Source organism: Prauserella alba (assembly GCF_024171735.1).
GTDB classification, from domain to species: domain Bacteria; phylum Actinomycetota; class Actinomycetes; order Mycobacteriales; family Pseudonocardiaceae; genus Prauserella; species Prauserella alba.
This window is the reverse complement of record NZ_JAMTCH010000008.1, coordinates 1-57,671: the sequence shown is the minus strand read 5'-3', so window position 1 is coordinate 57,671 and position 57,671 is coordinate 1. Positions and strand designations below refer to the sequence as shown.

Annotated in this window: 52 protein-coding genes and 2 pseudogenes (1 of these 54 running past the window's edge); 47 read left to right on the top strand and 7 right to left on the bottom strand. The window is 71.7% G+C overall.

The window, feature by feature from the left end; all coding sequences use genetic code 11:
- The 10 genes from LY12_RS23910 to LY12_RS23865 all read left to right on the top strand — a co-directional run.
- Window positions 1–353: the 3' portion of a DUF4262 domain-containing protein gene (locus tag LY12_RS23910; RefSeq protein WP_253859727.1), read on the top strand. It extends 184 nt beyond the left edge of the window; only the last 353 of its 537 coding nucleotides appear in the window; its start codon lies off the left edge, out of view; it ends in the stop codon at window positions 351–353.
- A gap of 139 nt (window positions 354–492) precedes the next feature.
- Window positions 493–1,104, top strand: a complete 612-nt coding sequence (gene ruvC / locus LY12_RS23905; protein WP_253859726.1) for a crossover junction endodeoxyribonuclease RuvC — start codon at window positions 493–495, stop codon at window positions 1,102–1,104.
- A complete protein-coding gene (gene ruvA / locus LY12_RS23900) occupies window positions 1,101–1,700 on the top strand; it encodes a Holliday junction branch migration protein RuvA (protein ID WP_253859725.1) in 600 nt (199 codons plus the stop codon). Before ruvC ends, ruvA begins: the two co-directional genes overlap by 4 nt.
- Window positions 1,701–1,724: 24 nt before the next feature.
- Window positions 1,725–2,861 (top strand): Holliday junction branch migration DNA helicase RuvB, encoded by a 1,137-nt coding sequence (ruvB, locus tag LY12_RS23895; RefSeq protein ID WP_253859724.1) that lies wholly within the window; start codon window positions 1,725–1,727, stop codon window positions 2,859–2,861.
- Between the two features lie 128 nt (window positions 2,862–2,989).
- Complete coding sequence (gene yajC / locus LY12_RS23890; protein WP_253859723.1) at window positions 2,990–3,394, top strand: preprotein translocase subunit YajC; 405 nt, start codon at window positions 2,990–2,992, stop codon at window positions 3,392–3,394.
- Window positions 3,395–3,602: 208 nt separating this feature from the next.
- On the top strand, window positions 3,603–5,312 hold the full coding sequence (gene secD, locus LY12_RS23885; protein ID WP_253859722.1) for a protein translocase subunit SecD: 1,710 nt from the start codon (window positions 3,603–3,605) through the stop codon (window positions 5,310–5,312).
- A gap of 1 nt (window position 5,313) precedes the next feature.
- A complete protein-coding gene (gene secF, locus LY12_RS23880) occupies window positions 5,314–6,645 on the top strand; it encodes a protein translocase subunit SecF (RefSeq protein ID WP_372493622.1) in 1,332 nt (443 codons plus the stop codon).
- On the top strand, window positions 6,642–7,157 hold the full coding sequence (locus LY12_RS23875; protein WP_253859721.1) for an adenine phosphoribosyltransferase: 516 nt from the start codon (window positions 6,642–6,644) through the stop codon (window positions 7,155–7,157). Before secF ends, LY12_RS23875 begins: the two co-directional genes overlap by 4 nt.
- Before the next feature lie 160 nt (window positions 7,158–7,317).
- A complete protein-coding gene (locus LY12_RS23870) occupies window positions 7,318–9,909 on the top strand; it encodes a RelA/SpoT family protein (protein WP_308292165.1) in 2,592 nt (863 codons plus the stop codon).
- A gap of 30 nt (window positions 9,910–9,939) precedes the next feature.
- Window positions 9,940–10,713, top strand: coding sequence for an enoyl-CoA hydratase/isomerase family protein (locus LY12_RS23865; protein WP_253859720.1), 774 nt, complete (start codon window positions 9,940–9,942; stop codon window positions 10,711–10,713).
- 156 nt (window positions 10,714–10,869) lie between these two features.
- On the opposite strand, the gene LY12_RS23860 is transcribed toward LY12_RS23865, so the two are convergent.
- A complete protein-coding gene (locus tag LY12_RS23860) occupies window positions 10,870–11,742 on the bottom strand; it encodes a peptidylprolyl isomerase (RefSeq protein ID WP_253859719.1) in 873 nt (290 codons plus the stop codon).
- Window positions 11,743–11,855: 113 nt separating this feature from the next.
- Between LY12_RS23860 and LY12_RS23855 the strand changes: the two genes are divergently transcribed.
- Both LY12_RS23855 and LY12_RS23850 read left to right on the top strand, forming a co-directional pair.
- Window positions 11,856–12,692: an MBL fold metallo-hydrolase gene (locus LY12_RS23855; protein ID WP_308292164.1), complete on the top strand. Its 837-nt coding sequence runs from the start codon at window positions 11,856–11,858 to the stop codon at window positions 12,690–12,692.
- A complete protein-coding gene (locus LY12_RS23850) occupies window positions 12,689–13,507 on the top strand; it encodes a hypothetical protein (protein ID WP_253859718.1) in 819 nt (272 codons plus the stop codon). The genes LY12_RS23855 and LY12_RS23850 overlap by 4 nt, the downstream gene beginning before the upstream one ends.
- A gap of 126 nt (window positions 13,508–13,633) precedes the next feature.
- Here the strand turns inward: LY12_RS23850 and LY12_RS23845 are convergent, their stop codons facing one another.
- Together LY12_RS23845 and LY12_RS23840 are read right to left on the bottom strand one after the other, a co-directional pair.
- Window positions 13,634–14,140, bottom strand: coding sequence for a hypothetical protein (locus LY12_RS23845; RefSeq protein ID WP_253859717.1), 507 nt, complete (start codon window positions 14,138–14,140; stop codon window positions 13,634–13,636).
- 95 nt (window positions 14,141–14,235) lie between these two features.
- Complete coding sequence (locus LY12_RS23840) at window positions 14,236–15,597, bottom strand: YibE/F family protein (protein WP_253859716.1); 1,362 nt, start codon at window positions 15,595–15,597, stop codon at window positions 14,236–14,238.
- 739 nt (window positions 15,598–16,336) lie between these two features.
- Between LY12_RS23840 and aspS the strand changes: the two genes are divergently transcribed.
- The 12 genes and pseudogenes from aspS to LY12_RS23780 all read left to right on the top strand — a co-directional run bounded on the left by aspS (window position 16,337) and on the right by LY12_RS23780 (window position 31,835).
- Window positions 16,337–18,130 (top strand): aspartate--tRNA ligase, encoded by a 1,794-nt coding sequence (gene aspS / locus LY12_RS23835; protein ID WP_253859715.1) that lies wholly within the window; start codon window positions 16,337–16,339, stop codon window positions 18,128–18,130.
- A 184-nt stretch (window positions 18,131–18,314) separates the two neighbouring features.
- Window positions 18,315–19,598, top strand: coding sequence for a phosphotransferase (locus LY12_RS23830; protein ID WP_253859714.1), 1,284 nt, complete (start codon window positions 18,315–18,317; stop codon window positions 19,596–19,598).
- Between the two features lie 375 nt (window positions 19,599–19,973).
- The gene (locus LY12_RS23825) at window positions 19,974–20,810 is read left to right on the top strand and encodes an SGNH/GDSL hydrolase family protein (protein WP_372493628.1); all 837 of its coding nucleotides are present in this window, start codon (window positions 19,974–19,976) and stop codon (window positions 20,808–20,810) included.
- The gene (locus LY12_RS23820) at window positions 20,783–22,186 is read left to right on the top strand and encodes a replication-associated recombination protein A (protein ID WP_253859712.1); all 1,404 of its coding nucleotides are present in this window, start codon (window positions 20,783–20,785) and stop codon (window positions 22,184–22,186) included. The genes LY12_RS23825 and LY12_RS23820 overlap by 28 nt, the downstream gene beginning before the upstream one ends.
- 184 nt (window positions 22,187–22,370) lie before the next feature.
- Window positions 22,371–22,775 (top strand): DUF948 domain-containing protein, encoded by a 405-nt coding sequence (locus LY12_RS23815; protein WP_253859711.1) that lies wholly within the window; start codon window positions 22,371–22,373, stop codon window positions 22,773–22,775.
- Window positions 22,772–23,020, top strand: a pseudogene (locus LY12_RS23810) (hypothetical protein); the annotation flags it as partial. The gene LY12_RS23815 and the pseudogene LY12_RS23810, both read left to right, overlap by 4 nt.
- Window positions 23,021–23,441: 421 nt before the next feature.
- Window positions 23,442–26,105 (top strand): alanine--tRNA ligase, encoded by a 2,664-nt coding sequence (gene alaS, locus LY12_RS23805; RefSeq protein WP_253859710.1) that lies wholly within the window; start codon window positions 23,442–23,444, stop codon window positions 26,103–26,105.
- Complete coding sequence (ruvX, locus tag LY12_RS23800; protein WP_253859709.1) at window positions 26,102–26,593, top strand: Holliday junction resolvase RuvX; 492 nt, start codon at window positions 26,102–26,104, stop codon at window positions 26,591–26,593. The genes alaS and ruvX overlap by 4 nt, the downstream gene beginning before the upstream one ends.
- Window positions 26,594–27,123: 530 nt before the next feature.
- Window positions 27,124–28,614 carry an endolytic transglycosylase MltG gene (locus LY12_RS23795; RefSeq protein ID WP_253859708.1) on the top strand — a complete coding sequence of 497 codons (1,491 nt, stop codon included), beginning with the start codon at window positions 27,124–27,126 and terminating at the stop codon, window positions 28,612–28,614.
- Window positions 28,608–29,462, top strand: coding sequence for a shikimate dehydrogenase (locus LY12_RS23790; RefSeq protein ID WP_372493620.1), 855 nt, complete (start codon window positions 28,608–28,610; stop codon window positions 29,460–29,462). The genes LY12_RS23795 and LY12_RS23790 overlap by 7 nt, the downstream gene beginning before the upstream one ends.
- A gap of 95 nt (window positions 29,463–29,557) precedes the next feature.
- Window positions 29,558–30,803, top strand: a pseudogene (locus LY12_RS26375) (endonuclease/exonuclease/phosphatase family protein).
- Window positions 30,804–30,887: 84 nt separating this feature from the next.
- Window positions 30,888–31,835, top strand: coding sequence for a D-2-hydroxyacid dehydrogenase family protein (locus LY12_RS23780; protein WP_253859706.1), 948 nt, complete (start codon window positions 30,888–30,890; stop codon window positions 31,833–31,835).
- Between the two features lie 25 nt (window positions 31,836–31,860).
- Here the strand turns inward: LY12_RS23780 and LY12_RS23775 are convergent, their stop codons facing one another.
- Both LY12_RS23775 and LY12_RS23770 read right to left on the bottom strand, forming a co-directional pair.
- Entirely contained in the window at window positions 31,861–32,670 is an 810-nt protein-coding gene (locus LY12_RS23775; RefSeq protein WP_253859705.1) for a serine hydrolase domain-containing protein, read from the bottom strand.
- A gap of 134 nt (window positions 32,671–32,804) precedes the next feature.
- Window positions 32,805–34,175, bottom strand: coding sequence for a PTS transporter subunit EIIC (locus LY12_RS23770; protein WP_253859704.1), 1,371 nt, complete (start codon window positions 34,173–34,175; stop codon window positions 32,805–32,807).
- A 411-nt stretch (window positions 34,176–34,586) separates the two neighbouring features.
- On the opposite strand from LY12_RS23770, the gene LY12_RS23765 reads away from it, so the two are divergent.
- The 8 genes from LY12_RS23765 to LY12_RS23730 all read left to right on the top strand — a co-directional run bounded on the left by LY12_RS23765 (window position 34,587) and on the right by LY12_RS23730 (window position 41,420).
- Entirely contained in the window at window positions 34,587–34,823 is a 237-nt protein-coding gene (locus LY12_RS23765; protein ID WP_253859703.1) for a PTS sugar transporter subunit IIB, read from the top strand.
- Window positions 34,820–35,284 carry a PTS sugar transporter subunit IIA gene (locus tag LY12_RS23760; RefSeq protein WP_253859702.1) on the top strand — a complete coding sequence of 155 codons (465 nt, stop codon included), beginning with the start codon at window positions 34,820–34,822 and terminating at the stop codon, window positions 35,282–35,284. Before LY12_RS23765 ends, LY12_RS23760 begins: the two co-directional genes overlap by 4 nt.
- Window positions 35,285–35,551: 267 nt before the next feature.
- A complete protein-coding gene (locus LY12_RS23755) occupies window positions 35,552–36,346 on the top strand; it encodes a prepilin peptidase (RefSeq protein ID WP_253859701.1) in 795 nt (264 codons plus the stop codon).
- Between the two features lie 38 nt (window positions 36,347–36,384).
- Window positions 36,385–37,590: a chorismate synthase gene (gene aroC / locus LY12_RS23750; RefSeq protein WP_253859700.1), complete on the top strand. Its 1,206-nt coding sequence runs from the start codon at window positions 36,385–36,387 to the stop codon at window positions 37,588–37,590.
- A complete protein-coding gene (locus LY12_RS23745; protein ID WP_253859699.1) occupies window positions 37,587–38,129 on the top strand; it encodes a shikimate kinase in 543 nt (180 codons plus the stop codon). Before aroC ends, LY12_RS23745 begins: the two co-directional genes overlap by 4 nt.
- Before the next feature lie 31 nt (window positions 38,130–38,160).
- Complete coding sequence (gene aroB / locus LY12_RS23740) at window positions 38,161–39,282, top strand: 3-dehydroquinate synthase (RefSeq protein ID WP_253859698.1); 1,122 nt, start codon at window positions 38,161–38,163, stop codon at window positions 39,280–39,282.
- On the top strand, window positions 39,279–39,710 hold the full coding sequence (gene aroQ, locus LY12_RS23735) for a type II 3-dehydroquinate dehydratase (protein WP_253859697.1): 432 nt from the start codon (window positions 39,279–39,281) through the stop codon (window positions 39,708–39,710). The genes aroB and aroQ overlap by 4 nt, the downstream gene beginning before the upstream one ends.
- Window positions 39,711–39,962: 252 nt before the next feature.
- The gene (locus tag LY12_RS23730; RefSeq protein ID WP_253859696.1) at window positions 39,963–41,420 is read left to right on the top strand and encodes a family 43 glycosylhydrolase; all 1,458 of its coding nucleotides are present in this window, start codon (window positions 39,963–39,965) and stop codon (window positions 41,418–41,420) included.
- 92 nt (window positions 41,421–41,512) lie between these two features.
- Here LY12_RS23730 and LY12_RS23725 read toward each other — a convergent pair whose 3' ends face one another.
- The gene (locus tag LY12_RS23725) at window positions 41,513–42,307 is read right to left on the bottom strand and encodes a B-4DMT family transporter (RefSeq protein WP_253859695.1); all 795 of its coding nucleotides are present in this window, start codon (window positions 42,305–42,307) and stop codon (window positions 41,513–41,515) included.
- Window positions 42,308–42,366: 59 nt separating this feature from the next.
- Between LY12_RS23725 and LY12_RS23720 the strand changes: the two genes are divergently transcribed.
- From LY12_RS23720 to nusB, 3 genes are read left to right on the top strand one after another with little or no spacing between them, the layout of a single operon-like run.
- A complete protein-coding gene (locus tag LY12_RS23720; protein WP_253859694.1) occupies window positions 42,367–43,488 on the top strand; it encodes a M24 family metallopeptidase in 1,122 nt (373 codons plus the stop codon).
- Between the two features lie 39 nt (window positions 43,489–43,527).
- Window positions 43,528–44,085, top strand: coding sequence for an elongation factor P (gene efp, locus LY12_RS23715; protein ID WP_253859693.1), 558 nt, complete (start codon window positions 43,528–43,530; stop codon window positions 44,083–44,085).
- The gene (gene nusB / locus LY12_RS23710; protein WP_253859692.1) at window positions 44,082–44,549 is read left to right on the top strand and encodes a transcription antitermination factor NusB; all 468 of its coding nucleotides are present in this window, start codon (window positions 44,082–44,084) and stop codon (window positions 44,547–44,549) included. Before efp ends, nusB begins: the two co-directional genes overlap by 4 nt.
- A gap of 312 nt (window positions 44,550–44,861) precedes the next feature.
- Here the strand turns inward: nusB and bldD are convergent, their stop codons facing one another.
- On the bottom strand, window positions 44,862–45,350 hold the full coding sequence (gene bldD, locus LY12_RS23705) for a transcriptional regulator BldD (protein WP_003096372.1): 489 nt from the start codon (window positions 45,348–45,350) through the stop codon (window positions 44,862–44,864).
- Between the two features lie 292 nt (window positions 45,351–45,642).
- Between bldD and pyrR the strand changes: the two genes are divergently transcribed.
- From pyrR to LY12_RS23645, 12 genes are all read left to right on the top strand, one after another.
- Window positions 45,643–46,239, top strand: coding sequence for a bifunctional pyr operon transcriptional regulator/uracil phosphoribosyltransferase PyrR (gene pyrR / locus LY12_RS23700; RefSeq protein ID WP_253859691.1), 597 nt, complete (start codon window positions 45,643–45,645; stop codon window positions 46,237–46,239).
- Entirely contained in the window at window positions 46,240–47,166 is a 927-nt protein-coding gene (locus LY12_RS23695; protein WP_253859690.1) for an aspartate carbamoyltransferase catalytic subunit, read from the top strand.
- Entirely contained in the window at window positions 47,163–48,461 is a 1,299-nt protein-coding gene (locus LY12_RS23690) for a dihydroorotase (RefSeq protein ID WP_253859689.1), read from the top strand. Before LY12_RS23695 ends, LY12_RS23690 begins: the two co-directional genes overlap by 4 nt.
- Complete coding sequence (locus tag LY12_RS23685; RefSeq protein WP_253859688.1) at window positions 48,461–49,033, top strand: PH-like domain-containing protein; 573 nt, start codon at window positions 48,461–48,463, stop codon at window positions 49,031–49,033. The genes LY12_RS23690 and LY12_RS23685 overlap by 1 nt, the downstream gene beginning before the upstream one ends.
- Window positions 49,030–50,181, top strand: coding sequence for a glutamine-hydrolyzing carbamoyl-phosphate synthase small subunit (gene carA / locus LY12_RS23680; protein WP_253859687.1), 1,152 nt, complete (start codon window positions 49,030–49,032; stop codon window positions 50,179–50,181). The genes LY12_RS23685 and carA overlap by 4 nt, the downstream gene beginning before the upstream one ends.
- On the top strand, window positions 50,181–53,513 hold the full coding sequence (gene carB / locus LY12_RS23675; protein WP_253859686.1) for a carbamoyl-phosphate synthase large subunit: 3,333 nt from the start codon (window positions 50,181–50,183) through the stop codon (window positions 53,511–53,513). Before carA ends, carB begins: the two co-directional genes overlap by 1 nt.
- The gene (gene pyrF, locus LY12_RS23670) at window positions 53,510–54,334 is read left to right on the top strand and encodes an orotidine-5'-phosphate decarboxylase (protein ID WP_253859685.1); all 825 of its coding nucleotides are present in this window, start codon (window positions 53,510–53,512) and stop codon (window positions 54,332–54,334) included. Before carB ends, pyrF begins: the two co-directional genes overlap by 4 nt.
- 381 nt (window positions 54,335–54,715) lie before the next feature.
- Complete coding sequence (gene mihF, locus LY12_RS23665; RefSeq protein ID WP_183658795.1) at window positions 54,716–55,033, top strand: integration host factor, actinobacterial type; 318 nt, start codon at window positions 54,716–54,718, stop codon at window positions 55,031–55,033.
- Window positions 55,030–55,683, top strand: a complete 654-nt coding sequence (gmk, locus tag LY12_RS23660) for a guanylate kinase (RefSeq protein ID WP_253859684.1) — start codon at window positions 55,030–55,032, stop codon at window positions 55,681–55,683. The genes mihF and gmk overlap by 4 nt, the downstream gene beginning before the upstream one ends.
- 130 nt (window positions 55,684–55,813) lie before the next feature.
- Window positions 55,814–56,089: a DNA-directed RNA polymerase subunit omega gene (rpoZ, locus tag LY12_RS23655; protein WP_030531793.1), complete on the top strand. Its 276-nt coding sequence runs from the start codon at window positions 55,814–55,816 to the stop codon at window positions 56,087–56,089.
- A gap of 147 nt (window positions 56,090–56,236) precedes the next feature.
- Window positions 56,237–57,463, top strand: a complete 1,227-nt coding sequence (coaBC, locus tag LY12_RS23650) for a bifunctional phosphopantothenoylcysteine decarboxylase/phosphopantothenate--cysteine ligase CoaBC (RefSeq protein WP_253859683.1) — start codon at window positions 56,237–56,239, stop codon at window positions 57,461–57,463.
- Window positions 57,464–57,561: 98 nt separating this feature from the next.
- A partial coding sequence (locus LY12_RS23645) for an S-adenosylmethionine synthetase N-terminal domain-containing protein (protein WP_183658789.1) occupies window positions 57,562–57,671 on the top strand: 110 nt, incomplete at its 3' end.

The window sequence follows — 57,671 nt, the reverse complement described above, 5'->3', positions numbered from 1 at the left end:
AGGCCGTCGTGATCGGCCTGCCACCGGAACTGGCGCCGGTACTGCTCGACGCCTACGTCGACCGCGCGGCCACGGGTGAGGACTTCCGTTGCGGCGAGCTGTACCGCGACTTCTTCGACGGGGTGCCCGTCACCTTCGAGCGGGTCAACTCCGGCCACTACCCGGAGTTCCTCGGCAGCGCGTTCGTGGTCTACCCCGAGGGCGATTTCCCGGCCGTGCAGATCATCGTGCCGACGCCGGACGGGCACTGGCCGTGGGCCGAGGCGGCGCCGGAGGGCTTCGCGTCGTGGCAGCCGGTGCTCACCGAGAGCGGTAGGCCCGAGAGCTGGACTCCCGGCGTTGACGGCCCCTGAGCATCAGCGGACCCCTCAACCGCCCGCCGGGTGCGGATCCCTCTCGCGGCGGGCCCGCCCGGCGTGCCTGCCGGGGTGGGCGCGGCGCCGGCGGTAATCTGACGGTCTCGAACGGATGTTCCCGGCAAGGGGGAGACAGGTGCGCGTGCTCGGTGTGGATCCCGGGCTGACCCGGTGCGGGCTCGGCGTCGTCGACGGCGGGCTCGGCCGGTCGGTGACCTGCGTGGCCGTGGATGTGGTGCGCACGCCCGCGGACGCCGAGCTGTCGACGCGGCTGCTGCGCATCTCCGATGCGGTCGAGCACTGGCTGGACGTGCACCGGCCCGAGGCTGTCGCGGTCGAGCGTGTGTTCAGCCAGCACAACGTCCGCACGGTGATGGGCACCGCCCAGGCCGGTGGCGTGGTGGCGCTGAACGCGGCGCGCCGCGGGCTGCCCGTCGTGTTCCACACACCGAGCGAGGTGAAGGCCGCCGTCACCGGATCTGGCCGGGCCGACAAGGCCCAGGTCACGGGTATGGTGACGCGGCTGCTGAAGCTCGAGTCGCAGCCGAAACCCGCCGACGCCGCGGACGCGCTGGCGCTGGCGATCTGCCACCTGTGGCGGGAGCCGATGCGCGAACGCCTGGCTGCGGCGGAGGCGAAGGCCGCGCAGCTGGCACGCGCCCACAAGGCGAAACTCGCGGCCGCGGCCAAGGACAAGGCCCGCAGGACCGCCGACGACCCGAACAGCGGAAGGAACACGCGCCGGTGATCTCCTCGGTGAAAGGTGAAGTCCTGTCGATCGGTCTCGACCACGTCGTCGTCGAGGTCAGTGGCGTGGGCCTCGCGGTGCAGGCCACACCGTCGACGCTGGCGACTCTCCGCCGCGGCGACGAGGCGCGGCTGGCGACGTCGCTCGTGGTGCGGGAGGACTCGCTGACCCTGTTCGGGTTCGCCGACACCGAGGCGCGGGACCTGTTCTGGTTGCTGCAGACCGTCTCGGGCATCGGCCCCCGCCTGGCGCTCGCGGCGCTGGCCGTGCTCGACCCCGATCAACTCCGCACCGCACTGGCCGACGGCAACATCACGACGCTCACGCAGGTGCCCGGCATCGGCCGCAAGGGGGCCGAACGCCTCACGCTCGAACTCCGCGACAAGGTGCTCGCCGCGGACCCTGCCGGCGGGGGAGCAGGGGCCCAGCCCGCCGCCGGCGCGGCCCGGGCCGAGGTCGTCGAGGCACTCATCGGGCTCGGGTTCGCGCAGAAGCAGGCGGAGCAGGCGGTGGAGAAGGTCGGCGCCGACCATGCCGGCGCTGACACCTCGGCTCTGCTGCGCGCCGCGCTCACGACCCTCGGCACGAAGCGCTGACCGGCCACCATGCACGATGAGGACATGACCGACTTCGGTGACGCGGGCCCGGACGGCCGCGGGGGGCTCGACGGCATCCCCGGCCCGGAGGGCGGTGCGGCGGGCGGCTTCGCCGATGCCGCGACCGAGGCGGCGCTCTCGGCGTTCCCGCAGGCGGGCGACCGCGAGGTGGAGACGGCGCTGCGGCCGAAGAAGCTCGGTGACTTCGTCGGCCAGCCGCGGGTGCGTGAGCAGCTCGAACTCGTCCTCGAAAGTGCCAGGAAGCGGGGCGTGCCACCGGATCACGTGCTGTTGTCCGGCCCGCCCGGGCTGGGCAAGACGAGCCTGGCGATGATCGTCGCCGCGGAGCTCGGTGCGGCGATCCGCATCACCTCGGGTCCGGCGCTGGAACGGGCGGGCGATCTCGCCGCGATGCTGTCGAACCTCGCCGAGGGTGACGTGCTGTTCATCGACGAGATCCACCGCATCGCCCGCCCGGCCGAGGAGATGCTGTACCTGGCGATGGAGGATTTCCGCGTCGACGTGGTCGTCGGCAAGGGGCCGGGCGCCACGAGCATCCCACTGGAGGTCGCACCGTTCACCCTGGTCGGCGCGACCACCCGCTCGGGTGCGCTTACCGGTCCGCTGCGGGACCGGTTCGGCTTCACCGGGCAGATGGAGTTCTACACGCCCGGCGAACTCGGCCATGTGATCGAACGGTCGGCCGCGCTGCTGGACATCACGATCGACGATGCGGGCCGCGCGGAGATCGCCCACCGGTCCCGCGGCACGCCGCGGATCGCGAACCGGCTGCTGCGGCGGGTCCGCGACTACGCGGAGGTGCGCGCCGACGGTCAGGCCACGTTGCCGGTGGTGCGGGCGGCGCTCGAGGTCTACGACGTCGACGAGCTCGGCCTCGACCGGCTCGACCGGGAGGTTCTGGGAGCCCTCGTGCGGTCGTTCGGCGGCGGTCCGGTCGGGGTGTCGACCCTCGCGGTGGCGGTCGGCGAGGAGCCGACGACCGTGGAAGAGGTCTGTGAGCCGTATCTCGTACGTGCCGGTATGCTCGCCCGTACCCCGCGCGGCCGGATCGCTACGGCGGCCGCCTGGGAGCACCTCGGCCTGGCGCCGCCGTCGGATGCGGCCGGGGTTGACGCCGGTGCGCCGACCCTGTTCGACTGAAACGTTGCCGGGGTGCGGTGGCAGGGGGCCGCCCGTGCAGGCGGCGTTACCTGGCACACTCGAAAGAGCACATCCAGACAAACGTGGACGTACCGCAAGGCGGAGAGACGTCCGGCGAATGGAGAACCATGGAAGGCCTTTTGCTGCCGCTCCTGCTCATGCTCGTGCTCGCGGTCCCGCTGATCATGGGCACGCGCAAGCAGAAGAAGGCTGCGGCACAGCAGCAGGAGCTGCAGAGCAGCCTTGCTCCCGGCGACCGAGTGATGACCACGTCCGGTCTCTACGCCACGGTTGCCGACGCGACCGACGAGAGCACCATCGACCTCGAGATCGCTGACGGCGTCGTGACGACCTGGCTCCGTCAGGCCATCCGCGAGCGCATCGACCCGGCGGCGGCCGACGACGTCGAGGACGAGGACTCTGCCGACGAGGACACCGCCGACGAGTCGGCGACCGCCACGTCAGACGCCGATTCCGACTCCGAGTCGGTGACGACTGCGCAGGTCGCGGAGCCGCTCGAGCACAAGAAGTAAAGCAAGGACCCTGCGACGTCCGTCGGTTCTTCACCGGATCGGCGGGATGAATTCGCGGCTTTGCACGCAGCGTTCACGCAGCGCCGAGTAGTGTCTCGGTGCTGCGTGCGTTCGCGTTGAACGCCCCTTCGTCGTCGACGGGCGCTCACGCTGCGTACCTTCCGGACTCATCGCAAGCCGCTGAACACCTTCGAGGAGAACCACCGACGTGGCACCACCGGCCGGGACGATCCGCCCGGGACGCTATCTGAGCATTTTCGTCCTCATCATCGTCGCGCTCTATTCACTGGTGTTCCTCACCGGTGACCGGGAGCCGACGCCGAAACTGGGGATCGATCTTCAGGGCGGTACCCGGGTCACCTTGACCGCACGCACTCCCGACGGTCAGGAACCGTCGCAGGACCAGCTCGACCAGGCGCGCCAGATCATCGAGACCCGGGTCAACGGGATCGGTGTCAGCGGCGCCGAGGTGGTGCTCGACGGCAGTAACGTCGTCATCACGGTTCCCGGCGAGGAGGGCGAACAGGCCAAGAACCTCGGCCGCACCGCCAAGCTCGGATTCCGCACCGTGATCAACGCCCAGCCGGTCCAACAGCAGGGGCAGCAGGGCCAGAACGGCCAGCAGGGGCAACAGGGCCAAGGTGACGGTGGCCAGCAGGACGGTGGCCAGCAGAACGGGCAGGATTCCCCGGACGCCGCGGGCAGTCCCCAGGGCGGCGGTGGCAGTCAGCCACAGTCCGACGAGGACGTCGCCCGTGAGATCCGCGAGGCCAAGCAGGTCCGGCAGAACCCCGCACTGGACCCGGGCCGCAATCCGCAGCAGGGCGCATCCCAGCAGGCCATGCAACTGCAGCAGCAGGCGATGGCGAGCCTGACCTGTTCGGGCAACGATCCGCTGGTCGGCAACGACGATCCGAACCGGCCGCTGGTCACGTGCAACGAGGCGGGCACGGAGAAGTACGTGCTGAGCCCGGTGTTCCTGCAGGGCACGCAGGTCGACGACGCCTCGGCGCAGTTCAATCCGCAGCAGGGCGGCTGGCTGGTCAACCTGCAGTTCAAGGGCGAGGGCACGGAGACCTGGGCGGAGTACACCGCGCAGAACACGGGCGCCAACGCTGCGTTCGTGCTCGACACCCGGGTGGTGTCGGCCCCGACCATCAACGAGCCGATCCCCAACGGCCGGACCCAGATCAGCGGTGAGTTCACCGAGGAGGAGGCGCAGAACCTCGCCGACATCCTCAAGTACGGCTCACTGCCGCTGTCGTTCGAATCGTCCGACGCCACGACGGTGTCGCCGACGCTCGGCCTGGCCTCGCTCGAAGCGGGCCTGATCGCCGGTGCGATCGGTATCGCGCTCGTGTTCGTCTACTGCCTCATCTACTACCGGATGCTGGGCGTGCTCACGGTGTTGTCGCTGGCGTTGTCGGCGATGATCGTCTACGCGGTATTGGTGCTGCTCGGCCGCTGGATCGGGTTCACGCTCGACCTCGCAGGAGTCGCCGGGTTCATCATCGCCATCGGTGTCACCGCGGACTCGTTCGTCGTCTACTTCGAGCGCATCAAGGACGAGATGCGCGACGCCAAGACGTTCCGGTCGGCGGTACCGAGAGCCTGGGTGCGGGCCCGCCGCACGATCCTCGCGTCCGACGCGATCATGTTCCTGTGCGCGGGCGTGCTGTACGCACTGGCGGTCGGGGAGGTCCGCGGGTTCGCCTTCACTCTCGGCATGTCCACCGTGCTCGACCTGATCGTGGTGTTCCTCGTGACGCATCCGCTGGTCGCGATGGTGTCGCGGTCGAAGAAGCTGTCCAGCCCGAAGCTGTCGGGCCTCGGCACGGTGCAGCGCCTCGGCAGTCAACGGCGTGGTGGCGTCCACATCAGCCAGACGAAGGCCGCGACGAACACGAAGGGGGCCTGACGTGTCCGAAGGCAACAGCGCCAAGACCGAACCGGCCGCCGAGACCGATGGCACCGGCGGCTCCGGGGGCGCGAAGGCGTCGCTGTTCCAGCGGCTCTACACCGGTACCGGCGCCTTCGACATCGTCGGTCACCGCAAGCGCTGGTTCGCGGCGTTCGCGCTGTTGATCCTCGTGTGCGCCGGATCGCTCGGGGTGAAGGGCTTCAACCTCGGCATCGAGTTCGAAGGCGGCACGCAGATCCAGCTTCCCGCCCAGGGCGCGGAAGGCCGGATCGACGAGGACGCGGCCAAGGACGTCGTCAGCGATGCGACCGGGGTCTCCGCGTCGGAGGCGCAGGTCGTCGGTGTCGGCGATGCCGCGGCCATCCAGGTGCGGCTGAGCTCGCTCGATCCCGGCCAGGTCGCCGAGGCCAAGCAGGCACTGTTCGACGAGTTCCGGCCGCTGGCGGCGAACGGCCAGCCCAGCGGATCGGTGATCAGTGACAGCGCGGTGAGCGCGTCGTGGGGCGGCGAGATCTCCCAGCAGGCCCTCATCGCCCTCGGCGTGTTCCTGGTGCTGGTGACGGTCTTCCTCGTCATCTACTTCGAGAAATGGATGGCCGTCTCGGCGATCATCACGCTGCTGCACGACATCATCGTGACGGCGGGCGTGTACTCGCTGGTCGGCTTCGAGGTGACGCCTGCGACCGTGATCGGCCTGCTGACGATCCTCGGGTTCTCGCTGTACGACACCGTCGTGGTGTTCGACAAGGTCAAGGAGAACACCCGCGGGCTGCTGAACCTGACCCGGCGGACGTACGCCGAGGCCGCCAACCTGGCGCTCAACCAGACGCTGATGCGGTCGATCAACACGTCCGTCATCGCGCTGCTCCCGGTGCTCGGGCTCATGGTGATCGGCTACATCCTGCTCGGCACGGGCACCCTGCAGGACCTGGCGCTGGTGCAGTTGACCGGCATGCTGGCCGGTGTCGTCTCCTCGGTACTGCTGGCCACGCCGCTGCTCGTGACGTTCAAGATGCGTGAGCCCAAGTACGTGCAGCAGGCAGAGCGCGTGGCCGAGCGCCGCGCCGAGCGGGCCCGCGCAGCCCAGGCCGAGGACGCAGCCGACGGCGTCGACCCCGACGACTACTTCGACCCCGGTGACGACGCCCAGCTCGAGAGCGAGCTGCGCAAGGAGAAGGCGGTCGCCGCGGCGGCGTCCGTGCCCGCCCGCACCCAGAAGGCCCGCGACCGGAACCGCGGCCGCGACCAGCGGCCCCGGCGGTCGGGTACTCCGACGGGGAAGAGCACGGCAGGCAAGAGTGCCCCGAGCGGGAAGAGGAAGCGGTCATGAACCTCGACGAGGCGCTCGGCATGATCGCGGAGCTGCCGGACTTCCCCGAACCGGGCGTGGTGTTCCGCGACCTGACGCCGCTGTTCGGGGATCCGAAGGCGTTCGCCACCGTGATCGATGCACTGGCCGAAGTGGTCGGCGACGTCGACCAGCTGGCGGCCGTGGAAGCGCGCGGGTTCGTGCTCGCCGCCGCCGTGGCCTACGCGAAGGGCGTCGGCGTCACGCTCGTGCGTAAGGCGGGCAAGCTGCCCTCGGTCGGCGGCAGCGTCGATTACGAACTCGAGTACGGCACCGCGACCCTCGAACTGCCCGCCGACGCGGTCCGGCCCGGTGAGCGGGTCGCGATCATCGACGACATCCTCGCCACCGGCGGCACGGTCGCGGCGACGCGGTCGCTGCTCGCCGAAGCCGGTGCGGACGTGCGTTCGGTGGCGGTGGTGCTCGAACTCGCTTCGCTCGGCGGGCGCGAACGGCTCGGGGACGTGCCGTTGCACGTGCTGAAATCCGCGTGACGCCGTCGCGCGCGGGGGTCGCAGCCCTCCGGTGAGCGCGGGGGAGCCGGTCCGCGGCCGGCGTGTGAACCCGCCGTGAACGGCGCCGCTCCGAGACGTTCCACACCGGGGTCTACCCTGGAGGGAGCAGGCACTCGCGCGCGATGAGCTGGAGGTACGGGTGAGCCAAGAGCTCGATTCCGTGGCAGCCCGGTCGAACGACGGTGACGACCCCGCGCGCAGGCAGGGCGGCGACACCGCACCCGCAGGTGACACGGGCCACACCGGGAACGCGGCAGCCACCGGGAGCACCACGTCGCCCGGCGACGCCGCGCCCGCGGGCGACCCGGCTGCGGCCGGCGCCGATGCGGCCGGCAGCGACACGGCGGGTTCCGACGCGTCGCGACAGTCGCAGCCCGGCGGTGAGGCACCGGCGAACTCCCGGAACCCGCCGACCGGCGGCCAGCGATCGGGGTCGGGTACCGCCGCCTCCCGGGGGAACCCGCATCCGGCGGCCACGCGGGCCCCGTCGCCGACGCGTCGGGTGCGGGCCCGGCTCGCCCGCCGGATCACCGCGCAACGCGCCGCGCCGGTCAAGCAGGTTCTCGAACCGCTGGCCGCGATCCACCGGGAGCTGCACCCGAGCGCCGACCTCGGCCTGCTCCAGCGCGCCTACGACGTCGCCGAACACCTGCACCGCGACCAGCGCCGCAAGTCCGGTGACCCGTACATCACGCACCCGCTGGCCGTGGCGACCATCCTGGCCGAGCTCGGCATGGACACCACGACGCTCGTCGCGGCGTTGCTGCACGACACGGTCGAGGACACCGGCTATTCGCTCGACCAGCTCGGCACCGACTTCGGCGACAAGGTCGCCCAGCTCGTCGACGGGGTCACCAAGCTCGACAAGGTCAAGCTCGGCACGGCGGCCGAAGCCGAGACGATCCGCAAGATGGTCATCGCGATGGCCCGTGACCCGCGGGTGCTGGTGATCAAGCTGGCCGACCGGCTGCACAACATGCGCACCATGCGGTTCCTGCCGCCGGAGAAGCAGTCGCGCAAGGCGAAGGAGACCCTCGAGGTCCTCGCTCCGCTCGCGCACCGGCTGGGCATGTCGACGGTCAAGTGGGAACTCGAGGACCTCGCGTTCGCGATCCTGCAGCCGAAGAAGTACGACGAGATCGTGCGGTTGGTCGCCGATCGCGCCCCGTCCCGCGACACGTATCTGCGCGGGGTCATCGGCGAGTTGAACTCGCACCTCGAAGCGTCCCGGGTGGCCGCGAAGGTCGAGGGCAGGCCGAAGCACTACTACTCGATCCACCAGAAGATGATCGTCCGCGGCCGGGAGCTCGACGACATCCACGACCTGGTGGGTGTGCGGATCATGGTCGACGACGTCCGCGACTGCTACGCCGCCATGGGCGTGGTGCACGCGTTGTGGCAACCCATGCCGGGCCGGTTCAAGGACTACATCGCCCAGCCACGGTTCGGCGTGTACCAGTCGCTGCACACCACGGTGATCGGCCCGGACGGAAAACCGCTGGAAGTGCAGATCCGCACCCACGAGATGCACCGCACCGCCGAGTACGGCATCGCGGCGCACTGGCGGTACAAGGAGACCCGGGGGACGCACGGCGGCAACACCGTCGACGTCGACGAGATGGCCTGGATGCGCCAGCTGCTCGACTGGCAGCGCGAGGCCGCCGACCCGGGCGAGTTCCTCGAATCGCTGCGCTACGACCTCGCCACCCGCGAGATCTTCGTGTTCACGCCGAAGGGCGACGTGATCACGCTGCCGGTCGGGTCGACACCCGTCGACTTCGCCTACGCCGTCCACACCGAGGTCGGTCACCGCTGCATCGGCGCGCGCGTCAACGGACGGCTCGTCGCGCTGGAGCGCAAGCTCGAGAACGGCGAGGTCATCGAGATCTTCACGTCGAAGGCGGAAGGCGCGGGGCCGAGCCGCGACTGGCTGCAGTTCGCCGGGTCGCCGAAGGCCCGCGCGAAGATCCGGCAGTGGTTCGCGAAGGAGCGGCGCGACGAGGCCGTCGAATCGGGCAAGGAAGCCATCACCAAGGAGGTGCGCAAGGTCGGGCTGCCGATCCAGCGCCTCGTGTCGGCCGATTCGATGAGTGCCGTCGCCAAGGAACTGCGCTACAACGACATCAGCGCGCTGTACGCCGCGGTGGGGGAGAAGCACACGAGCGCTCAGCACGTCGTGCAGCGGCTCACGGCCCTCATCGGCGGTGTCGAGGAGGCCGAGGAGGAACTCGCCGAGCGGGCGACACCGTCCACGGTGACGCGGCGCCGCGGTTCCGGCGACGTCGGTGTGATCGTTCCCGGTGCCAGCGACGTGTGGACCAAGCTCGCCCGCTGCTGCACCCCGGTGCCGGGCGACGAGATCCTGGGCTTCGTGACCCGCGGCGGCGGGGTGAGCGTGCACCGCACCGACTGCACCAACGCCGACGACCTGCGGAGCCAGCCCGAGCGGCTCGTCGACGTCGAATGGGCACCGTCCGAGTCGTCGGTGTTCCTCGTGGCCATCCAGGTGGAGGCACTCGACCGGCATCGCCTGCTGTCCGACGTGACGAAGGTGCTCGCCGACGAGAAGGTGAACATCCTGTCCGCATCGGTCACCACGTCGAACGACCGCGTGGCGGTCAGCAAGTTCACCTTCGAGATGGGCGACCCGAAACACCTCGGGCACGTGCTGAAGGTCGTGCGGAACGTCGAGGGTGTCTACGACGTGTACCGGGTCACGTCGGCCGCCTGAACCGGCTGCGGGCTTCTAGCCTTACCGTCCATGACGGACGGAATCGACCTCACCCGGGACGGCGACGTGGCCCGCCTGACCCTGACGCGGCCGGCCAAGATGAACGCGATCACCCACGAGATGTGGTCGGCGATCCCGGAGGTCGTCGCCGCCGTGGAGTCCGACCCCGCGGTGAAGGTGCTGGTGTTGGCAGGGGAGGGCGAACACTTCTCCGCCGGGGCCGACATCGGGGAGTTCCGCCAGCTGCGCTCGACCCCGGAGGGCGTTGCCGCGTACGACAGGGCCGTCGACGCCGCCGTCGACGCGCTGGCCGGGGCGAGCAAACCGAGCATCGCGATGATCCAGGGCAACTGCATCGGCGGTGGCTGCCAGCTCTCGGTGGCGTGCGATCTGCGGTTCGCGGCGCCGGGTGCCCGATTCGGCATCACGCCCGCCAAGCTGGGCATCGTGTACCACTTCGAATCCACGCGGCTGCTCACCGAGCTCGTGGGACCGGCGCAGGCCCGCTACCTGCTGCTGTCGGGCAACCTGGTAGACGCCTCCCGGGCCCGGGAGATCGGCCTCGTCACCGACGTGTTCGACGACCTGGAGACGCAGGCCGGTGAGTTCGCGGCGACGCTGTGCGCGCGGTCGCAGGCGTCCGTGCGCGGGATGAACCGCATCATCGGCAAGATCGCCGCGGGCATGACCGAACCGGACGCCGAGGTGCACGCGCTGCGCGAGGACGCCGCCCGCGGTGCGGACTACGCCGAGGGCGTGGCGGCGTTCCTCGAACGCAGGGCGCCCAACTTCACTCACCGCTGAGTGCGTCGTCCGCGTGCGGCGCGCCCAGGGGTCCCGACGCCCCCAGGGGCACCTTCGTTGCGTTCAACGCAACGAAGGTGCCCCTGGGGGCTTTCTTCGGTCCGGCGTGGCCTTCCGGCCCCGGCCGCGCAAGGTGGCGGGGACCGGGCAGGGCCATCAGCCGTTGATGCTCACGTCGGTGAAGCGGACCTCGGTGTTCGGCTTACCGCCGCCGGGGGAGGGATCGAGCGAGCCGTCATGGCCGGCCTTCGCGACCTTGTCCAGCACCTTCAGCCCCTCGTCGGAGATCGAGCCGAAGACCGTGTAGTCCGGCGGCAGCTCCGCCTCGCCGTAGACCATGAAGAACTGGCTGCCGTTGGTGTCGGGCCCGGCGTTGGCCATCGCGAGGATGCCGCGGCCGTACTTCAGGCCCTGGTGCGTCTCGTCGGCGAAGGTGTAGCCGGGACCGCCCGAGCCCTGCCCCGTCGGATCACCGCACTGCAGCATCTGCAGGCCCTGTGTGCCGAGCCGGTGGCACGCGGTGTCGGTGTAGTAGTCCTGCTCGACGAGGCTCTCGAAGCTGTTGACCGTGCACGGGGCCAGCGAGCGGTCGAGCGTGATCGGGATGTCGCCCGCGGTCGAGGACAGCGTGATGTCGACGGTGCCCTCGGAAGGGACGTTCTGCCCGTTCGGCGCGTTGACCTGCTTGGCGGCCTGACCGTTCTCGGGGTACTCGCAGGTCGTCGGGTTCGGCAACGGTTCGCTGCGTTCGACAGGCTCGACGCGCTGCGTGGGGATGGAGACGTCCTCCGACGGGGCTGCGTTGTCCGACGGCGCTGCGCTCGAACTCGCCTCGCCCTGCGCGTTCGCGGCGCCCTCGTCCTCGTCCTGGCCGGTGAACACGACGATGAGACCCGCGGCCAGGACGACGACGCCGACGGCCGCCCCGATGCCGATGATCTTGCGTCGCTTCGCGCGTTCGGCCCTGCGAGCGAGCTGCCGTTCCAGCTTGCGCTTCGCTGCCTCCCGGCGCTGCTGGTTGGTCCCCACCTGGCCTCCTCGTTCACCCACGTGTTGGCTGGCGGCAGTCTATGGGCACGGTCTGTAAGACCCCGGTACAGGGGCCGCTAGGCTGGGGACGTCGCGGACGCGGAGGTGAGAACGTGCTGGTCGCAGGATTCCCGGCCGGGACGTTCCAGGCGAACTGTTACCTGCTCGCGCCCGGTCCCGGCGGTCCGTGCGTGGTCGTCGACCCCGGCGAGGGCGCGCATGCGCCACTCGACCGAGCAATGGCCGAGCACGGACTGACACCCGCCGCGATCCTGGCCACGCACGGTCATCCGGACCACGTGCACGGCGCCGCCGAAGCCGCGCGCACCTACGACGTCCCGGTCTGGATCCGGCCGGAGGACCGGCCGCTGCTGCGCAGCCCCTGGCTCGGGCTGAACCACGAGCTCGCTGCCGGGCTGGGTGACCGGCCGTGGTCCGAACCGGACACGGTGCGGGAACTCGGCGAACGCGCCGGCGAGGCGGGCACGGTCCTGGACGTGGCCGGGCTGCGGATCGAGGCGCTGCACACGCCGGGCCACACCGGAGGTTCGGTCGTCTTCCGGCTCGTCACCGAGGAGGGCGGACAGGTCGCGATCACCGGCGACACGCTGCTGCCCGGCTCGGCCGGCCGTACCGACCTGCCCGGCGGGGATCCCGTGGCGTTGCGCCGATCGCTGGCGATGTTGACTGCGGCCCTCGACGACGCCGCGGTGCTGCTGCCGGGGCACGGCCGGAGTACGACCATGGGACAGGAGAAGGTGTCGAACCCCTGGCTGGCCGGCGCTGCGGACGCGGACGGCGCTGACACAGCCGGCGGCGTCGCGGGCGCAAGCGGCGGCGCGGGTGACGCCGCGGGTGACGGTGTCGGTGACGGAGCGGGACGGCCCAGTGCTCCCGGCGCGGCACGCGGAACGGCACCGGACGGAGAGACCGGAGAGAGGCGATCATGAGCGAACCGGAGCCGACCGACCCGGACCTGCCCGACGTGACCGGTGGCCGGCACGACCGGGACGCCGGTCGCGACGGCGACGCGACCGGCGCCGGGGACAGGGGCGCCGGGGACAGAGGCGACGGGGACAGGGGCGCCCGGGACAGAGGCGACGGGGACACGGGCGACGGTGCGCCCGGCCGTGCGCGCGAGCCCGAGCGGATCGTCCTCTACGGCCAGGACGCCAAGCTGCGGCGCAAGCGCACCGCCGCCGGCATGGTGGGTGTGGTCCTGTTCGCCGCGGCGTTCGGCGGGGTGGCGGGACTGATCGGCGGTCTGACCACCGGCCTGGCCGTTGCCGGGATCGTCGCCGCCGCGCTGGCGTTCGTGGTGGTGTCCAACGCGCGGCGGCAGGTCTGGCTCGAAGGCCGGACCGTGATCATGCGCAGCTGGGGCAGTCGCCGCGTCGACCTGGTCGCCGCGCCGCGGATCGAGCTGCTGCTCAGCGACGTGCGCGGATCACGCACCGTCAGCCTGCTGGTGACCTCGGAGTCGAACAAGGCCGTGAAGGTCGACCTCGCGATCTACGCCGGAACCGGTGGCCGCGAGCTCGGCATCCTGGCGTTGCGACGGCTCGCGGACGCGCTGGCCGACAACACCGAGGCCAACGGTCTCGTCTTCTCCGAGCTGCTCGTGGCACAGCTGCGGTCCGAGGCTCGCGGTGACGCGGCGGCGGACCGGCCGCTGTACCGCATCGCCTCGCTCGCACCCCAGGGCAAACTCGCGCAGCGGTTCACGATGGAGGCCGTGAGCCGGTTCGTCGCGTCACTGGAGTGATCCGTGGCGGCGTCGCGTCGCCGGTCCCGTCGTCGCCGGGACCGTGGAGATCACCGCGGCCCCGGTCGTCGGCCGCCGGGGTCGCTGTCACCGGGACCACTGCCGTCCGGGCCACTGCCGCCCGGATCAGTGCCGCCGGCCGGGGTCGCTGTCACCGGGGTCACTGCCGTCCTGGTCGTCGGCCGGGGACCGCACCGGGTGCAGCGCCGTGAGGTGCAGTTCGATAGCGGTGAGCTGCTGTCGCAACCCGTCGAGCTGACGGCGGATCGATTCGAGCTGGTACACCGCCTCGGGCAGCTCACCCGCGGCGAACGTGGCGAGCCGCTCCAGCTGTGAGGCGGTCTCGCGCAGCTCGCGAAGTGCGCGGGCCGCCTCGGGGACGGCGGCCACGCCATGCACCAGTGCGGCGGCCCCGCGGGCCACGTCGGTCACTCGCCGGAGGGCGCATGCCGGGACGGCGGCCGCGGGAACGGCACCGATAACCGGTGGCACGAGGAACCGCCGGGCGAAGCTCAGCGACCGGGCCATGAGCGCGGCGACCGGCGGCGCGTGCGCCGAGTCGCTGCGCGACGGCCCCGCGGGTGGCGGTTCGGGATGGGACTGCGCGTCGGATGGTGGCTCCGGATCCGGCATGGCGTCTCCGCTCGGAGGGTGGGGAGGTCGTCGCTGTTCGTACCCCACCCCGCGGCCGTGACGCGCGGCGCCCTCCGATCGTGTGGCTGGTGTGATCAGTGGTCACGCATGTGACCGGTGTGACGATCGGGCCGGGCGGGACCGCGGCCGGAGCCGGCCTGGCCGCCGCGCGGTTCCGGCGAGCGCGCACCGCCCGGGTCGTCGTCCGCCGGCGCTCCGTCGCTCGGGGCTGTGTGGTCCCTGTCTGCGCGGTCTCGGTCGCTCGGTGCACTGTCCGCCCGGTCCGGCCGGGTCCGTGGCGTCGCTGCCGTGGTGGGGGCGGCGTGGTTCGTCTCGCGCACGACGATCAGGGCGGCGAGCAGCGTCGTCACCGGCACGGCCGCGATGATGCCGATGCTGCCCGCGAGCGTCCGCACGATCTCGGCCGCGAGTTCCTGCGACGTGAGGACGGAGCCGAGTCCGACATCCGACAGCGACGCCAGCAGCAGTGTGGGCAGGGCCGCGCCGGCGTAGGCCATCACCAGCGTGTTGACGGCGGATCCGACGTGGGCGCGCCCGATGCGCAGCGCGGCGCCGTACAGCTCCCGCCAGGACTGGCGCGGATCGGCACGGTGCAGTTCCCACACGGCGCTCGCCTGCGTGACCGTGACGTCGTCGAGCACGCCGAGCGCGCCGATGACGATCCCGGCCAGCAGCAGCCCCCGTGCGTCGACGGCGTGGCCGAGCGAACCGATCAGCGTGGAGGTGCTCTCGTCCAGGCCGGTCAGGCGTGCCGCGCCCGCGAACACCGCGGCGAGCACGCCGATCAGCGTCAGGCTCACCATCGTCCCGAGCACTGCGGCGGACGTGCGCGCCGACAGGCCGTGCGTCGTGTACAGCGCGACGAACATGATCAGCCCCGCGCCCGCGATCGCCACGAGCAGCGGATCGCCGCCGTGCAGGATCGACGGCAGCACGAACAGGCCGATGATCCCGGCGGTCACGGCGAGCGCGCCCAGTGCCGCGACACCCCGCCATCGCCCCAGCACGACGACCGCGAGCGCGAACAGGCCCGCCAGCAGCGCGAGTGGCAGTCCGCGCTGGAAATCCTGCACCTGGTAGGAGGAGCCGGCCTGCGGATCGGCGCCGCTGTAGGCCAGCACGACGGCGTCGCCCGCGGCGAACCGCGGGTTGCCGTCGCCCGCGGGCAGATTTTGCGTGATCGTGAGGCCGTCGGCGGGTCCGTCGGTGAGCGTGATCTCCACCGTCTGGCACTGCCCGCGGTCACCCGGATCGCCGACCTGCACCTGCCCCGGCGACAGACACGGCCCGAGTTCCGAGGCGACCACGTCCCCGTGGACGGGTTCACCCACCGCGTGCCCGGTGACGTCCGGTTCGCCCCACGGGTACAGCAGCACCACGGCCGCCAGCGCGGCGAGCGCGAACGGTGCGAGCAGTGACGCCAGCAGGATCCGCACGGGGCGAGACGCCGGTGTCGCAGGCTCGTGTCCGTGTCCGTGTCCGTGTCCGTGTCCGTGTCCGTGTCCGTGTGCGGCAGCGGCGCCGGGTGACGGTGCGCGCTCGCCGGACAGGGCCGTCCTGCCCTGCCGTCCCGGTTCGCGGCGCCGTGCGGGATAGGGCTCGGAACCGGGGCGGCGCGCATCACGTTCCGGCCCACGCGAGCTGCCGGAACGTGACTGCAGCTCGCGGGGCTCGCGGGATTCGCGGCGCTCCCGGCGAGCGGCGGCGTCCCCGGCGGGCGCCCCGCGGTCGTCGTGTCCGGACACGCGGGGGCGGCCGGGGGCCTCCGCACGTCCGGTGCCCGGCCTGCGCCGGGCCGCGGGCCGCCGCGGCACCTCGCCATTGCCCCCGCCATCGCCCCCGCCATCGCCCCCGCCATCGCCCGCGCCGTCGCCCGCGCCCTCGTCGCGGGGCAGCGGTCGCCCGGCGGGCCGGTCGGCAGGCCCGCCGCGGGGCGGGATCGGTTCGGGCAGTACCGGACCCGTGTCGTCGTCCGAGAAGTCGCGGGGCACGGGGGACATCTTGGCGGCAGCGAGTGGCAGGCGAGAGGTCAGGGTTGCACTCGCGGGCGCCGTCGGCCGAGGTCGGCGGGAAACCTGGTGGCGATCCGGTACGGGCGGTTCGTTAACCTGAGCCGTCGGCGGCATCGCCGACCGACCGATCCGTATCCTTCGCGTTCCGAGAGGACCCTGCGCAGTGCTTCGCACTCACGACGCCGGCACGCTGCGTGCCGAGCACGTTGGCCAGACCGTCACCCTGACCGGATGGGTGGCCAGGCGGCGCGATCACGGCGGGGTGATCTTCGTCGATCTGCGGGACGCGAGCGGCGTCGCCCAGGTCGTGTTCCGCGAGGGCGAAATGGCCGAGCGCGCGCACAACCTGCGGGCCGAGTACTGCATCAAGGTCGCAGGCGAGGTGTCGAAGCGGCCCGAGGGCAACGAGAACCCGGAGATCGCGACCGGCGACCTCGAGGTCTACGTCAACGACCTCGAGGTGCTGTCGGAGGCGGCGCCACTGCCGTTCCCGGTCGACGAGCGGCTCGAGGTCGGCGAGGAGGTGCGGCTCAAGCACCGGTACCTCGACCTGCGCCGGGACGGCCAGGCCCGCAACATGCGCCTGCGCAGCGACGTCAACCGGGTGGCGCGGGACGTGCTGCACGACGAGGACTTCGTCGAGGTGGAGACGCCCACGATGACGCGATCCACCCCCGAGGGCGCCCGCGACTTCCTCGTGCCCGCGCGGTTGCGGCCGGGATCCTGGTACGCGTTGCCGCAGTCGCCCCAGCTGTTCAAGCAGCTGCTGATGGTCGGCGGGCTCGAACGCTACTACCAGATCGCGCGGTGCTACCGCGACGAGGACTTCCGCGCCGACCGGCAGCCCGAGTTCACCCAGCTCGACATCGAGATGAGCTTCGTCGAGCAGGACGACGTGATCGCGCTCGGCGAGCGGATCGTCCGCGCGCTGTGGACGCTGATCGGCGTCGAGCTGGCCGCGCCGTTCCGCCGGATGAGCTACGCCGAGGCGATGGCCAAGTACGGCTCGGACAAGCCCGACCTGCGGTTCGGCCTGGAACTGACGGAACTGACCGAGTTCTTCGCGAACACGCCGTTCCGCGTCTTCCAGGCGCCCTACGTCGGGGCCGTCGTCATGCCGGGCGGGGCCGACCAGCCGCGGCGCACGCTCGACGCCTGGCAGGAGTGGGCCAAGCAGCGCGGGCACAAGGGGTTGGCGTACGTGCTGGTCGGCGAGGACGGCACGCTGTCAGGGCCGGTGGCCAAGAACATCTCCGACGAGGAGAAGGCAGGCCTGGCCGACGCCGTCGGGGCGCACCCCGGCGACTGCATTTTCTTCGCCGCGGGCCCGCCGAACAGCGCGCGCGCCCTGCTCGGCGCGGCGCGCGGCGAGATCGCCGACCGGCTCGGCCTGATCGACGAGAACGCCTGGTCGTTCGTGTGGATCGTCGACGCCCCGATGTTCGAGGCCGCCGACGAGACCGACGACGTCGCCGTCGGCACCGGGCAGTGGACGGCCCTGCACCACGCGTTCACCTCGCCGAAGCCCGAGTGGCTCGACACGTTCGACGACGACCCGGGCAATGCGCTCGCCTACGCCTACGACCTCGTCTGCAACGGCAACGAGATCGGTGGCGGCTCCATCCGTATTCACCGCGCGGACGTGCAGAAGCGCGTATTCGAGGTCATGGGCATCGCCGAGGAGGACGCGCAGGAGAAGTTCGGCTTCCTGCTCGACGCCTTCCAGTACGGCCCGCCGCCGCACGGCGGCATCGCGTTCGGCTGGGACCGCATCGTGATGCTGCTGGCCGGCGCCGACTCGCTGCGCGACGTCATCGCCTTCCCGAAGACCGGCGGCGGGTTCGACCCGCTGACCAGCGCGCCTGCGCCGATCACGGCCCAGCAGCGGAAGGAGGCGGGCGTGGACGCCAAGCCCGCCAAGCCGGCGCAGAGCGCCGAGCAGGGTTCCGCCCAGTAGCGGACACCGGGGCCGTGAATGGCTGCGGGGCCTGCGTTCCGGCAGTCGGGGGACGCGGCCGACTCCGCGACCGTTCACCGGCACGTAACCGCGTCGGCCACACGGTCGAATGTCGCCGTGTGGCACGGATTGCGGTCACCGGATTGTGGTCACTGTTCCCGTCGCACTAGTAGGGTCGGAGCCAATGACTGTGGACACCCCTCCCGCCGATGATTCGACCGTCGGCGCGGGAGCGGAATCTTCCTCCAGTGATACCGCCATGGCTGCGGTGACGGCTGCGGAGGCTGTTCTCGCGCAGCGGTTCGGCAGCACGATCTCGCTGGTCGAGGCCGAGGACCTCGCCGGAAGCGGTCCGGCAACGGTGGTGCGCGCCCGGGTGGCGTCGTCGCCGTTCTCGCTGCCCCGCACGCTCGTCATCAAGCACTATCCGGACGAGCCCGCCGACGGCGAGGACGACGCGTTCGCCAGGGAAGCGGCCAGTTATCAGCTGTTCACGGCACTGTCGGCCGACGACCGCACGTGCCCGGAGATCCTCGCGCACAGCGCGGACCACCGGCTGCTCGTGATCGACGACCTGGGCAGGGCGCCGACGCTGCAGGACAAGTTGAGTGGGTCGGACGCACGTGCTGCGGAGACGGCGCTGCTGTCGTGGGCGCGGTCGCTGGGCAGGATGCACTTCAGCACGGCCAACCGCGAGGCGGACTTCAACGCCCTGCTGCGCAGGCTCGGCAAGGCGCAGTCCGGCGGCCAGGCCGAGCCGTCCGCGCCGCCCGCCTGCGACCCCGTGGAGGCCGCGACGGAGGCCCCCGTGGTCCTGGGGGAGGAGCTCGGCATCGACACGCCTGTCGACGTGGCGGCCGCGGCGCAGCGCGCTGCGGAACAGGCACGGTCGGCGGCGTTCCGCGCGTTCAGCCCGGTCGACCTGTGGCCCGACAACAATCTCGTGACCGGCGACGGGGTGCGGTTCCTCGACTTCGAACGTGGCCGGGTACGCAGTGCCCTGGTCGACGCCGCGCACATGCTGGTGCCGTTCGTGTCCGGCCCCGAACCGCTGGCCCTGCCGCGGGGCGTGAGCGAGGCGATGATCACGTCGTGGCGTGCCGAGGTGGCCGACCTGTGGCCGTCGCTGGCCGAGGAGGAGACGCTCGACCGGTACCTCGCCGATGCCGCCCAGCTGCTGGTGTGGGAGGCGACCTGCCGGTGGCTGCCCGAGCTCGCCGGAGCGGACCGGGTTTCCGGCGACGGCCGTGACAACGGTGATCGCGGGCGCACCCGGGAACGGGGAACCGCCACGGCACGGGCGGCCGCGCTGGTCACCTGGTGGCGCGACCTGGCCGAGCACGCGGGCCGCGCCGGTGAGGGGGCGGACGGCGCCGCGGTCGCCGCCCACGCCGAGGCCGTCGCCCGTGCGCTCGACGGACGTTTCGGACCGGACCTCGAGCTGCCGCTGTACCCGGCCTTCCGCTGATCCCTGCCCGCCTGCACCCCGGCCCGGGTGCGTGCTGGCGGGGTGCCGGCGGCGCTGGATGCGGCCGCGGTAGTTGCGGGCGCGGTGGATGCGGGCGGCGTCAAGGTTCGCCCACCCGTAGCCACGCCGTTACCCGGGTCTCACCGCGGGTGCGCACGGGTGCGCGACGGTGCCGGTGTGACGCTCGACAGCCGCGTACAGCCGGATCACGTCCCCCGAACCGCCGAACCGTTCGACCGCTCCGGCAGCGCTGCCGGCAGCCCCACTGTCCCACCCACTCTCCCGCCCGCCGTCCGGCCCGCAGTGCCGGCGTCGCCGCCGGTCGTCGCGGCGCCGCAGCAGCGGACGGGACCGTGGCGGGTGGCCAGGCTGGCGGTGCTGGGAGATTCCACCGCCGTGGGCCTCGGTGACCCGCTGCCCGGCGGAGCGTGGCGGGGAGTGGGCCCTCTGGTCGCCACCGCGCTCCGGGTGCCGGCCGAACGCTTCACCAACGTCTCGTTCACGGGCGCCCGTGTCGGCTGCGTGCGCACCGTCCAGCTGCCGCGGGCGCTCGAGCAGGCACCGGACGTCGCGGTGGTGATCGCCGGGATGAACGACACGCTGCGCTCCGACTTCGACGCCGCGACGCTGACGGAGGATCTCGACGCCACGGTCACCGCGCTGCAGGCGGCCGGCACGACGGTTGTCACGGTCCGGTTCCACGACCACGGTCGGGTCTTCCGGCTGCCGGGTCCGCTGCGCAGGGCGCACGCGGTGCGTGTCGCGGCCCTCAACGGCGCCGTCGACACCGTGGTGGCGCGCCGGGGCGCGCTGTGTGTGGACCTCGACCTGCTGCCCGGTGCCTACGACCTGAGTTCCTGGAGCGTCGACCGGCTGCATCCGTCCGAACGCGGACACCGGCTGCTGGCCCGGGGCATCACCGAGGCGCTCTCGCACGCCGGCGTGGCCGTGCCGGAGCCGGTGCCGCTCGGCTGCTCGGGTGGCGCCGTTTCCGGCACGGCCGACCACCTCGCGTGGCTGCTGGGTAAAGGAGCGCCGTGGCTCTGGCGCCGCGGCAGGGACCTCGTGCCGCACGCGGTGGGCATCGTGGCGCGTGACCTCGTGCGGACCGGACTGCGGGCCGCGGGCGCCGGCCGGGGGCCGGTCGTGTCACTCCTGCGGGCGCTGCCGATTACGGTCGAGGGGTGCAGCAAGACGAACTCTTCACGGTGAACGAGGACGTGGCGCCCCCGCCGGTGTCGGACCAGCCGCAGGCCCCGTCGCAGCCGCCACCAGGTTCGCCGCTGGCCGTGCGGATGCGGCCCGCGTCGCTCGACGAGGTTGTCGGCCAGCAGCACCTGCTCGGTGAGGGTGCCCCGCTGCGCAGGCTCGTGGAGGGTGCGGCGCCGGCGTCGGTGCTGCTCTACGGCCCGCCGGGCACGGGCAAGACGACGCTCGCCAACCTCGTCTCCACGGCGACCGGCAGGCGGTTCGTCGCATTGTCCGCCCTGTCGGCGGGAGTGAAGGAGGTCCGCGGCGTCATCGAGGAGGCACGCAGGCGCCGCAAGTACAACGCCGAGGACACGGTGCTGTTCATCGACGAGGTCCACCGGTTCTCCAAGACCCAGCAGGACGCGCTGCTCGGCGCCGTCGAGGACCGCACGGTGCTGCTCGTGGCCGCCACGACGGAGAACCCGTCCTTCTCGGTCGTCTCGCCCCTGCTGTCCCGGTCGCTGGTGCTGCAGCTGCGGCCGCTCACCGACGACGACGTCGCCGACCTGCTCGGCCGCGCCCTCACCGACGAGCGCGGACTGGCAGGCCGGTTCGAACTCGCCGACGACGCCCACGGCCACCTCGTCCGGCTGGCTTCCGGCGACGCGCGGCGCGCACTGACGGCGCTCGAAGCCGCGGCCGACGCGATGAGCGCCTCGGCGACCGCCGACGAACCGGCCGTCATCGACCTCGCGACCGTCGAGGCCACCGTCGACAAGGCCGCGGTGCGTTACGACCGGGACGGCGACCAGCACTACGACGTGATCAGCGCGTTCATCAAATCGATCCGCGGCTCGGACGTCGACGCCGCGGTGCACTATCTGGCGAGGATGATCGAGGCGGGGGAGGACCCGCGGTTCCTCGCCCGTCGCCTCGTCGTGCACGCCAGCGAGGACATCGGCATGGCCGATCCGACGGCACTGCAGTCCGCGGTCGCCGCCGCCCACGCGGTGCAGTTCATCGGCATGCCCGAGGGCAGGCTGGCGCTGGCGCAGGCGACCGTGCACCTGGCGACCGCGCCGAAGTCCAACGCCGTCATCGCGGCCATCGACGGTGCGCTCGCCGACGTCAGGGCCGGTGGTGCGGGCACGGTCCCACCGCACCTGCGGGACGGCCACTACACCGGCGCCGCGGCGCTCGGTCACGCCCAGGGCTACCGCTATCCGCACGACGTGCCGGAGGGGGTGCTCGCCCAGCAGTACCCGCCGGACGAACTGGTCGGCCGCGACTACTACGAGCCCACCCAGCGCGGTGTCGAGCGCACGCTGGCCGAGCGGGTGCCCCGGCTGCGGCGCACCGTCCGTGGCGAACGCGGGGACCCCGGCGAAAGCCGGTGACCACCACCGGCGGCGTCCCGCTCACCGCGCGGCGACCGGTCGCGTGAGCCCGCACGGCGCACGGCCGCGACACGCTGGGTCACCGACAGGCAGGGCTGCCGGTCCGGACGGGGTGGCGCACGGTAACCTCACAGTCCCATCGACCCAAGGGACCGTCTCACCGATCCATGAATAGGGAGGGCACGTGTCGGCAGGGCAGATCGCCGCACTGGTCGCCGCGGGCGCCTTCGTGCTGCTGGTGCTGTTCTTGGTGATCGCGCTGGTCAAACTCGGCCGTACGCTCGACGAAGCCACGATCGCGATCCGCAAGACGCACGAGAACACCGACCCGCTGTTGCACGGGGCCAGCGACACGATCACGCACGTCAACACCCAGCTGGAACGGGTCGACGGCATCACATCCAATGTGCAGACCGTGTCCGGTAACGCGTCCGCGCTGTCGTCGGTGTTCACCGCGACGCTCGGCGGCCCGCTGGTGAAGACCGCCGCGCTGTCGTACGGCATGAGCAAGGCGATCAAGGCGCGTCGCGCGGCGAAGGCCGAGGACGGCAAGCACACGCTCCGGCGTGGGAGGAAGAGCAAGCGATGAAACGCCTGTTCTGGCTCGGAGTCGGCGTGGCGGCGGGCGTCACGCTGTCCCGCAAGGCCAGCGAAACCGCTCGTCAAGCCACTCCGGTGGGGGTAGCCTCGAACGTGGGTGACGCCGTGCGGGAACTCGCCGGCGCCATCGGCGCGTTCGGAGCCGACGTCCGCGCCGGTATGAGTGAGCGGGAGCAGGAGCTGAATCGGATCGTGGACCGCCCGGTGACACGCGTCCGGCCGCCGGAACCCGGCAGGCCGGCGCAGCAGGCGCGGGTTCCGTATCCGGAGTCGGCGCCCCCGCAGGCGAGCGCGTCCGGACAGGCCGCCCGGCGGCCGTCCCGGCCTGCTCGCCCCGCCGGTGAGACCGGCCAGCAGGGCAGGACTCAGCAGGGACAGGGCCAGGGCGGCAGGCCCGCGGCGCAGCGCAGGACGCGAGCTCCGCGGGCGGAGGGCTGAGGCCACCGGGCATCCCGCCCGCCTGCGCGCACGCCCTCCGCCGCCCCGGTCCGACGCCGTAGGCGGTCTGCCGAACCAGACCGCCGCTCCCACCGGCGGCGCGGTTCCCGACGGCGCACCCTCGCGTGCGATGCCCGTCTCGGAACCCCGGAACCGGCGAGCACCCCGGTGCACCCGCCCGGCCGGAACCGCCGCCACATTCTGCGAGGAAGCTCCAGTGGAAACACACGAAATCAGCAAACGGTTCCTCGACCACTTCGAGAACCACGGCCACACGCGCGTTCCCAGTGCGTCGCTGATCCTGGACGATCCGACGCTGCTGTTCGTCAATGCCGGCATGGTCCAGTTCAAGCCGTACTTCCTCGGCGAGGTGCCGCCGCCGTACCCCCGTGCGACCAGCGTGCAGAAATGCGTGCGCACCGGCGACATCGACGAGGTCGGCAAGACCACGCGGCACAACACGTTCTTCCAGATGGCGGGCAACTTCTCGTTCGGCGACTACTTCAAGGAAGGCGCCATCGAGCGGGCCTGGGAGCTGCTGACGTCCTCGCAGGACGCCGGCGGTCTCGGGTTCGACCCCGCGCGACTCTGGGTGACCGTCTACGAGCACGACGCCGAGGCAGCGGGCCTGTGGCGGGAGATCACCGGCATCCCGTCCGAGCGGATCCAGGTGCGCGACGGCAAGGACAACTACTGGGACATGGGCGTGCCCGGCCCCGGTGGCCCGTGCTCGGAGATCTACTACGACCGCGGCCCGGAGTACGGCCGCGACGGCGGCCCCGTGGTCGACGAGGACCGGTACCTCGAGATCTGGAACCTCGTGTTCATGCAGGACATCCGCGGTGAGCAGAGCCCCAAGCTGGGCCACGCCCCGATCGGTGAGTTGCCGCAGAAGAACATCGACACGGGCATGGGCATCGAGCGGGTCGCGTTCCTGCTGCAGGGCGTCGACAACGTCTACGAGACCGACCTGGTGCGCCCGGTGATCGCGCGGGCCGAGGAGTTCTCCGGTCGGCGGTACGGCACCGACCACGCCGACGACGTGCGGTTCCGCGTCATCGCCGATCACGCCCGCTCCGGTGCGATGCTCATCGGCGACGGCGTCACGCCGGGCAACGAGGCCCGCGGCTACGTGCTGCGCCGGTTGCTGCGGCGGATCGTCCGCGCCGTGCGCCTGCTCGGAGTCCACGAGCCGGTGCTGCCGGAGTTCGCACAGGTGGTGCGGGACGCGATGGCGCCGTCGTACCCGGAGATCGCCCGCGACTTCGACCGGATCAGCGACGTGATGCGCCAGGAGGAGGAGTCGTTCCTGGCGACCCTGACCAGCGGGTCGCGCATCTTCGACCTGGCGGCCGAGGAGACTAAGCGTTCCGGCGGGTCGATCCTGGCAGGCGACAAGGCGTTCCAGCTGCACGACACCTACGGCTTCCCGATCGACCTGACCCTCGAGATGGCGGCCGAGCAGGGCCTGTCGGTCGACGAGGACGGCTTCCGCACCCTCATGGAGGAGCAGCGGCAGCGGGCGAAGGCCGACGCGGCGTCCCGCAAGACGGGTCACGGCGACCTGTCGGTCTACCGGAGGTTGCTCGAACAGCACGGCGAGACGCAGTTCCTCGGCTACACGGATCTGCAGGCCACGGCGAAGGTCCTCGGACTGCTGTCGGACGGCCGGCCGGTGTCGGTCGTCGGCGAGGGGGGCAAGGCGGAGATCATCCTCGACCGCACGCCCTTCTACGGCGAGAGCGGCGGTCAGATCGCCGACACCGGCGTGCTCGTGGGGCACGGCGTCGAGGTCACGATCACCGACGTGCAGAAGCTCGTGCCGGGCCTGTTCGTGCACCGCGGCGAGGTCACGGGTGGTGAGCTCGCGCTGGACACGGAGCTGACGGCGTCGGTCGACGCGACGCGGCGGCAGTCGGTCGCGCGCTCGCACTCGGCGACCCACCTCGTGCACGCCGCGGTACGGGGCGCGTACGGGAACCGCGCCGCACAGGCCGGTTCGCTGAACTCGCCCGGCCGGATGCGGTTCGACTTCACCACGCCGGGCACGGTGTCCTCGGACGTGCTGACCGAGGTCGAGGAAGAGGTCAACGACTACCTGCAGACCGACGTCGAGGTGGCGGCGTACACGACGACGAAGGACAAGGCCCTCGAACTCGGCGCGATCGCGCTGTTCGGCGAGAAATACGGCAACGACGTCCGCGTGGTCGACATGGGCGACTACTCGCGCGAACTGTGCGGCGGCACTCACGTCGGCCGGATCGGGGAGCTGGGCCTGGTCAAGCTCGTGTCCGACGCGTCGATCGGTTCGGGTGTGCACCGCGTCGAGGCGCTCGTCGGCACCGACGCCCTCCGGCAGGTGCGCAAGGAGCAGCTGCTCGTGTCGCAGCTGGCCGGCACGCTGAAGGTGCCCGCCGAGCAGGTGCCGGAGCGCATCGAGGACGTCCTGTCACGCCTGCGCAGCGCGGAGAAGGAGATCGAGCAGCTCAAGACCCAGCAGGTGCTCGGTTCGGCGGGCTCGCTGGCCGACGGCGCCGAGGACGTCGCGGGCGTGGCCCTGGTCGTGCGGAAGGTCGACGGCGGCATCGACGCGGCAGGGGTGCGCGCGCTCGCGGGCGAGGTGCGCAACCGACTCGGCTCCCGCCCCGGTGTCGTGGCGCTGTTCGCACCGTCCGAGGACGGGAAGGTCAGCTTCGTCGTCGCCACCACGGCTGCTGCTCGCGACAAGGGTCTTGCCGCGAGCAAGCTCGTCCCGTCGTTCGCCGAATCGGTCGGCGGCCGGGGCGGCGGCAAACCGGACATGGCCCAGGGCGGTGGCAGCAACCCGGCCGGTATCGACCAGGCGATCGCGGCGCTGCGGAACGCGCTCGCGAACGGGTGAGTGCGGTGGAACCGGACCGGCCCGGGGTCGAGGATCCCGGGCCGGGACGTCGGCTCGCCGTGGATGTCGGTTCCGTCCGTGTCGGCGTGGCACTGAGCGATCCCGCGCCCATGCTGGCGACTCCGCTCGTTACGCTGGCCCGGGACTCGGAGGGGAATACCGACATCGGCGAGCTCGCCGGGCTCGTCGCCGAACACGACGTGGTCGAGGTGATCGTGGGACTCCCCAGGACGTTGGCCGACCGGCACGGTTCCGCCGCCGAGATCGCGGCGGAGTACGCGCAGCGGCTCGGTGAACGGATCACGGTTCCGGTGCGACTGGCCGACGAACGGTTGACGACCGTGACGGCGAGCCGAATGTTGTCGCAGCGCGGGGTCAAGGGCAAGAAGCAGCGTGCGGTGGTCGACCAGGCCGCGGCGGTGGAGATCCTGCAGGCGTGGCTCGACGCTCGCAGTGCGGCGATCGCGAGGGGGACCGGACCGGCATGACGAGCCCGCACGACGGCCCCCCGCCGCGCGAACCGCGTGATCCCCGTTCGCCCCGGCGCGGTGGTCCGGTAGCCCCGAGCGCGGGCGAAACACCGTTTCCCGACGACCCGCCGCGTCCTCCTTCGGCCCGGCGACCGGCCGGACAGCCGCCGGGTCGCGGTCCGGTCGGCGAACAGGCACCGCCTCCCGGTCCGCCGCCGAAGCACCCGCGCCGGCAGCCACCGCCCGAGGGTGCGCCCCGTCACGCGGCGCCGGAGCCGCCACCGCCGGCGCCGCCGCGGCGCCGGTCCGGACCGCCCCGCACGCCTGGCGACGAGGCGCAGCCCCCACGGGCGCGGGACGACCGTTCGCGGCCTTCGCTACCCCCCGTGCCACCTGTCGGAGGGCACGGGCAGCCACCGGAGCGGCATGCACGGCAGCCCGGCCCCGGCGAACCTGCGGAGCCCCCGCGCGCGCCACGGCCGCGGCGAACCCCGGGCCAGGAACCCGCCACCGGCCGCCGCCGGCCGCGTCCGGGCCCGAACGACGGTGTGCACCCGGACGAACGCCCGACGCAGATCTTCGACCTCGGCCTCGCCGGCGACGCGGTGGCCGACCCTGGCCAGCGCCGCGTCGACGAGGCCGGCCACGGCCCGTACCACGACGAGGCCGACGACCATTACGGCGCCGACCATTACGACGCCGACCATTACGACGACGGCTACTACTACGCCGACTACTACGACGACGACGGCTCGGACGACGAGGCGGTCCACGACGCGGACGGCAGGGACGAGGCCGACCGCCACGCCGGCCGCGACGACGTCCGTGACGACGACCGGGACGAGGACGACCACGACGGGGATCGCGCGGAACCGTCGTACATCCTCGGCGACGACGGCGACGACCCGCCCCCGACCGAGCGGCGGCGCGGCCGGCGGGCGTTCCGGTGGGTGGCGGCACTCGTCGTGCTCGCGCTCCTCGCGGGCGGCGCGTACTTCGGGGCGCGGGAGCTGCTCGGCTTCGGCTACGAGGACTACGAGGGTTCCGGCGAGAAGGACGTCCTGCTGCACGTCGAACAGGGCGATTCCACGGGTGTCATCGCCTCCAAGATGGACAAACTCGACGCCGTGGCGAGCGCCGACGCGTTCGTGGAGGCCGCGAAGGACGACCAGCGGGTGCTGGCCATCCAGCCGGGCTACTACGTGGTCAAGACCAAGGCCTCGGGTGCCAGCGCGGTCGAGACACTCGTCGGACCGGACGCCCAGGTGGGACAGGCCGAGGTCCGTGCGGGTACCCGGTTGGCCGACCGGGGCGGTGACAGCCCGAAGCCCGGTGTGCTGAGCCTGCTCTCCGAGGCCTCGTGCGCCGACCTCAACGGCCGGAACACGTGCGTCAGCGTCGAGGACATGCGCAACGAGGTGCGGTCGACGAACCTCACGGAGCTCGGTGTGCCGGCGTGGGCCGCCGAACCGGCCCAGCAGAAGGCCCCCGAACATCGCCTCGAAGGCCTCATCACGCCGGGGATCTACGACGTCCGGCCGGGCTGGGACGCGCGGAAGCTCCTCACCGAGGTCCTGACGACGTCGGCGACGCGGCTGGAGGCCGCGGGTCTGCCGGACGCCGCGCAGGGCTCGGGGCATTCGCCGTACGAGGTCCTGATCATCGCGTCGATCGTGCAGGTCGAAGGTGTGCAATCGGACTTCGGCAAGATCGCGCGCGTGATCGAGAACCGGCTGGGCGCGGGCATGGCGCTCGAGATGGACTCCTCGATCAACTACGCGCTGGAGAACCCGACCATCCGCACGAAGCGAGACGCGCGGGACGTGGACGGGCCGCACAACACCTACACCCGGAAGGGCCTGCCCGCCACACCGCTCGGAGCGCCGAGCCAGGAGGCGATCACCGCGGCGGAGTCCCCGAAGGAAGGCCCGTGGAAGTACTTCGTGCTGTGCGAGGAGAACGGCCTCTCGTGCTTCAGCGAGACGTATCCCCAACACAAGAAGGAAGTCGAGCGGGCGCAGAACAAGGGGGTGTGGTGAGCGGAGGCGCACGCCGGGCCGCGGTGCTCGGCAGGCCCGTCGACCATTCGCTCTCGCCGGTGCTGCACGGTGCGGCGTACCGGGCACTCGACCTTCCCGGGTGGACGTACGAGCGCATCGACATGGACGAGGCGGGGTTGCCGGCGTTCGTCGACGGTCTCGGCCCCGAGTGGGTGGGTCTGTCGGTGACCATGCCGGGCAAACGGGCCGCGCTCGCCTACGCCACCGAGACCACGCCGCGGGCAGCTGCCGTGGGCGCGGCCAACACGCTCGTGCCGGCGGCCGCCGGATGGCGGGCCGACTGCACCGACGTCGACGGCGTGATCGGTGCGCTGCGGAGCGCGGGCGGCTTCACCGGCGGAGGCCGTGCGGTCGTGATCGGCGCCGGGGGCACGGCGGCCGCGGTGGTGGTGGCCGCCGCGGAGCTGGGGGTCTCGGCCGTGTCGCTGGTCGTCCGTGAACCGGCGCGGGCGTCGGAGACGACCCTGGCCGCACGGCGGGTGGGACTCGACGTCGACGTGCTGCGATGGGCGGACACCGACATCGCCGCGCTCGCCGCCGATGCGGACCTGCTGGTCAGCACCGTGCCGTCCGAGGCCGTGGCGGCAGAGCTCGACGCACTGGCCGGCGTGCCGTGCGTGCTCGACGTGATCTACCACCCGTGGCCGACGCCGTTGGCCGAGGCCGTGACGGCGCGCGGCGGCCGGACCGCGACCGGTCTGGACATGCTGCTGCACCAGGCCTTCGGGCAGGTCGAGCAGTTCACCGGACGACCGGCGCCTCGCGTGGCGATGCGTGACGCGTTGCGCGAGGCCACCGGCGGCGAGATCCCGCTGCCGCTCGACTGAGCCGACTGCGCCGAGGGGCAGCCCCCGGTCGACCGCGTGGCCGGGCGGAAGCTCGTTTCCCGAAGGACGCCCCACGTTCATCCGTCACTCGTAAGGTGGGGCGCGACTTCTGGGAGGTAACTGTGCGTCGATCGCGTTGGGTGTCAGGGCTCGCCGGTGTGGCCGCGTCGGCCGGGCTGGTGGTGTCGTCGCTGCCGGCCGCAGCAGCCCCGGGTGCGGGCCGGGGTGGTCCGGACGACGTGCGGTTCGCGACGTTCAACGCGTCGCTGAACCGCGCCACCGAGGGCGAGCTGCTGCGCGACCTGTCCACCGGAGACGACGAGCAGGCGCGGAAGGTCGCCGAGATCGTCCAGCGCAACCGGCCCGACGTGCTGCTTCTGAACGAGTTCGACCACGTCGAGGGCGGCGCGGCGGCCGACGCGTTCCGCGACAACTACCTCGAGGTCGGCCAGCGCGGCGCCGCGCCGATCGAGTACCCGCACGCCTACACCGCCCCGGTCAACACCGGTGTTCCCACCGGGTTCGATCTCAACCGGGACGGCGAGACCGGCGGGCCGGACGACGCACACGGCTTCGGGAACTTCGAGGGGCAGTACGGCATGCTCGTGCTGTCGAAACACCCGATCGACACCGGGGCCGTGCGCACGTTCCGGGAGTTCCGGCTGGAAGGACATGCCAGGGGCCACGCTGCCCGACGACCCGGCAACGCCCGAGCGCGGCGACTGGTACTCCGACGAGATCCTCGACGTGCTGCGGCTGTCGTCGAAGTCGCACTGGGACGTGCCGATCGAGGTCGGCGGCCGCACCGTGCACCTGCTGGCCGCACACCCCACCCCGCCGAGCTTCGACGGCGAGGAGGATCGCAACGGCACTCGCAACCACGACGAGATCCGCTTCTGGGCGGATTACGTGACGCCGGGGAAGGGCCGCTACATCTACGACGACGAGGGCGGCCGCGGCGGACTAGAACCGGGGGAGCGGTTCGTCATCGCGGGCGACTACAACGCCGATCCGCATGACGGCGACAGTGTCGACGCCGCCGCCACGCAACTGCTCGACGCGCCGCTCGTACGCGACACGCGGCCCGCCAGTGAGGGCGCCGTCGTCGCCGCCGAACAGCAGGGCGGCGCCAACGACGAGCACACCGGTCCCGCGCGGCTCGACACCGCCGACTTCGACGACGCATCGCCCGGCAATCTCCGGATCGACTACGTGCTGCCGTCCCGCGGCCTGATTCCCCACGCCGACGGTGTGTTCTGGCCGGAACCGGGCAGTGAGCTGGCCAGGCTGGGCGACGCCTCGGATCATCACCTCGTCAGCGTCGACCTGTTCGTGCCCTGACGCCTGCGGTCGACCGTCCGCGGCGGGTGGCCGCGCGGGTGCGCGTCACTCGGTCCCGAGCGCCACAGGGGTTAGCGTGTGGCCATGAAGATCGCGATCCTCGACGACTATCAGAACATCGCCCGCGAACTGGCCGACTGGGATTCCCTCGGCGCCGAGGTGGACGTGCTCACCGAGCACATCGCCGATCCGGATGCGCTGGTGGACCGGCTGGCGGGCTGTGACGTCGTCGTCGCCATGCGGGAGCGCACCGCGCTGCCGGGCGACGTGCTGCGGCGGCTGCCGGACCTGCGGCTGATCGTCAGCCTGGGCGGCGCGCGCAACCCGGCGATCGACCTGAAGGCCACCGCGGAACTCGGCATCGTCGTCTCGCACACCGGCTACCTGCCGCATCCGACGGCCGAGCACACGTGGGCGCTGATCCTCGCCGCGATGCGCGGGATCCCGGACGAGACGCGGTCCGTGCGCGAGGGCGGCTGGCAGACGTCGGTCGGCCGCAGCCTGCAGGGCGCCACGCTGGGTGTGATCGGCCTCGGCAGGCTCGGGGCGCGGGTCGCGCGGATCGGCCAGGCGTTCGGCATGCGCACCATTGCCTGGAGCGCCAATCTCACCCAGGAGAAGGCCGACGAGCATGACGTCCTCGCGGTGCCGAAGGAGCAGCTGCTGGCCGAGTCCGACGTCGTGACGATCCATCAGGTGCTCAGTTCCCGCACCCGTGGCCTGATCGGAGCTCCCGAACTCGCGACGATGAAGCCCAGCGCGTGGCTGGTCAACACCTCGCGCGGGCCGATCATCGACGAGGCCGCCCTGCTCGACGCGCTGCGCGAGCACCGCATCGGCGGTGCCGCACTCGACGTGTACGACACCGAGCCGCTGCCTGCCGACCACCCGCTGCGGGCGGTGCCGAACACCGTGCTGACCCCGCACATCGGCTACGTCGTGCGCGATCTGTACGAGGTGTTCTACCGGGACGCCGTCGAGGACATCGCCGCCTACCAGGCAGGCGAACCGATCCGCGTGATGTCGCTGTAACCGGTGGCTGCCCCGGCAGGCCGGTTCAGCGGTCGGCGAGCACCGCGTCGGTGAACACGGGCCAAGCCTCGACGGCCCACGGCCCGAAGTCGCGGTCGGTCAGCGCGATGCACGCCAGGCCCGCGTCCGGGTCGACCCAGAGGAATGTGCCGGACTGTCCGAAGTGGCCGAACGTGCGCGGTGAGCTCGCCGTTCCGGTCCAGTGCGGGTCCTTGCCGTCCCGGATCTCGAAGCCGAGGCCCCAGTCGTTCGGTTTCTGGTGTCCCAGCCCCGGTAGGACCCCGTTGAGGCCGGGGAACTGCACCTGGGTCGCCTCGTCCAGCGTGGAGCGGGCGATGAGCCGCGGCCGGAACAGCTCGGCGGCGAACCGCACCAGGTCGTCCACTGTGGATTCGGCGCCCGCGCCGGGGGAGCCGGTCAGCGCCGTCGACGTCATGCCCAGGGGTGTGAGCACCCCTTCGGTCAGGTAGTCGCCGAACGGGATCCCGGACTTCTCGGTGAGGGCGTCGGCGAGCTGTTCGTAGCCGGCGCTGGAGTAGAGCCTGCGCTGCCCGGGCGGTGCCTGCACCTTGTGCTGGTCGAACGCCAGGCCGGCCGTGTGGGCCAGCAGGTGCCGGATCGTCGCACCCTCCGGGCCGGCCGGCGTGTCGAGCTCGACCACGCCCTCTTCCACGGCCATCAGCGCGGCGTAGGCGGTGAGCAGCTTCGTCACCGACGCGAGCGGGAACACGCGTGTCGTGTCGCCGTGGGTGCCGCGCACGGTCCCGTCGGCGCCGACGACCGCCGCCGCCGCGTGGGGAACCGGCCACTGTTCGATCAACCGCAGGCTGTCCATGCGAGCCACCCTAAGCGTTGGGCCGTCCCGGGCCGGGGCGCGGTCGGCCGCTCGGGACGGGGCCGTGGTGGACCCGCCGTCCTCCCGTGGCCGGAGAACCGGCGCCGGTTCTCCGGCCACGGGCGCGGCGCGTGTCAGCTGCTGGTGCCACCCCCTGCACCCGTCGATCCTGCGGCGCCGCCCGCGGACTCCGGGCCGGTCCGCGCCGCGCTGCCGGCGGCGGTTCCGGCGTCGGCCTTGGCCGGGGACTCCTTGCGGTCGTCGGCACTGTCGGCGCTGTCTCCGGGGTCGGCGTCGTCGTCCTCACGGCCAGGTGTGCGCAGGTTCCACTTGGTGATCACCCAGCGGAAGACGACGTAGTAGATCGCCGCGTACACCAGGCCGATCGGAATCAGCAGCCACGCCTTGTTCGCCGCGGGAGCGGTCATGTTGAGCAGGAAGTCGATCCCGCCCGCCGAGAACGAGAAGCCCATATGGATGTCGAGGGCGTTGACGAGCATCATCGACGTGCCGGTCAGCACCGCGTGGATCAGGTACAGCGGCCACGCCACGAACATGAACGCGAACTCGATCGGCTCGGTGATGCCGGTGAGGAACGCGGTCAGGGCCGAGGAGAGCATCACGCCGCCGACGAGCTTCTTCTGACTCGGCTTGGCCGTCTGCCAGATCGCGAAGGCCGCCGCGGGCAGGGCGAACATGAAGATCGGGAAGAATCCCGTCATGAACGCGCCCGCGTTCGGGTCGCCCGCGAAGAAGTTGTTGATGTCGCCGCCCTCGAACACGAACCACAGCGGCACGTTGAGCAGCTGGTGCAGGCCGACCGGGATGAGCAGCCGGTTCAGCGTGCCGTAGAGGCCGCCGCCGATGACGGCGTCGCTCGTCGCGGCCTCGCCCGCGGCCTGGATGCCCGCGTCGATGACCGGGAACGCCAGGCCGAAGACCACGCCGAGCAGCAGCAGCGCGAACGAGTTGACGATCGGCACGAATCGGCGGCCGCCGAAGAACGCCAGGTACTGCGGCAGTTTCACCCGGTGGAACCGCTGCCACAGGACAGCCGTCACCAGGCCGACGACGATGCCCGAGAGCACGCTGTAGGGCCATTTGATCGGCTGGAGGAGCCATTCGGTGTGCTCGACCATGCCTTCGGACGTCTGCTCGTAGTAGCCCTCGATCTCCTCGATCGGGGCGAACACCTGGACGACCTTGCTGAACACCACGAAGCCGACGGCCGCGGCCACACCGGTGGAGCCGTCACCCTTGCGCGCGAAACCGACGGCGATGCCGACCGCGAACAGCAGCGGCAGCCAGTCGAACAGCCCGCCACCGGCGGCGACGAACACGTCGGCGATGCCGGACGTGGCGTCCCAGCGGCCGAGCATGTCGGACTGACCGAGACGGTTCAGCAGGCCGGCCGCGGGCAGTGTGGCGATGGGCAGCATGAGGCTGCGCCCGAACCGCTGCAGGCCGGCGAGGCTTCTGCGGTTGCCCTGCGCTCGATCGCTCATGAGCGTCCTTCCGGTGGGTACGTGGTCGAGGGGTCGGATCGTCGGGTGTACGTGGTCCGCGGGGTGCAACCGGACAGGCTAGCGGGAATCGGGCCGTGGCCGCGGGCGATTCGCCGAAGCCGCGCCGGAGGCGGTCGCGGTGATAGATTCCGGTCTAGACCACTAGGTCGGGGAGGGAGAATGCTCCGTCGCTCGACCGGGTGTCAACCCGCTACTGTTCGTGTGGAGCGGTGCCGGGACCGGCGCGAACGGCGGGGACGACAGCGCGAGAACACCGAGAAGGACGAACACGGAGACAGGCAAGCACCGGGGAAGACGAGCACCGGGGCGACCCGGTGGAACAGCCGGGACGCCGACACATCACGAGGCTGCGCCAGGACGGGCGCAGCAGGAGCGATTCGGGAGGCCGCGATGGCGGACGAGAGGGCGGGGCGGATCCTCGCGGCTCTGGGCGGCGCGGACAACGTCGTCGAGATCGAAGGCTGCATCACGCGGCTGCGGTGCGAGCTCGAGGACGGATCCGTCGTCGACGAGGCGGCGCTGAAACAGGCGGGCGCGCACGGCGTGATGAAGGCCGGTTCCGTCGTGCAGGTCGTGGTCGGCCCGGAGGCCGACACGATCGCCGAGGACATCCAGGACCTGCTGTGACGGGGGCGGGTCGCGTCGTACGGAGCCCCGTCGGCGGCACGGTGACGGCACTCGCCGACGTGCCCGACCCGGTGTTCTCCCAGGCGATGGTCGGTCCCGGGATCGCGGTGCAGCCGCGGGGCGGCCACGCCGATGCCGTGGCGCCGATCGACGGCACGCTGACGACCGTCCACGCGCACGCGTTCGTCGTCGCGGGTGACGACGGGGCGGCCGTGCTGGTGCACCTCGGTATCGACACCGTGAAGCAGCACGGCGAGGGTTTCACGCTGCACGTGGTGAAGGGCGAGCGTGTGCGGGCCGGTCAGCCGGTGGTCGGCTGGGACCCGGACGCGGTACTGGCCGCCGGTTACGCGCCGGTGGTGCCCGTGATCGCCCTCGATGCACAGCAGGAGTCCCTGCAGCCCGCCCCGAGCGGCAGCCCGGTCGAGGCAGGCGACGAGCTGTTCAGCTGGGGCGGCTGAACCGGCGCCGGGCGGGCGCGGGACGCAGCGGGTCGACGCGGTTCCGGTGGCCACCGTCGACGAGATCGCGGCGGGTCGTTTCGTGCGCCGCGGCGGGACCCCCACGGCGCGGCGCCGTGGGGGTCCCACCCGTGGTGGTGCGAACGGTCCACTCGTGACGGTGGTTGTGGTCCGGCCGGGTGGGATCTGCTGCCGGCGTGACAGGCGAGGCACCGCTCGTGACACGACGGCTTGGTCCCGGCACGGATCCGGCGCAGGCTGGCGTGCGTGTTCCGGGAATGGATGATCACGATCGTGGCGGCTGCCGCAGGCGCGGCGGTCGCGTGGGCGGGATGCCGCGTGGCGGCTCGTGCGCGGCGTCCCGCCGTCGTGCCTGCCGGGTGCTGCGCCGTGGTGACCGCGCTCGCCTGGGCCTGGCTCGGCCGGCGCTGGTCGGCGGGCGGCCTGCCCGGCTGGTGGCTGCCCGTGCCGCTGGCCGTGTTCGCGGTGGCGGCACCGCTGGTCGCGGCGGACCTGCGGTACCGCAGATTGCCGGACGTCCTCACGGCGGCACTCGCCCTGCTGGTCGGTGCGGCCGTCGCGGCGAGCGCTCTCGCTTTGGACACCGTCGCGGCGGGTGCGGTGGAGGTGGGCACCGGGCTCGTGGTGCGGGCCGTCGCGGGAGCGATCGGGTTCGCTGCGGTGCATGCGCTGGTGCGGGCGGTGTCGCCGCGTTCGATGGGCGCGGGCGATGTCAAGCTGGCCGCCGGTCTCGGCGGCGGGGCCGGCGCGGTCGGCTGGTCCGCGCTCGTTGTCACGGCCGTTGTGGCGTCGGTCGTCACGCTCGCGGGTGCCTGCGCGACGCGGTGGGCTAGGCGGCGATGGGAGGCGAGTCGGCGGGGGGCTAGGCGGCGGAGGTGCCGCGGGCCGACGGGCGGTGCCGTGCCGCACGGGCCGGGCATGGTGCTCGGCGCGTGCCTGGTCGTGGCCTTCCCCGGCACCGCGCTGGACGGCGGGGCGGAGCCGGCGGCATCCGTGGTCACCGGCTCCGGCATGGGCGCGATCACGCCTGCTCCCGGGTAGCTGCGGTCACGCAGCCGCGACGTGACAGGATCGACGACGTGTTGCGCTGGATAACCGCAGGTGAGTCCCACGGCCCGGCCCTGGCCGCGATCCTCGAGGGCATGGTGGCCGGCGTCGAGGTGACGACGTCCGACATCGGCGAGCAGCTCGCCCGGAGGAGGCTCGGCTTCGGCCGCAGCCCGCGGATGGGTTTCGAGACCGACCAGGTCGACTTCGTCGGCGGCGTTCGCCACGGCACGACCCAGGGTGGCCCGATCGCCGTGCAGATCGACAATTCGGAGTGGCCGAAGTGGGAGAAGGTCATGGCGCCCGATCCCGTCGACCCGGCCTCGGTCGAAGGGCTGGCGCGGAACGAGGCGCTGACCCGGCCGCGGCCCGGCCACGCCGACCTGCCCGGGATGCAGAAGTACGGCTTCCCCGAGGCACGGCCGGTGCTCGAACGCGCGAGTGCACGGGAGACGGCATCGAGGACGGCGCTGGGCACCGTCGCGCGGGCGTTCCTGCGCCAGCTGCTCGGGGCCGAGGTCGTCAGCCACGTCGTGTCCATCGGTGGTGCGGAGGCGCCGGAAGGGCCGTTGCCGCAGCCCGGTGACCTCGCCGCGATCGACGAGAGCCCGGTGCGGGCGTTCGGCGAGGAGGCGACCGAGGCGATGGTCGCCGAGGTCGATGCGGTGCGGAAGGCGGGTGACACCGTCGGAGGCGTCATCGAGGTCATCGTGTACGGCCTGCCGCCGGGACTCGGTTCGCACGTGCACTGGGACCGCAGGCTCGACGCCAAGCTCGCCGGCGCTCTCATGGGCGTGCAGGCGATGAAGGGTGTCGAGGTCGGAGACGGCTTCACCACCGCGCACCGGTGGGGCAGCCAGGCCCATGACGAGATCGACCGCGGAGCCGGACCGGCCGGTGTGACGCGGCGCTCCAACCGCGCGGGCGGCCTCGAAGGCGGCATCACCAACGGCGAGCCGCTGCGGGTCCGTGTCGCCATGAAGCCGATCTCGACCGTACCCAAGGCGCTGTCCACAGTGGACGTCGAGACGGGCGAGGCCGCGGTCGCCATCCACCAGCGCTCGGACGTGTGTGCCGTGCCGCGCGCCGGAGTGGTGCTGGAATCGGTGGTCGCGCTCGTGGTGGCCGACGCCGCGCTGGAGAAGTTCGGCGGAGACTCGCTCGCGGAGTCCCGGCGCAACGCCGACGGGTATCTCGCCTCGCTCGACGAGTGGTGGCGGCGCGGCGGCGCGGAATGAGCCCCGCGCAGGGGCCGGTCGTCGTGGTGGGCCCACCGGGGTCGGGCAAGAGCACGGTCGGACGGTTGCTCGCCGACCGGCTGGGTGTCGCCTTCCGGGACGCCGACGCCGACATCGAAGCCGCCGAGGGGCGCGCGATCAGCGACATCTTCGCCGAGGACGGTGAACCGGCGTTCCGGGACATCGAGGAGCGCACCATCGCGCGGACGCTCACCGAGCACGACGGTGTCTACGCACTCGGCGGTGGCGCCGTGCTCGCGGCGGGGACACGGCGCAGGCTCGCCGATCACACCGTGGTGTTCCTCGCGGTCGGCATGGCCGAGGGCGTGCGGCGCACGGGCCTGTCGACCGCCCGCCCGCTGCTGACCGGTGTCAACCCGCGGGCCACGTACAAAGCGCTGCTGGACGAGCGGCTGCCCGTCTACCGGGAGGTTGCGACCTGCGAGGTCGAGACCGACGACCGCACCCCGGACGACATCGTCGCCGAGGTGCTCGAACGCCTCGGCGATCCGTCCCGCGCGGCGCCCCGAGGCACATGACGACCCCACGAAAGATGACGAGGAGCAGGGGATGACCACCGAACCGGTCCGCATCGAGGTCCGCACCGCGCGGCCGTACGAGGTCATGGTGGGTCGTGGGCTGCTCGGCGAGCTCACACAGGCCGTCGGCGACGCATCGACGGTCGCGCTGATCCACCCGCCGTCGCTGACCACGACCGCCGAGGCGGTGCGCGCCGAGCTCGCCGAGGCGGGCCTGGACGCCCACCGGGTCGAGATCCCGGACGCCGAGGACGGCAAGGCGCTCAAGGTCGCCGACTTCCTGTGGGACGTGTTCGGCCAGATGGGCCTGGACCGCCGCGGCGCGGTCGTCGGACTGGGCGGCGGGGCCGTCACCGACGTGGCCGGCTTCGCGGCCGGGACGTGGATGCGCGGCGTGAAGCTGGTGAACGTGCCGACGACGCTGCTGGGCATGGTCGACGCCGCGATCGGAGGCAAGACCGGCATCAACACCGAGGCGGGCAAGAACCTGGTCGGGGTGTTCCACGAGCCGTCGACGGTGCTCGCCGACCTCGCCACCCTCGACACGCTGCCGCCGAACGAGCTCGTCGCGGGCATGGCCGAGATCGTCAAGGCCGGCTTCATCGCCGATCCGGTCATCCTCGACCTGATCGAGGCCGACCCGGCTGCCGCCGTCGACACCCAGGGCGACGTGCTGGGTGAACTGGTGCGCAGGGCCATCCAGGTCAAGGCGGACGTCGTCGCCTCGGACCTGAGGGAATCGGACCTGCGGGAGATCCTGAACTACGGGCACACGCTCGGCCACGCGGTCGAGCGCAGGGAGCGCTACCGCTGGCGGCACGGTGCGGCGGTCAGCGTAGGGCTCGTGTTCGCCGCGGAACTCGCCCGCCTGGCGGGCAGGCTCGACGACGCGACGGCGGACCGGCATGCCACGGTGCTGCGGTCGCTGGGCCTGCCGACCCGCTACGACGCCGACGCGCTGCCGCAGTTGCTCGAGAACATGCGCTCCGACAAGAAGACCCGCTCCGGCACGCTCCGGTTCGTCGTGCTCGACGGGCTCGCCAAGCCGGGCAGGCTCGAAGGTCCGGACCCCGCGTTGCTGGCCGGGGCGTACTCGGTGGTCGCGGCCGAGGACGCGGCCGGCTCGGCAGGCAACGGAGGGCTGTTGCTGTGACGGTGTTCGTGCTGAACGGGCCGAATCTCGGCAGGCTCGGCACCCGGGAGCCCGGCGTGTACGGCTCGACGACCTATGCCGGGCTCGTCGACCTGTGCACCGGGACGGGCGCGGCTCAGGGGATCGAGGTCGAGGTGCGGCAGACCGACCACGAGGGCGAGATGGTCGGCTGGCTGCACGAGGCCGCGGACCTGGGTGCTCCCGTCGTGCTGAACGCGGGCGCGTGGACGCACTACTCGATCGCCGTCCGCGACGCCGCGGCGCAGCTGTCGGCGCCGCTGTTGGAGGTGCACATCTCGAACGTGCACCGGCGGGAGGAGTTCCGGCATCACAGCGTCCTGTCCGACATCGCGACGGGCGTGCTGGCAGGGTTCGGCATCGACGGCTACCGACTCGCGCTCGAGTGGCTGGCGCGTCACGCCGAGTGATCCTCGTAGGATGACCGGCACGGCAGCCCACTACCGGGTGACGGGGGTCGTACACTGAGCGTCCACCTGGATGGCGTTCGGCGGGCATGCGGCGCGGCGCCGTGTGGCGTGTGACGTTCGGGGGAGAACGTACGGGGAGGGACGGATGTGGTCGGCGCGATGAATCGGCCTCGGAGCCGGCGGAGCCGGGACGGGCGCGCAACGGGGTCGCACGCCCGGCAGGCGAGGCCGGCCGCTGCCGTCGTGGTCGGCATGGCGCTGGTCGCCGCCTGCACGCCGAGCGACGCGCAGACCCGCGACGACGACGGTGACAGCGGCGCCTCGCGCACGCCCCGGACCCCGTCGGTGCAGCAGGAGCAGGTCGCGCTCGAGGTCGACCGGCGGAGGCAGAGCGGCGGCGTGGTCGCTCACGGCGGCGCCGACGCGCCCTACAACTACGGCCCGACGGCGATGCGTGACGGTGACACGACCCGCATGTGGTGGTGCAGCCAGTACGGCAGGGCCCGCCCGCCGGGGGACGATCTGCTGTACGCACGGTCCGGCGGGCTCGATGGGCCGTTCCGCGCGCCGGGGGGCGGCATTCCCGAGGTCGCACTGTCGGGTGCGCCGGGCTCGTTCGACGGCAAGCACACGTGCGACCCGTCGGTGATCCGCGTGAACGGGATGTACTACCTGTACTACACGGGCGCGGCGGGCAGCCACGATCACGGCAACGCCATCGGCCTGGCCACCAGCACCGACGGCCGCAGCTGGAAGCGCACCGGAACGCCGATCGCACGGGCTTCGCACGACACGACCAGGGATAACACCTACGGCGCGGGCCAGCCGGCGGTGGTGCACGTCGAGGGCTGGTTCTACCTCATGTTCACCGACACGACCGGTGAGGCCGCCGGCTGGAACGGTGCGGGACAGTTCGTGCTCCGTGCCAAGGAGCCGACGTTCTCCGGCAACGTCGAGGCACTCGGTCCCGACGGATTCACCGCCGTCGACGGCACCGCAGCCCCGCGGCAGCGGTCGCTCGTGGACGCGTTCAGCGCCGATCTGATGTGGATCGACGCGATGGACTCCTTCGGGATCGCGCACCAGACGGACCGCGGGACGACGGTCACGTTCTGGAACCGGGATTTCTCCGCCCAGCCGTATCAACCGGTGGTGCTGCCGGTTCCGTGGAAGGAAGGGCCAGGGCTGCTCCGCTCGCCGCAGGGCCACGCGCTGGTTTCGGGGGAGGATCCGTGCGGCCGTGTCCCGATCGACGTCGTGCAGGCCACCCGTACCGGCAGGGCGGGAGCGCCGACGGGCCTGCGGCATTTCGGCGCAGACGCCCACGGGTTCGACGGCTGCCGCACCGTCGATGGTGCGCTGGCGGCGCTCGACGGGTTCGCGGTGCCCTCCCCGGAACGCACGATGGACGTGATCGTCGGCGGCCGGATGCTGCGGGTGGAGCGGCGTTCGGTGGCCGAGGCGCTGTCGGCGCGCGTGCTGGACGAACGACTGCCGATCCTCGACGAGGCGGAGGTCGCCGCACGCCTGCCCGCGGAGGCGCGTGTCGTCGAATCCCCCGAGGGGCGGGGTTTCCTGCTCGGCGACACGATCTGGCCGGTGACCGGGGCGTCCGCGGAGAACGCGTTCGCGGCGAACGGTTCCGAACCGGAATCGATCAGCACCGAGCAGTGGCGCACACACACCCTCGGACCGGCTCTCGGTTCCTGAGCGGCCGATCGGGGCTGTGATCAGCCCGGGTTGCCGACCGGGCCGTGCTTCATGGCGGGCCTACGGCCTGCCGGGACTCTGCGTGCCGGGACTCAGTCGCCGGTGTCGTCGCCGGTGTCGCCGTTGCCGGTGTCGCGGTCGTCGCCTGTGGAGTCCCGGTCGCCGCGACGGGCCCGCAGGCGCGGTGTGGGGCGCGGGCGGCGGTCCGGCCGCGGTTTGGCGAGCAGCACGGTCTCGTTCCGCTCGTCGCGGCCCGCGGGCGTTGGTGCCACGGAGCCCGCCGGTGCCGCGGAGCCGGTCGCGGCCGCGGAGCCGGCAGCGGTGCCCGTCGAGGCCGGGGAGGCGGAGGCACGCCGTCGGGAGCGCCTCCCGCGCCCCCGGCCTGTTCCGGGAGCGGTGTCGTCCCGTGCGGTGTCGTCCCGGCCGGTGCGCGTGCGCAGCCCGGAGGACTTGTTCGGGCTGCCCTCCTCGTCGGGATCGGCGTCCAGGTCGGCCCCGGGGCGGGGGAGGCGGGAGCCGACGAACAGTCCGAGCGCGGCGGGGGCCAGCACCAGCAGCGCGGTGAACGCGGCGCCGCTCGTCAGTGCCGCTCCGAGTTCGCTGACGCCCGTGCGGTCGACCAGCACTGCCTTGCCGATGACGCTGAGCACTCCCGCGGCCGGACCGGCGACCAGCCCGGCGATGAACCAGGTGCGGCCGCCGTCGGGGCGGCGGGACCAGCCGTCGAGCGCACCCCACAGCGCGGCCGCGCCGACGAGCAGGGCGATCGCGGCCGCGCGGGCGAGCGTGGTCTCGCCCGGCTGGAACACGGCGATCTTGGCGAGCGCGACCGTGGCGGCGGCATGCAGCACCGACATGCCGAGTGCGCGGAGGACCCAGTGCGGCATCGGCCCACTGTAACGGCCACCGCCGCGTCGTCACCCGATCCGGGCTTAAGCTGTCCGTCGTGTCTGACTCGTCCTCGTACACCCACGCCGACGCGCACCGGCGCCGCCGCGGCGCGCTCTCCGAGTTGCTGCAGGCCGCCGACCTCGACGCGCTGTTGGTCACCGAGCTGCGCAACATCCGCTACCTGACCGGGTTCACCGGCTCGAACGCCGCGTTGCTGCTGCACGCGGCCGGCGATGCGGACACGGTGTTCTGCACCGACGGCCGCTACACCACCCAGGCGGCTTCCGAGGTACCGGACCTGACGACGGTCGTCGACCGGGCGAGCGCGCTCGCCCTGGCGCGGCGTGCGGCCGCCGATCCCGCCCGATACCGCCGCACCGGATACGAGAGCCAGTACGTGAGCGTCGAGGAGCACGCGGGACTCGACGAGGCGGCGGGCGATGTCGAGCTGCGCCGCAGTCCTGGCCTGGTGGAGCGGCTGCGCCTGGTCAAGGACGAACTCGAGATCGACGCCCTGCGCCGGGCCTGCGCGGCCGCCGACCAGGCTCTCGCCGGGCTGCTGGCCGAGGGCGGCCTGCGGCCGGGCCGCACCGAGCGCGAGGTCGCCCGCGATCTGGAGAACCGGATGCTGGAGCACGGCTCGGAGGGACCGGCGTTCCCCTCCATCGTGGCCGCGGGCGCGCACTCGGCGATCCCGCACCATCGGCCCACCGGCGCCGTTCTCGCCTCCGGTGATCTGGTGAAAATGGACTTCGGCGCCACCGTCGACGGGTACCACTCGGACATGACGCGCACCGTCGTGCTGGGCGGTCCCGCCGGGTGGCAGCGGGAGATCTACGACCTGGTGCGGGCGGCGCAGCTGTCGGGTGTCGAGGCAGCCGTTCCCGGGGCAGGCACCGCGGCGGTGGATGCGGCTTCGCGGGACGTCATCGCGGGGGCGGGACGCGCCGAGGAGTTCCTGCACGGCCTGGGGCACGGCGTCGGCCTGGAGGTTCACGAGGCTCCGAGCTTGGCCAAGACCGGCGACGGTACACTGGTGGCCGGTATGGCGGTCACCGTCGAGCCCGGCGTGTATGTCGCCGGCCGTGGTGGAGTCCGCATCGAGGACACGCTCGTCGTGCGGGAGTCAGCTCCCGAGCTCCTCACCCTCAGCACGAAGGAACTCGTGGTCGTCTAAGTACGCGGCCCGACCCCGATATCAGGAGAACTCACAGCAGTGGCCACCACCAACGACCTGAAGAACGGCCTCGTCCTCAACCTGGACGGCCAGCTCTGGTCCGTCGTGAACTTCCAGCACGTCAAACCGGGTAAGGGCGGTGCGTTCGTGCGCACCACGCTCAAGAACGTGCTCTCCGGCAAGGTCGTGGACAAGACGTTCAACGCGGGCACGAAGGTCGAGACGGCGAACGTCGACCGCCGGACGATGACGTACCTGTACAACGACGGAACCGACTACGTGTTCATGGACGGCGAGACCTTCGACCAGGTCTCGGTGCCGCCGCAGACCGTGGGCGACGCCGCGAAGTTCCTGCTGGAGAACAGCGAGGTGCAGGTCGCCCAGCACGAGGGCGAGACGTTGTACGTCGAGCTGCCCGCCTCGGTAGAGCTCACCATCGAGCAGACCGACCCTGGTCTGCAGGGCGACCGATCGACCGGCGGCACCAAGCCGGCGCACCTGGAGACCGGTGCCGAGGTGCAGGTCCCGCTGTTCGTCAACCAGGGCGAGAAGATCAAGGTCGACACTCGTGACGGCCGCTATCTCGGTCGCGTGTGAGCACCGCGGTGAGCCCGGAATCGGAGTCCCGGCGCGGCGGCGGCCAGATCGGCCGCCGCGCCGCCCGTCGTCGCGCGGTCGAGCTGCTCTACGAAGCAGCGCAGCGTGAACTCGACCCTGCGGCCGTGCTGAAGGAACACGCAGGCAGTCCGGACGTCGACATCGTCGGCGACTACACGTTCACCGTGGTCGAGGGCATGTCCGCCAATCAGGAGCGCGTCGACGAGCTGCTGGCCGAGCATGCGCAGGGCTGGACGCTCGAGCGGATGCCGCCGGTCGACCTGGCGATCCTGCGGGTGGGCGTCTACGAGATGCTCTGGTCCGCCGACGTGCCCGACGCCGTGGCGATCGACGAGGCGGTCGGCCTGGCGAAGGACCTGTCGACGGACGATTCGCCGCGGTTCGTCAACGGCGTACTCGGCCGGATCGGCAACATCGCCGACCGCTTGCGCGCGGTCCTCTGAGACACCCATTCCTCGCGGCCGTCGCTTCCCGGAGGAACGGTCCCGGAGGAACGGCCCTCCGGGGAACGTTCAGGGGAACGCCGCAGCTGAGCAGCAGTCCTGTGCGCCACGGCCCTGCACCGGTGCTGTCGAGCCGCCGGTGCTGAGTCAGCGCTGTCGAGTCACTGTTCCTGAGTCGCTGTTCCTGAACCACTGTTCTTGAGTCACTGCTCCTGAACCAGTGTTCCTGAACCAGTGCGCCGCGCGAAGCGTCGCGTCGCGTGGGCAGGGGGCACCGCCTGGGCCGCACGCGGCCGCAGGCGGTGCTCCCTGTCAGTCCTCCTTGGAGGGACGGGCCTCGGGCGGCAGGACGCCCCAGTCGATGAGCTGTTCGGTCAGCTCGCCGGGCGTCATGTCGTAGATGATCGCCAGTGACCGCAGGTCCTCGGTCCGGATGGACAGAACCTTGCCGTTGTAGTCGCCGCGCTGGCTCTGGATCGTGGCGGCGTACCGCGCGAGCGGGCCGACCTTCTCGGCGGGCAGCTGCTGCAGCCGCTCGAGGTTGATGACGATCTTCGTCGCGGGTTCGGCACCGGAGGGCACGCGTCCCTCGGGCAGGAGCTCGACCACGGGCACGCCGTAGAAGTCGGCCAGTTCGGCCAGCTTCTGGACGGTCACGGCACGGTCGCCCCGTTCGTAGGAGCCCACCACGACCGCCTTCCAGCGGCCGCCGGACTTCTGCTCGACTCCATGCAGGGACAGGCCCTGTTGCTGGCGGATACCGCGGAGCTTCGCCCCGAGCGCCTTGGCGTAATCGCCCATGTGGTGGTTCTCCGTTTCCTTGCCCCGGATCGGCCCGGCTGACCGACAGGGAACTCGTGAGTCGAATACTCAGAGTAATGGTTACGCGTTGTCGTCACCAGGTCAAGCAACTCATCGCACCCGGTGAGTTGTTTGCCACAGATGGACCACTCGTTCGGGGAGTCGGTGACGACTGCTACCGTCTGTGCCGGACCTCCGAAAGTAGGGTTCTGTACAGTCCTCAGGGATCCGACGCAGGGATCCGTCAGTCCTTTAAAGACCCGTCCGGTGAGGCGGGAAAGGAGCTCACACCGTGGCACCACCTCGTGGTGCGGCGGCACCGGCCGAGCGGGAACTGCTCTCGGCCGGCGACGTCGCGCGCACTGTCGCCCGGATGGCGCATCAGGTCATCGAGAAGACGGCCCTCGACGGTGCCGGCGGGCCGGACGGTCCTGCCGAACCGCCCCCGCCGCCCGTGCTGTTGGGTATTCCCACCCGTGGCACGCCCCTGGCGCACCGGCTCGCGGCCCGGATCGAGGAATTCTCCGGAGTCGCCGTTCCCGCGGGCGCGCTCGACGTGACGCTCTACCGCGACGACCTGCGCCGCAGACCCACCCGTCCGCTCGAGGAGACGGACGTGCCCGTCGGCGGCATCGACGATCGGGTCGTGATCCTCGTCGACGACGTGCTGTTCTCCGGCCGCACCGTCCGGTCGGCGCTCGACGCGCTCAGCGACCACGGCCGGCCTCGCGCGGTGCAGCTCGCGGTGCTGGTCGACCGCGGCCACCGCGAACTGCCGATCAGGGCCGACTACGTGGGCAAGAACGTGCCGACCTCGCGCACGGAGGAGGTCTCGGTCCTGCTGGCCGAGACCGACGGCCGTGACGCCGTTCTGATCAGGGGACAGTAGATGCGGGATCTGCTCACCACCGACGGGCTCGGCCACGACGAGGCCACCGCGGTGCTCGACACGGCCGACGAGCTCAAGCGCACCCTGCTCGGCCGTGAGGTCCGCAAGCTGCCGACGCTGCGCGGGCGCACGGTCATCACGATGTTCTACGAGAACTCCACGCGCACCCGTGTCTCGTTCGAGATCGCGGGCAAGTGGATGAGCGCCGACGTGGTCAACGTGTCGGCGGGCGGATCGTCGGTCGGCAAGGGCGAGTCGCTGCGCGACACGGCCCTGACGCTGTCGGCCGCGGGAGCGGACTGCGTGATCGTGCGGCACCCGGCCTCCGGGGCGCCGCACCGGTTGTCCGGCTGGCTCGCCGACACGCGCACGTCGGTGGTCAACGCCGGCGACGGCATGCACGAACACCCCACGCAGGCGCTGCTCGACGCTGCGACCCTGCGCGAGCGGCTCGGGGGTATCGAGGGGCGGCGCATCGCGATCGTCGGCGACGTCCTCCACAGCCGGGTGGCCCGGTCGAACGTGCACCTGCTGGCGACGCTCGGGGCGGAGGTCGTGCTCGTCGCACCGCCGACGCTGCTGCCGCACGGGGTCGAACACTGGCCGGTGACCACGGCGTTCGACCTGGACTCCCAGCTTCCCGGCCTCGACGCGGTGATGATGCTGCGCGTGCAGGCCGAACGGATGCACGGGGCGTTCTTCCCGTCCGCGCGCGAGTACTCGATCGCGTACGGCCTGAACGAGAAGCGGCTGGCGATGCTGCCGGACCACGCCGTCGTGCTGCATCCGGGGCCGATGTTGCGGGGGATGGAGATCGCCTCGCCCGTGGCCGACAGTCCGCGGGCGGCGATCACCGACCAGGTCGCCAACGGCGTCCACGTGCGCATGGCCGTGCTGTACCACCTGCTGGCAGGGGAAGAACTATGACGGAACTGCTGATCACGGGTGCCCGGCTGTACGGCGAGGGCGACCCGGTGGACGTACTGGTGGCCGACGGGGTCATCGCCGAGATCGGCGAGCGGGCGGCGGTGCGGGCGCCGTCCTCGGCCGAGGTGCTCGACGCCGCGGGGCAGGTGCTCCTGCCCGGGCTGGTCGACCTGCACACCCATCTGCGTGAACCGGGCCGGGAGGACACGGAGACGATCGAGTCCGGGTCGAGGGCCGCGGCGCTCGGCGGGTACACGGCCGTGTTCGCGATGGCCAACACCGACCCGGTGGCCGACAACGCGCTGGTGACGGGCCACGTGCTGCGGCGGGGCCGGGAGGTCGGCCTGGTCGACGTTCACCCGGTCGGGGCGGTCACGGTCGGGCTGGCCGGGGAGCGGCTCGCGGAGATGGGCACGATGGCGACCGACGAGGCCGGAGTGCGGATCTTCTCCGACGACGGCCGGTGTGTATCCGATCCGCTGCTGATGCGGCGCGCGCTGGAGTACTCGACGGCACTCGGCGTCGTCATCGCGCAGCACGCGGAGGAACCGCGCCTGACCGACGGGGCGCAGGCGCACGAGGGGGAGCGGGCCTCGCGTCTCGGGTACGCGGGCTGGCCCGCGTCGGCCGAGGAGTCGATCGTGGCCCGGGACTGCGTGCTCGCGCGCCACGCCGGTGCACGCCTGCACGTCTGCCACGTGTCGACCACGGGTACTGTGGACGTGCTGAGCTGGGCGAAGGGGCTCGGCGTGGACGTCTCGGCCGAGGTGACGCCGCATCATCTGCTGCTCACCGACGAGCGCCTGGAGACCTACGACCCGGTGAACAAGGTGAACCCGCCGCTGCGCGCGGAGCGGGACACCGAGCGGTTGCGGCAGGCACTCGCCGACGGCGTGCTGGACTGTGTCGCCACGGACCACGCGCCGCATGCCGAGCAGGACAAGAGCTGCGAGTGGGACGCCGCGCGGCCCGGGATGCTGGGACTGCAGACGGCGCTGTCGATCGTCGCGGACACCATGGTGCGCGACGGCCTGCTCGACTGGCGCGGGGTGGCGCGGGTGATGAGCGAACGGCCGGCGGAGATCGCCGGACTGCCCGATCAGGGGCGGCCCCTGGCCGAGGGCGAGCCGGCGAACCTGGTGCTCGTCGATCCGGACGCCGAATGGACGGTGCGGGGTGCCGAGCTGGCGAGTGTCGCAGGCAACACGCCGTACGAAGGGATGCGACTGCCTGCCGTGGTGACGGCCACGTTGTTGCGTGGGCGGATCACGGCTCGTGAAGGGAAGATTGACTGATGGACAGGCTGTTGCTGACGCTGCTGTTCGTCGCGCTGCTGGTGCTGTGCGTGTACGGCATGTGGAAGGGCTGGCGACGACAGGCGCGGGCCCAGAGCGTGCGCATCCCTCCGTTTCCCGAGCGGCCGGCCGAGCCGGGGACGCCGCTGCTGGAGACGCCGGGCCTCTACGTGGCGACCACGTACGCGGGGCACTGGCAGGAGCGCATCGTCACCCGCGGCGCGGGGCTGCGCGGGCCGGCGACCCTCCGGCTACACGACGACGGCATCGACGTCGACCGGGACGGCATGCCCGGCTTCTGGATCCCCAGGGAGGCGGTCACCGGCATCGCCACGGGCAAGGGCATGGCGGGCAAGGTCATGGGGACCGACAGCCTGCTGATCGTCACCTGGCGAGCGGGCGAATCCGGCGACGAGAGCCGGTCGGCCGAAGCCGTCGAACTCGACACGGGATTCCGTGCCGACGACCGCGGCGTCTATCCGAAGTGGATCACACAGGTCGAACGCGACACGACGGCCGAGGCCGGGGTCGAGCGCACGACCGAGCGCATCGTGGGAGGTGCACAGGCATGAGCGCGACACGCACTCCGGCTGCTCTCGTGCTCGAGGACGGCCGGATCTTCCGGGGCAGCGCCTACGGGGCCCACGGCCGCACGCTCGGCGAAGTGGTGTTCTGCACGGGCATGACCGGGTATCAGGAGACGTTGACCGACCCGTCGTATCGCAGGCAGATCGTCGTGCAGACGGCGCCGCAGATCGGCAACACCGGGTGGAACGACGAGGACGACGAGTCCGCCCGCATCTGGGTGTCGGGTTACGTGGTGCGCGACCCGGCGCGCACGCCGTCGAGCTGGCGGTCGAAGCGCGGCCTGGACGAGGAACTGGCGGCGCAGGACGTCGTCGGGATCTCCGATGTGGACACCCGCACGCTCACCCGGCACATCCGCGAGCACGGTGCGATGCGTGCCGGGGTGTTCTCGGGTGACGGGCTGGCTGCCGACGACGAGATGGTCGCGGCCGTCGCCGCGAGCCCGCCGATGGCGGGTGCCGACCTCGCAGGCGAGGTGACGACGGCACAGCCCTACGTCGTGCCTGCGGCGGGCGAGACCCGCTTCCGTGTGGCGGCGCTCGACCTCGGCATCAAGGCGAACACTCCGCGGCAGCTGGCCCGGCGGGGGATCGAGGTGCACGTACTGCCCGCGACGTCCACTGTGGACGACCTGCTTGCGGTGGGCGCCGACGGCGTGTTCCTGTCCAACGGCCCCGGTGACCCGGAGACGCAGAGCCACGCGATCGAGCTGACGAAGGCGACGCTGCAGCGGGAGATCCCGCTGTTCGGCATCTGCTTCGGCAACCAGATCCTGGGCCGCGCACTGGGGCTGGGCACGTACAAGATGCGCTACGGCCACCGCGGCATCAACATCCCGGTGATCGACGCGGCGACCGGCCGGGTCGCGATCACGGCGCAGAACCACGGGTTCGCACTGGAAGGGGAACCGGGCGGGCGGTTCGACTCGCCGTTCGGCACCGCAGAGGTGAGTCACCACTGCGCCAACGACGGCACGGTCGAGGGCCTGCGATGCGTGGACGTGCCCGCGTTCTCGGTGCAGTACCACCCCGAGGCCGCCGCGGGCCCGCACGACGCGAACCCACTGTTCGACGACTTCGTCTCACTCATGCAGAACCGCCGGCCGAGCACGGCACAGGAGGCGCGCCAGTAATGCCCAAGCGTACGGACATCGAGCACGTGCTCGTGATCGGCTCGGGGCCGATCGTCATCGGCCAGGCGGCCGAGTTCGACTACTCCGGCACGCAGGCGTGCCGCGTGCTGCGCCAGGAAGGTCTGCGCGTCAGCCTGGTGAACTCCAACCCGGCCACCATCATGACCGACCCGGAGTTCGCCGACTCGACCTACATCGAACCGGTGACGCCGGAGTTCGTGGAGAAGGTCATCGCCGCGGAGCGCCCGGACGCGCTGCTGGCGACGCTCGGCGGCCAGACGGCGCTGAACTGCGCGGTCGCGCTGCACGACAGCGGCGTGCTGGAGAAGTACGGCGTCGAACTGATCGGTGCCGACATCGACGCGATCCAGCGCGGTGAGGACCGGCAGAAGTTCAAGGACATCGTCCGTGACGTCGGCGGCGACGTGCCCCGCAGTGCCGTCTGCCATTCGATGGAGGAGGTCCGCGAGACCGTCGCGGAGGTCGGGCTCCCCGTCGTCATCCGGCCATCGTTCACGATGGGCGGCCTCGGCTCGGGCATGGTGCACACCGAGGACGAGATGGAGCGGCTCGCGTCGCTGGGTCTCGAGGAGAGCCCGGTGACCGAGGTGCTCATCGAGGAGAGCGTGCTCGGGTGGAAGGAGTACGAGCTCGAGCTGATGCGCGACGGCCACGACAACGTCGTGGTGGTCTGCTCCATCGAGAACGTCGACGCGATGGGCGTGCACACCGGCGACTCCATCACCGTCGCCCCGTCGATGACGTTGACCGACCGCGAGTACCAGCACATGCGCGACGTCGGCATCGACGTGCTGCGTGCCGTGGGAGTGGAGACCGGCGGCTGCAACATCCAGTTCGCGATCAACCCCGAGAACGGCCGTATGGTCGTGATCGAGATGAACCCGCGCGTGTCGCGGTCCTCGGCGCTGGCCTCGAAGGCGACGGGGTTCCCGATCGCCAAGATCGCGGCGAAGCTGGCGATCGGCTACACGCTCGACGAGATCAGCAACGACATCACCGGTGAGACCCCGGCGAGCTTCGAGCCGACGCTCGACTACGTCGTGGTGAAGGTGCCGCGGTTCGCGTTCGAGAAGTTCCCCGGCGCCGACCCCGAGCTGACGACGACGATGAAGAGCGTCGGCGAGGCGATGGCCATCGGCCGCAGCTTCCCCGAGGCGCTCGGCAAGGCGATGCGGTCCATGGAGACCAAGCGGGTCGGGTTCTGGACCCGGCCGGACCCGGAGGGCGCGACCGCCGAGTCCACCCTGGACGAGCTGCGCACGCCGCACGACGGCCGGATCTACGCCGTGGAGCGGGCACTGCGGCTCGGTGCGAGCCCGGAGCAGGTTCACGACGCCAGCGGTATCGATCCGTGGTTCATCGACCAGATCGCGCTCATCGGCGAGGTCGGGGCCGAGGTCCGGGACGCCCCGGTGCTGTCCGGAGATCTGCTGCGCCGCGCCAAGCGGACCGGCTTGTCGGACCGGCAGATCGCGGCCCTGCGGCCGGAACTGGCTGGCGAGGACGGTGTCAGGTCCCTGCGGCAGCGGCTCGCCGTGCACCCGGTGTTCAAGACGGTCGACACGTGCGCGGCGGAGTTCGCCGCCCGCACGCCGTATCACTACTCGGCCTACGAGGCCGATCCGGCGGCCGAGACGGAGGTCGTCGCGCAGCCGGACAAGCCGAAGGTGCTGATCCTCGGCTCCGGCCCGAACCGCATCGGCCAGGGCATCGAGTTCGACTACTCGTGCGTGCACGCGGCGCTGGCGCTGCGGGAGGCCGGGTTCGAGGCCGTGATGGTCAACTGCAACCCGGAGACGGTCTCGACCGACTACGACACCTCGGACCGGTTGTACTTCGAACCGCTCACCTTTGAGGACGTCCTCGAAGTCGTGCGGGCCGAGCAGCAGTCCGGCACGGTCGCCGGCGTCATCGTCCAGCTCGGCGGGCAGACACCGCTCGGACTGGCCCAGCGGCTCTCCGACGCGGGCGTCCCCGTGGTCGGCACCCCGCCCGAGGCGATCAACCACGCCGAGGACCGCGGCGCGTTCGGCGACGTGCTGACCGCCGCCGGACTGCCCGCGCCGAAGTACGGCACGGCCACCTCGTTCGACGGTGCCAAGCAGATCGCCGACGAGATCGGCTACCCGGTGCTGGTGCGGCCGTCGTACGTGCTCGGCGGCCGCGGCATGGAGATCGTCTACGACGAGGCCTCGCTCGAGAACTACATCGCCCGCGCCACCGAGGTCACGCCCGAGCACCCGGTGCTGGTCGACCGTTTCCTCGACGACGCGATCGAGGTCGACGTCGACGCGCTCTACGACGGTGAGGAACTGTTCCTCGGCGGCGTGATGGAGCACATCGAGGAGGCGGGTGTGCACTCGGGCGACTCGGCGTGTGCGCTGCCGCCCACCACGCTCGGCCGGACGGATCTCGACCAGGTGCGCCGGTCCACCGAGGCGATCGCCCGTGGGGTCGGCGTGCGCGGACTGCTGAACGTGCAGTACGCGCTCAAGGACGACGTGCTGTACGTGCTCGAGGCGAATCCGCGCGCGTCCAGGACGGTGCCGTTCGTGTCGAAGGCGACGGCCGTCCCGCTGGCCAAGGCGGCCTCGCTGATCATGACGGGCTCGTCGATCAAGGATCTGCGTGGCAGGGGCGTGCTGCCCGCCGAGGGCGACGGCGGGGAGCTGCCCGTCGACGCGCCGGTGGCGGTCAAGGAGGCGGTGCTGCCGTTCCACCGTTTCCGCACTCCCGAGGGACACGGAGTGGACTCGCTGCTCGGCCCGGAGATGAAGTCGACCGGCGAGGTGATGGGCGTCGACACGGCGTTCGGCACGGCGTTCGCCAAGTCGCAGTCGGGCTCGTACGGTTCGCTGCCCACGAACGGGACCGTGTTCGTGTCGGTGGCCAACCGGGACAAGCGGTCGCTGGTGTTCCCCGTCAAACGGCTCGCCGACCTGGGCTTCGAGGTCGTCGCGACCGCCGGGACGGCCGAGGTGCTGCGCCGCAACGGGGTGCCGTGCGGCGTGGTCCGTAAGCAGCACGAGGGTGCCGACACCGCGGCCGCGACCGACCCGAACGAGCCGAACGTCGTCGAGCTGATCCTCGACGGCGGCGTCGACATGGTCATCAACACCCCGTACGGCAACAGCGGCCCGCGGATCGACGGTTACGAGATCCGCACCGCGGCCGTGACGCGGGGTATCCCGTGCGTCACGACGGTGCAGGGCGCCTCGGCCGCGGTGCACGGCATCGAGGCGATGATCCGCGGCGACGTCGGGGTGCGGTCGCTGCAGCGGCTCCAGGCGTCGCTGCGGGACGGGTCGTGACCGAGCGGTTCGGGGTACGGCTGGCCCGCGCGGTCGCCGCGCGCGGGCCGCTGTGCGCCGGCATCGACCCGCATCCGGGGCTCCTGGCCGAGTGGGGGCTGCCCGCGGACGTGGGCGGGCTCGAGCGGTTCGCGATGACGGCGGTCGAGGCGCTCGCGGGGGAGGTCGCGGTCGTCAAGCCCCAGTCGGCGTTCTTCGAGGCCCACGGCGCGGCCGGGGTGGCCGTGCTCGAGCGCGTCCTGGCCGGCTGCCGCGATGCGGGGGCGCTGGTGTTGCTCGACGTCAAGCGGGGCGACATCGGGTCGACGATGGCGGCGTACGCGTCCGCCTACCTGTCCGACGGGTCGCCGCTGGCCGCCGACGCCGTCACGGTGTCGCCGTACCTGGGTTTCGGGGCCCTCGAGCCTGCGTTCGAGGCTGCGGCGGCCTCGGGCAGGGGGGTGTTCGTCCTCGCCCGTACGTCGAACCCCGACGGTGAAGCGCTGCAGCGGGCGGACGAGGGCGGCCGGACCGTTGCCCAGTCCATTGTGGATGACGCTGCGGCCCGGAACGTGGGTGCCGAGCCGCAGGGTGACGTCGGCGTCGTCGTGGGTGCGACGAACGTCCCTGGTGAGCTTCGCCTCGCCGGGCTGAACGGGCCGGTGCTCGCTCCCGGTTTCGGCGCGCAGGGTGCGACGGCGGGTGATCTCGCGGCGGTGTTCGGGCCCGTGTTGCCCGCCGTACTGCCGGCGTCGTCGCGAGCCCTGCTGCGGCGCGGACCGGACGTGGCCGCGATGCGTGAGGAGCTGCGCCGGGTGCAGGCCGAACTGGCGGACCGCTGAGGTGTCCGACACCACTGCGCGGCACCGGTGAGCGGTTCGCGTAAGCGAATGTAAACCCTGGTCCGCACCGATGTTGATCTTGCATTAGGCTGTCGGTGCAAGTGGCGCGGCGGGGGTACCCGGTGCCACTGTCACCGGCGTTCGGTGGCAGGGAATTCCGGCCTTGTGCCGCCCTGTGCCGACCGCTGTGGGTAGGGTCTTCCCGGGTCGGCATGCCGCGGCCTCCAGTCGCGGCATCCGGGCGCGGATCGGCCGCGTGTGCGGGCATTTTCGGGCACGCACAGGCCGGGTTCGGCGCTCACCCCCGCATTGTGAGTCCAGGTCAGGGGTGGGTACGGTCGCCACACCCACCCAGAATTTTGAGTAATACCGGAGGAAAACGTGGCACTTCCCCAGCTCACCGAGGAACAGCGTGCTGCGGCGCTGGAGAAGGCCGCCGCCGCCCGTCGCGCCCGCGCGGAGCTCAAGGAGCGGCTCAAGCGCGGCGGTACGACCCTCGAGGATGTGCTGAAGCAGGCCGACGAGGACGAGGTGCTCGGCAAGATGAAGGTCTCCGCACTGCTGGAGGCCCTGCCGGGCGTGGGCAAGGTACGTGCACAGCAGACGATGGAGCGCCTCGAGATCGCGGCCAGCCGTCGTCTGCGCGGCCTCGGTGAACGGCAGCGCAAGGCGCTGCTCACCGAGTTCAGCGGCGAGTGAGCGAGCAGCGACAGCGCGGCTCGAACCAGGCCGGCGTGCGCGGCGGCCGGAGGGCATCCGGTGAGCCGGTGCCGGGCACGACCGCCCGGCGCCGGCTCACCGTCGTTTCGGGCCCCTCCGGGGTCGGCAAATCGAGCGTCGTCGGCGAGTTGCGCGCACTCGATCCGAACATCTACTTCAGCATCTCGATGACCACGCGTGCGCCGCGCGAGGGCGAGGTCGACGGGGCGCACTACCACTTCGTCGACCGCGAGACGTTCGACGAGATGGTCGCCGACGGCCAGTTCCTCGAGTACGCGGAGTTCGCCGGCAACTGCTACGGCACGCCCCGCGGCCCCGTCGAACGCGCCCTCGACGAGGGCAGGCCCGCCGTGCTGGAGATCGAACTGCAGGGCGCACGCCAGGTGCGCGAGGCCATGCCCGACGCGCAGCTGGTGATGCTGTTGCCGCCGTCGTGGGGCGAACTGGTCGACCGGCTCACCGGCCGCGGCACCGAGGCGATGGAGGCCGTACAGGCCCGCCTCGGCGAGGCCGAACGTGAACTCGCGGCCGCCAGCGAGTTCGACGCGCAGGTCGTCAATGCCGATGTGAAGACCGCCGCGCAGGAGTTGTTAGACTTGGTCGAAGGCCCGTCCGGGTCGCCGGACTGACGTCCGGCAGGACCCGCGCTCGGCGGTGCGGCGTCGTCCGACACGGCACTGAGAAACCGCGCACCGAACGACCCGGCACCGGCCGGCAGAGAACTTCCGACACCGACCCTTTCGCAGATTCGGAGCAGTAGTGACCGCGTTCACGTTGGGCCCGCAGAGCGAGCAGCTCGAGGGCATCACGAACCCGCCCATCGACGACCTGCTCGACAAGGTCAGCTCCAAGTACGCGCTCGTGGTCTACTCGGCCAAGCGCGCCCGCCAGATCAACGACTACTACGCGCAGCTCGGCGAGGGCCTGCTCGAGTACGTCGGCCCGCTCGTCGAGCCGGGCCCGCGGGAGAAGCCGCTGTCGATCGCCCTCCGCGAGATCCACGCCGGTCTGCTGGAGCACACCGAAGGCGAGTGAGCCGACGGCTCACCCGACGTGACGAAACCGGCGACGCCGGCCACCGCCAGACGGTGCCGGTCGCCGGTTTTCGTCGTACCGGGGCACCGGGTCGCGTGACGCCTCGCACGTTGCGGCGCGGCCACCGGGGCCGTAGGACCTACTGACATGAAACGGATCGTTCTCGGGGTCGGCGGTGGCATCGCGGCCTACAAGGCGTGCGAGGTTCTGCGCGGACTCACCGAATCCGGCCACGACGTCCGTGTCGTGCCCACGGAGGCCGCACTCAACTTCGTCGGAGCGGCGACGTTCGAAGCACTGTCGGGGCATCCCGTGCACACCGGCGTGTTCACCGCCGTGCCCGAGGTGCAGCACGTGCGCATCGGGCAGGAGGCGGATCTGGTCATGGTGGTGCCCGCCACCGCCGACCTGCTCGCACGCGCCGCCCACGGTCTCGCCGACGACCTGCTCACCGGCACGCTGCTCACCGCCCGTTGCCCGGTCGTGTTCTTCCCCGCGATGCACACGGAGATGTGGGAGCACCCGGCGACCCGCGACAACGTCGCCACCCTCCGCTCCCACGGCGCCGTCGTCGCCGAGCCGGCCGCCGGCAGGCTCACCGGCACCGACAGCGGCAAGGGCCGCCTGGCCGATCCGCGCGAGATCGTCGACGTCGCGCGGCTGCTGCTCGCCCGCGGCGATGCGCTGCCGCGCGACCTGGAGGGACGCCACGTGGTCGTCTCCGCGGGCGGCACGCGGGAACCCCTCGATCCGGTGCGCCACCTCGGCAACCGTTCCTCGGGCAAACAGGGCTACGCGCTGGCCAGGGTCGCGGCCCAGCGTGGTGCCCGGGTGACGCTCGTGTCCGCCCACACCGACGCGTTGCCGGAACCGGCGGGCGCGGACGTGGTTCAGGTCTCGACGGCGGCGCAACTGGGGGAGGCCGTCGACGCGGCGGCCGCGGACGCCGACGCGGTCGTGATGGCCGCCGCCGTGGCCGATTTCCGCCCTGCCGGCGCCGCCGGGCACAAGATCAAGAAGAGTGACGACAACCCGGATCCGGTCATCGAACTCGACCGCAACCGCGACGTGCTGGCCGGACTCGTGGCGCGGCGCCCCCCGGGGCAGATCGTCGTCGGATTCGCCGCGGAGACCGGCGACGCAGGAGGCAGCGTGCTCGACCATGCGCGCGCCAAGCTCGCCCGCAAGGGCTGCGACCTGCTCGTCGTCAACGCCGTCGGCGAGGGCGGTGCGTTCGACGCCGACGACAACACCGGCTGGCTGCTCGCCTCCGACGGCGCAGAGGACCGCATTCCGCTCGGTGCGAAGTCCGAGCTCGCCGCGACGGTCTGGGACGCGGCCGTACGACTGCTGGGTGACGTGCACGTCCGGTGACCGGTAGCAGCCTGGGGCTTCTCAGATACCGGGAAATGCACGGCCGCCGCCGATAGAGTGAGGTTGTTCCCCGTCGTCGAGAGGTGAGGTGCATCCCGGTGGCCGCCGTGCAGGGCAGGTTGTTCACGAGTGAGTCGGTGACTGAGGGTCACCCGGACAAGATTTGTGACGCGATTAGCGACACGATTTTGGATGCGATGTTGGCGCA

Coding starts and splice junctions, on each gene's coding strand:
- LY12_RS23725 (WP_253859695.1), bottom strand. CDS start 42,307: ATGCCGCACTGGGTCCTCCGCGCACTCGGCATGTCGGTGCTGCATGCC.
- LY12_RS23865 (WP_253859720.1), top strand. CDS start 9,940: ATGACGGACGGAATCGACCTCACCCGGGACGGCGACGTGGCCCGCCTG.
- LY12_RS23695 (WP_253859690.1), top strand. CDS start 46,240: ATGCGGGATCTGCTCACCACCGACGGGCTCGGCCACGACGAGGCCACC.
- LY12_RS23830 (WP_253859714.1), top strand. CDS start 18,315: ATGACTGTGGACACCCCTCCCGCCGATGATTCGACCGTCGGCGCGGGA.
- LY12_RS23775 (WP_253859705.1), bottom strand. CDS start 32,670: ATGGACAGCCTGCGGTTGATCGAACAGTGGCCGGTTCCCCACGCGGCG.
- LY12_RS23845 (WP_253859717.1), bottom strand. CDS start 14,140: ATGCCGGATCCGGAGCCACCATCCGACGCGCAGTCCCATCCCGAACCG.
- carA (WP_253859687.1), top strand. CDS start 49,030: ATGAGCGCGACACGCACTCCGGCTGCTCTCGTGCTCGAGGACGGCCGG.
- LY12_RS23730 (WP_253859696.1), top strand. CDS start 39,963: ATGGCGCTGGTCGCCGCCTGCACGCCGAGCGACGCGCAGACCCGCGAC.
- LY12_RS23690 (WP_253859689.1), top strand. CDS start 47,163: ATGACGGAACTGCTGATCACGGGTGCCCGGCTGTACGGCGAGGGCGAC.
- LY12_RS23685 (WP_253859688.1), top strand. CDS start 48,461: ATGGACAGGCTGTTGCTGACGCTGCTGTTCGTCGCGCTGCTGGTGCTG.
- LY12_RS23875 (WP_253859721.1), top strand. CDS start 6,642: ATGAACCTCGACGAGGCGCTCGGCATGATCGCGGAGCTGCCGGACTTC.
- bldD (WP_003096372.1), bottom strand. CDS start 45,350: ATGGGCGATTACGCCAAGGCGCTCGGGGCGAAGCTCCGCGGTATCCGC.
- yajC (WP_253859723.1), top strand. CDS start 2,990: ATGGAAGGCCTTTTGCTGCCGCTCCTGCTCATGCTCGTGCTCGCGGTC.
- LY12_RS23765 (WP_253859703.1), top strand. CDS start 34,587: ATGGCGGACGAGAGGGCGGGGCGGATCCTCGCGGCTCTGGGCGGCGCG.
- LY12_RS23745 (WP_253859699.1), top strand. CDS start 37,587: ATGAGCCCCGCGCAGGGGCCGGTCGTCGTGGTGGGCCCACCGGGGTCG.
- carB (WP_253859686.1), top strand. CDS start 50,181: ATGCCCAAGCGTACGGACATCGAGCACGTGCTCGTGATCGGCTCGGGG.
- ruvB (WP_253859724.1), top strand. CDS start 1,725: ATGACCGACTTCGGTGACGCGGGCCCGGACGGCCGCGGGGGGCTCGAC.
- aroB (WP_253859698.1), top strand. CDS start 38,161: ATGACCACCGAACCGGTCCGCATCGAGGTCCGCACCGCGCGGCCGTAC.
- LY12_RS23770 (WP_253859704.1), bottom strand. CDS start 34,175: ATGAGCGATCGAGCGCAGGGCAACCGCAGAAGCCTCGCCGGCCTGCAG.
- LY12_RS23850 (WP_253859718.1), top strand. CDS start 12,689: ATGAGCGAACCGGAGCCGACCGACCCGGACCTGCCCGACGTGACCGGT.
- LY12_RS23780 (WP_253859706.1), top strand. CDS start 30,888: ATGAAGATCGCGATCCTCGACGACTATCAGAACATCGCCCGCGAACTG.
- coaBC (WP_253859683.1), top strand. CDS start 56,237: ATGAAACGGATCGTTCTCGGGGTCGGCGGTGGCATCGCGGCCTACAAG.